Below are 54,683 nucleotides of genomic sequence, written 5' to 3'. Positions count from 1 at the left end.
CGGTGAATTGAATCCCCATCGCCTGTGACGCCTTGGCTAATTGCGCGCCTTGCAGACCGTCGAAATTGACCCCCAATACACTCACCGACTGCGCCTCAAGCTGCACGGCCAGGGCATTCAGTTCGGGAATTTCGCTACGGCAGGGCGCACACCACTCGGCCCAGTAATTAATCACCAACCACTGGCCTTCCAGACGCCCAGCCGGTACCTTTCGTCCATGCTGATCGACGCCGACCTCTTCAGCGCAACCCGCCAGAACCAAGCCGGCGCAGATTGCCATTACGGCATGAATAATCACCTGGAGTCGTGTTCCCATGCATTCGCTCCTTGTTCACACTGGATTGATATGACGCTAGATGCCTTGCGCCTTGAAGTGCCGGACATCCTCGAAGAAGACGCGGCGCCCTTGGCCGACCTCAACGAGCAGTTAGCCCAAGCGCGTTCGCTGCCGCATGAACAAGCCCTGCAACAGGTGCTCAGCCTGTTATTCAGGCTCAACCGCAGCGCCATGACCTTACTCGAAAGACAACGCACGCTGCAAAACTGCAGCGATGAATACCGACACTATGCCGTGGTCTACCTTGACGGCAAGCCTCCATCGGCTTTGTTCCTAGGCCTGTGCAACGAGCTGGCCATCGGTTTCAAACGCCTGCTGCTGCAGATCCTCAAGGGCCGCCAACCCTCGCTCCCGCATTTGGCCTGGTGCCTGTACATGGCTCAGCACTTTCTCGCGCAGAGCTTGTTGCGCCACTACCAGCTGTACCAGGAACCACCGCCCAGCCTATGGCGTGACAGCCATCTGCTGTACTGGATCGGCGAACATCAGCAGTGCCTGGACGAACCGGTCGCGGCAGCTTTCCAGCCAGCGCCAGCATGCACCCTGCGCGGCCTTTACCAGCAGATGCTGCTGCTCGCCCTGAGCAACCCCTTCCATCTTGCCGAGGGCGAATGCCCGCAGTTGTTCGGCGCCCTCGCCCCGCTGGCAGGCTTGGCGCGCTTACTGCCCTGGGATGACGAAGACGACAGCGAAGGCCCTACCCTCGACCTGACCGAGTCGCAACCTTGCCTCGGTTATGCGCAAAAACCCGACGGTGGCCGCGACTACCTGCGCCGTTTCGAGCTTGGCGCCTTACTGGTCGCCCTGCATGATCCAGCCCCACTGCAAAGCGCCAACGAGCGACAGCTGCTCGAGCGCGTCCGGCACCACTGGCTGGGCCAGCAACAACGACGCAACCCACGCGACGAGCAGAACACGCCGTGCAAGCTGCTGGTTGGCTTGCCAGCCATCCATGCCCAACTTCTGGAGCAGCGCCCCTCCTCCGCCGTGGCACGGGTGCTCGATACCAGTGCCGGCGGCGCGCGCTTGCTGTGCCAGCCCGACCAAGCGGCACATTTGTCAGTCGGTCAACTGGTGCTCCTGCTGACCAGCAGCCCGACACCGATTCTGGCTTTGGTGCGCTGGCGCCATCTCAATGTCGAGGGCTTGCACCTGGGCCTGCACTACCTGAAAGGCCTGGCGAAACCGGTCTGGCTGCGCCGCGCACCTAGTGCACAGACTCACCAGGGCGTGCTGCAGAGTACACCAGCCCCTGGTAGTGGCTGGCATCACGGCCTGTGGCTAGCTAATGGCGAATTCGGCGAAGGAGAAAACATCTGGTTGCAGCTGGCCAACATGCACAACCAGGCGGTCATGCCGCTACCGACAGCCAACCTCACTACGGCCTCGGTCACGCGTCACCCACTGCACCTGGCATAAAAGAAGAAACTGCGAGACGGGTCACAGCGAGCGTCGGCCGAACGCACAGTTTGATCGAGACAGCCCCACTTATAATTCTTTGCGCATCGTGTTGATACGATCCGTTATAAGCCTGGGAACAGCATAATGACCAACGCCCACGACAAACTGATCGGCCCTGCGCCGTCGCGCATCGTCGATGCTGCACGGCTACTGGTCACGCCCTACGAAGGGCGTGTAGCCGAATACAACATCGCCACCTGGCTACAACTGCCGGGGCTGGCCAACCTGCCGGTATCTCTGCTGGTCAGCTACCGTGATGGCGACAAACGTCGCGAAGTCAGCGTGGATCACGGCAAAGTCAGCTCGCACAACAAGATCCTGCTGTCCGGCGTCGCCCGACTCCCGGTCAAACAGAAGATCGAAGACATGCAGATACGCCTGCGCTCTGCGGTGCCGGCGACAAGCCTGGTGGTCGAAGAGCTGTTCATCCAGGCGGTCGAACCGACCCGGCAAGACAGCCGCCAAGCCTCCGCCTGAGCCTGCCGAGCGCTGACCAAGCCCGTACCAGGCGCGGGTTTGTGTTGATTTCAAATGCCGACTTGCGCCGCGCACTCTGGCTGCTCTGGCTGCTCTGGCTGCTCTGTTAGCGGTTCTGCTTGCGGCTTGGGCAAATGGGGCACCAGCGATTCGGGCCAGCTTGCAAAATGCAACCCGGTGATTCGGTTCAGCCGCTCCAGCGCCTCTTTTGGATCGCGCTGGTGAAGGTGGATCACCGCGCCATTAGTCGCCACGCTAAAACGTTCAGTGGTCATGGAACGCCTTCAACCTCCATCAATCCCGGCAACCTGATTGCAATCTGCCATAACATTGCCAGAAGCGTGCCAGCCTCCTTTTGCCCCACCGGGAGGGCTGCCATTGCCAATGGCCGTCAGCGGGCATCGGCGCCATGCCGCAAACTGACGTTTTTTGTCACTCGGCCACAGGATTCAGCCAGTTCGCCAAACTGCCATCGAACACTACTGCCTGCTCCTCGTACAGCCGCTCCAACGCATCGCGCAGCGCTGGATACCAGGGCTCATCGAGCTGCTCCGGCAACTGGCTGAGCTGTGGCAATGGCCATGGGCAACGGCTCAATAGCTGTTGCAAGCTGTAATGATCGAGATCACGGCTCAGCAGCCAAGCCCCCGCACTGGTCGGCGCCACCAGTTGTTGCTGCTCAAGAAACTCGAGCACCTCCTCCCACTCATGCTCCGGCAACTGCCAGCCCTGGCGCTGCACGTCGCGATGGCGCACGGCCAGGCCTGACTGTTGATGCGCATGGAACACCCGCAAGATCCCCATCACCACCAACAAGCGCGGTATGGCACGCTTGCGCCACTGATGTGACGAGCCCAGATTGCAGACCAATTCGGCACCAAACAACACGATCAACCAGGACAAGTAAATCCACAGAAGAAACAACGGCACCGTGGCAAAGGCACCGTAAATCAACTGATAGCCCGGGAACTGTTGCACATAAAGCCCGAACAAGGCTTTAGCCACCTCGAACAGCACGGCGGTGAACAACCCACCCAACAGGGCATACGACAATGGCACTCGTGCATTGGGAACCGTGACATAGAGCAGGGTGAAGGCCGCCACACTGAACAGCAACGGGGCGAAACCCAGCAAGGTTTTCGCGCCAATCAGCGCATCGGGCCCAGAGATCAGCGACAGCGAAGCGATATAGGTACTGATCGCGAAGCCGGCGCCGAGCAGAATCGGCCCCAGACTCAAAATGGCCCAATACAGCAGAAAACTCGAGACGCCCCGGCGCGGCTGACGCACCCGCCAGATGGTATTGAAGGCTTTTTCAATGGTTACCAGCATCAGGAAGGCGGTAACCGCTAGCACGACCACGCCGATCCAGGTCAGCTGGCGGGCCTGGGTCGTGAAATTGCGCAGGTATTGCTGCACCAGCTCACCGGCCGAGGGCACGAAATTACGAAAAATAAAGGTCTGGATTTGCTCGCCCGTACCCTGAAATGCCGGCACGGCAGAGAGCATGGCAAAGGTCACGGTCATCATCGGCACCACCGCAAACAGCGTGGTGTAGGTCAACGCGGCGGCATTGTTGGCGCCGCGATCGGCAAGAAAGCGCTGCAGCAGAAAGCGCCAGAATTCCAGCCAATCATTGAAACGCTGACGCATGCCTTCTCCTTAGCGACTAGTCAACCGGCCCCCATTGCAGACCACAAACACACCGCCCTGTTCAGGCTAGGACGCCGACGCGGTTAGAATAGCCGCCACCTGACACCAGATGCGACCCGCACATGACCGATTTGACGTTCTACCACAACCCGCGCTGCTCGAAATCCCGTGGTGCCCTGCAACTGCTCGAAGCGCGCGGCCTGACGCCGACCATCGTGCGCTACCTGGAAGCTCCGCCCAGCGCGGCCCAATTACGCGACCTGCTCGACAAACTCGGGGTCGGCGCCCGCCAGCTGTTACGCAGCGGCGAAGACGAATACCGCACCCTGAATCTGGCCGACCCCGGCCTGAGCGAGGCGCAATTGATCGAAGCCATGGTGGCCCATCCAAAACTGATCGAGCGGCCAATCCTGGTCGCCGGCAATAAAGCGGCGATTGGCCGGCCGCCGGAGAAAATCCTGGAAATCCTGCCGTGAGTGCGCCCTATATTCTGGTGCTGTATTACAGCCGCCACGGCGCCACCGCCGAGATGGCCCGACAGATTGCCCGCGGCGTGGAAATGGCCGGCCTGGAGGCGCGCCTGCGCACAGTACCGGCGGTGTCCAGCGAGTGCGAAGCCGTCGCCCCGGCGATTCCAGCCGAAGGTGCGCTGTACGTCAGCCTCGACGACCTGAAAAACTGCGCGGGCCTGGCACTGGGCAGTCCGACCCGCTTCGGCAACATGGCGGCACCGCTGAAATACTTCCTCGACGGCACCAGCAGCCTGTGGCTGACCGGCGGCCTGGTCGGCAAACCGGCCGGGGTCTTCACCTCCACCGCCAGCCTGCACGGCGGCCAGGAAACCACCCTGCTGTCGATGATGCTGCCGCTGTTGCACCACGGCATGCTGATTACCGGCCTGCCCTACAGCGAGTCCGCGCTGCTGGAGACCCGCGGCGGCGGCACGCCTTACGGCCCCAGTCACCACGCTGGCGCCGACGGCAAGCGAGCGCTCGACGAACATGAAATCGCCCTCTGTCGGGTACTTGGCCAGCGTCTGGCGCAGACTGCATCGAAACTGGAGACAGCCCGTGGCTAAAACCGCAAAACCCCTGCCACCGCTCGCCTGGCTCAAGCCGCGCCTGGCCGTCAGTCGCGCCCTCAGCCTGCTGAGTTTCCTGGCTTTGGCCGTGTTGCTGTTGGTATGGAACCTGCTGTTCGCCGAAATACCGGACAAACTGCTCTGGATAATCCTGGCCTTCCAACTGGCGCCTTTGCTGCTGCTCGCCCCCGGTCTGATTCTCGGCCACGCCCGCGCCCATGCCTGGGCCTGTTTCGTGGTCAACCTGTACTTCATCCAGGGCGTTTTGGCCGCATTCGACCCCTCTAAAGCACTGTTCGGCTGGCTGCTCGCCGTGCTCAGTTTCGGCCTGTTTTGCGGTGCCCTGATGTACACCCGCTGGCGCTTCCAGTACGACCGCAAGCTGGCCGGAGAATAACCGCCCCTGCGCCTAAACCAGCGTCGAAATTTAACCTTGAAGCGGCGCGAGCGAAGAGCAGGCAAGGCGAATGTTCACCAACCCAGGGTTTCTTTGAGGAAGGGAATGGTCAGCTTGCGCTGGGCTTGCAGGGAGGCCTGATCCAGGCGTTCGAGCAACTCGAACAGCGCACTCATGCTGCGCTCGCCGCGGGTCAGGATAAAACGGCCGACTTCATCGCTGAGGTGCAGGCCGCGGCGCGAAGCGCGCAGCTGCAGGGCGCGCAACTTGTCTTCATCGGACAGCGACTGCAGCTGAAACACCAGCGCCAAGGTCAGGCGCGACTGCAGGTCGGCAAGCTTTACTGGTAGCTCGCGTGGAGAGCTACTGGCGGCCAGGAGCAAACGCCGGCCGCTATCGCGCAAGCGGTTGAACAGGTGAAACAGGGCTTCCTCCCAATCGCTCCGCCCGGCCACGGCATCCAGATCATCGAGGCAGACCAGTTCGCACTGCTCCAGGTTATCCAGCATGGTCGGGCCGTACTCGACCAGCTCGGCCAGCGGCAGATACACCGCCGGCTCACCGCGCTGCTCGAAACGCAGGCAAGCCGCCTGGAGCAGATGGCTACGGCCCACTCCCGCGCTGCCCCAGAGGTAAATCAGACTTTCCGTCCAGCCAGCATCCGCCTCGCACAGGCACTCGACATAGCCGAGCGCCGCAGCATTAGCGCCGGGGTAGTAGTTGGCAAAGGTGGCGTCATCACGCAGGCGCACGCCCAAGGGCAGTTGAATGGGTTTCATGCAGGGCTGATCGGCTCGTCGGAAGCGCTGGGGGGCTCCCCATAAAGAGCAGAAAGTTTATAGAAATCATGTGTATGGCGCATTAAAACCATAATCACCGCAGCCACCGGCAGGGCCAGGAGCACGCCGGTGAAACCGAACAGCTGGCCGCCGGCCATGATCGCGAAGATCACCGCCACCGGATGCAGGCCGATGCGGTCGCCGACCAGCCAGGGGGTCAGCAGCATACCTTCGAGCAGTTGGCCCACGGTGAACACGCCAGCAATTGCCAGCAGCGGATAGACATCGCCACCGAACTGGAACAGGCCCGCGGTCAATGCCGCGCCGAGCCCCACCACCACGCCCAGATAGGGCACGATGCTGGCCAGGCCTGCCAACAAACCGATCAACAACCCCAGCTCCAGGCCGATCAGCATCAAGCCGACGGCGTACATCAGCCCCAACGCCAGCATCACCAGCAACTGCCCGCGCAGGAAGGCGCCGAGTACTTCGTGACATTCGCCGACCAGTTTCACCACCAGACCTTCGCGGTGGCGCGGCAACAAGCCACGCAACCTGGCGACCAGCAGATCCCAATCGCGCAGCAGATAGAAGCTGACCACCGGGATCAGCAGCAGATTGACCAGCCAAGCCAGCAGAGCCAGACCCGAGGCTGTGGCTTGCGACAACAGCATGCCGAGGATGTCGCCGGTTTTGCCCAGATGTTCGGAGAACGCCGCCTTGAGCTGGTCGAAACGCCAGAAGCCGTCGCCCAGCCCCAGCGTGGCCTGTACCCAGGGCAGCGCCTGGTGCTGCGCCCAGTCGAGCATTTGCGGCGCCAGTTCGTAGAGGCGCAGCAGTTGCTTGCCCAGCAGCGGCACCAGCACCAGCAGCAAAATCGCCAGGATCAGGCTGAACAGGGCGAATACCACCACCACGCCCCAGGTGCGCGAGAGCTTGCCGCGTTCGAGGCGATCGACCAGCGGATCGCCCAGGTAAGCCAGCAGCACGCCGATCAGGAACGGCGAGAGAATCGGTTGCAACGAATACAGCAGCCAGCCGAGCAGGAGCAGCCCAGCTATCCATAGCCAGCGACGTGAATCGATCATGCCCAGCCCTCGATTGGTTCAACTAAACAGCCTGCAGGCCCGCATCCGAAAGCCTGGCGGCGCAACCCACAAACTAAAGTCCCGCGCACTATTCGGCGGCAGGTTTCAAGCGGGCTTACCCAGCCACCCGCGCAGTCTACCAGCGAAAACGCAGCACATCGTCCCGCTGTAGTAGCCGGGGCGCGGGCTCGCCGCTCGGCGCCTGGCTGGCATCAACCGGCGGGGCTTCGGCCGTCACCTCCTGCAAATGCACCAGCGCCAACTGGGCGCGCAACTGCTCGGCATTGGCATTGACGCGATAGATCAGGCGATCACCCTCGACCTTGTGCAACTGCGCAGCCAGGGGCTCGAGAATGCGCTGCAGCTCGGCATAGCGCGCCAGATCGGCCCCCTGCACTTCCAGGGTCAGGCTGGTCGCCGCGCCAGGGGCCACCACGTAGCGCGGCGCCAGCCGCTCACTGACCATCAACAACACGGCATCCGCCAATGTCGCTTCATCGGCGCCCTGAACCTTGCCTTGCTCGCGTGCATCGCCCAACCACAGACGCCATTGGGCCTGCCACCGACCGTTATCTTCGCGCGCCTGCACCACCAGCAGGGCATCGGCGGCATAACGCTGGGACGCCGCACGCAGCACCTCCGGCTCGGCCGCCCCAAGGTTCTCGGACGTCGCCTGCAATTGTTCGTTCAAATCGGCAATCGGCAAGCGCAGCGGCAGACCACGATGCTGCGCCGCCTGACGCAACGGCTCGGCGCCGCTCTGACCATCGCCGACCAGGTTCGAACCATCGCTGGCATCGTTCAGCCACCAGGTCAGAATCGCCGGACGATTGGCTCCCCACAGCGACAACCCGGCCTGACGCAGGCTGCGGTCGGTGCTGACGGGATCGAAATCAACCAGCAAGTCGTCCTCGGCATAGCCGTACTGGCTGATGATTTGCTGCGGATCCTGGCGCAGCTCGGCCAACGCCGGGTTGTTTAGCGCCTCGCGGTCACCGGTCAGGCGCAGCACCAGGGTCTGCAGGGCGCGACCCAGGGCCGCGTCACGTTCCTCCGGCTGCTGGCTGGCGACCGGTTCGCGCACCTGATACAGATCGCTCACCAGCGCCGCCTCGCTGGACAGGCTGAACAGTGGCAAGCTGAGGATTAATAGACGAGCGATCAGGCGCATGGATGGGTTCTCGACAGACGGAAGGTGGCGTGCGGGCCGCGGCACAAGCCTTATACCTTAAACAGCCGCCCGTGCCCCGGCAACCACCGCACGGCGCGGGTGGCCGCTGCCCGGCAAGCCTGATAAAATCGCGCGCCTTCGCAGACCGACCGCCGCAGCGCCGGTGCACATCCGAACTCCCCTTTAAAGGCCTGGATCTATGAGCAAGCAACCCTCCATCAGCTACAAGGACGCAGGTGTAGACATCGACGCAGGCGAAGCCCTGGTCGAGCGCATCAAAAGCGTGGCCAAACGCACCGCGCGTCCGGAAGTCATGGGTGGCCTGGGCGGCTTCGGCGCCCTCTGCGAGATCCCGGCCGGTTACAAACAACCGGTGCTGGTGTCCGGCACCGACGGCGTCGGCACCAAACTGCGCCTGGCGCTGAACCTCAACCGACACGACAGCATCGGCCAGGACCTGGTCGCCATGTGCGTCAACGACCTGGTGGTGTGTGGCGCCGAGCCGCTGTTCTTCCTCGACTACTACGCCACCGGCAAGCTCGACGTCGACGTGGCCGCCACCGTGGTCACCGGCATCGGTGCCGGTTGCGAGCTGGCCGGCTGCTCGTTGGTCGGCGGCGAAACCGCCGAAATGCCGGGCATGTACGAAGGCGAAGACTACGACCTGGCCGGCTTCTGCGTCGGCGTGGTGGAAAAGGCCGAGATCATCGACGGCTCCAGGGTCGCCAGCGGCGACGCCTTGATCGCCCTGCCGTCCTCCGGCCCGCACTCCAACGGCTACTCGCTGATCCGCAAGATCATCGAAGTCGCCGGCGCCGATATCGAAACCATCCAGCTCGACGGCACGCCGCTGACCGACCTGCTGATGGCGCCGACGCGCATCTACGTCAAACCGCTGCTCAAGCTGATCAAGGACACCGGCGCGGTCAAGGCCATGGCCCACATCACTGGCGGCGGCCTGCTCGACAACATCCCGCGGGTGCTGCCGGACGGCGCCCAGGCCGTGGTCGACGTGGCCAGCTGGACGCGCCCGGCGGTATTCGACTGGTTGCAGGAACAAGGCAATGTCGACGAAACCGAGATGCACCGCGTACTCAACTGCGGCGTCGGCATGGTCATCTGCGTGGCCCAGGATCAGGTCGAGCTCACCCTCAAGACCCTGCGCGATGCCGGCGAGCAGCCATGGTTGATCGGCCAGATCGCCAGCGCCGCCGCAGGCGCCGAGCGGGTCGTCCTGAACAACCTGAAGCGCCATTGATGCCGACCGCCTGCAATGTAGTGGTGCTGATCTCAGGCTCCGGCAGCAACCTGCAGGCGCTGATCGACAGCAGCCAAGCGGGCGCTGGCTCTTCCAAGAGCAGCCCGGTGCGCATTCGCGCGGTGATTTCCAACCGCGCCGATGCCTATGGCCTGGAACGGGCCAAGGCCGCCGGCATCGACACCTGCGTACTCGACCACAAAGCCTTTGCCGGCCGCGAAGCCTTCGATGCGGCGCTGATCGAGGCCATCGACGCCTTCGAACCGCAACTGGTGGTGCTGGCCGGCTTCATGCGCATCCTCAGCAGCGACTTCGTCCGCCACTACGGCGGACGCCTGCTGAATATCCACCCCTCGTTGCTGCCCAAGTACAAAGGCTTGCACACCCACCAACGGGCACTGCAAGCGGGCGACCGCGAGCATGGCTGCAGCGTGCACTTCGTCACCGAGGAACTCGACGGCGGCCCTCTGGTCGTACAAGCCGTGATCCCGGTTAAGCCGCAGGATTCGCTGGACAGCCTGGCGCAACGGGTGCACGAGCAGGAGCATCTGATCTATCCGTTGGCCGTACGCTGGTTCGCCGAAGACCGCTTGCGCCTTGCCGAGCAAGGCGCAATGCTGGATGGCCAGCCACTGCCGAGCACCGGCCACCTGATCCGCCCCTAGGAGATACCATGCGTCGCGCCTTACTGTTCGCCCTTGCCCTATTCAGCCTGCCGGCCCTGGCCAGCGAGTTGAAGCCGTTCTCCGCCAGTTACACCGCCGACTGGAAGCAACTGCCGGTCAGTGGCTCCGCCGAACGCAGCCTGCAAGCCCTGGACGACGGTCGTTGGGAACTCAGTTTCGAAGCCTCCATGCTGGTCGCCGGGCTCAGCGAGAAAAGCACCTTTCGCATCGACAAAGGCGCCTTTTTGCCACTGACCTACCGTTTCCAACGCAACGGCCTGGGCAAGGGCAAGGTGATCGAGCAGGACTTCGACTGGGACGCAAAGCACGTGACCGGCAGCGACCGTGGCAACCCGCTGCGCGTTCCGCTCAATCGCGGCCTACAGGACAAGTCGACGTACCAGATAGTCCTGCAACATGACGCCGCCTCCGGCAAGAAGAGCATGAGCTATCAGGTGATCGACGGCGACGAGATCGAAACCTATGACTTCCGTGTGCTCGGCGAAGAAAGTGTGCGCACCAAGGCGGGCCTGATCGATGCCATCAAGGTCGAGCGCGTACGCGACCCGACCCAGAGCAAGCGCAAGACCATCCTCTGGTTCGCCAAGGACTGGGGCTACCTGCTGGTACGCCTGCATCAGGTGGAGAAGGACGGCAAGGAATACCAGATCATGCTCAAAGAGGGCACGGTCGACGGCAAACCGGTCGAAGGTCGCCGCGAGTGATGTCCAGACACTAGAAACAGAGAAGCCGGGCAATGCCCGGCTTTTTCATGCACCGGAAACTAGATCCTATGCCTAGGCGCCAGCCTCTGCGGACGTAGGAGCGGGCCATGCCCGCGATGCTTTTATTGCGGGCGCGCTATCGCGGGCATGGGCTAGGCGCCCCGCCGCTGCTACGAAATGCCCGGAGACCAAATACGGATGCAATCCGGAAGCGATGCCTGGCGTTAAGCCGTCCCCGGATTTCATCCGGGCTTACACCGCTTGGCTTACCACATCAGATCATCCGGCACCTGGTAGGCGGCGTACGGATCGTCGGCATCCGGGGCTTCGGTCGGGGTATTGAGCAAGATCACCCGCAGCGGATCACGCTCCTGAATCTTCAGTGCGGCCTCACGCGGAATCACTTCATAACCGCCGCCGCTGCGCACGATGGCCAGCGAGCCGCTGCTGAGCTTGTCGCGCATCAGCTTGTTCACCGACAGACGCTTGACCTTCTTGTCGTCGACGAAATTGTAGTAATCCTCGGTGGTCAACTTGGGCAGCCGGGACACTTCGATCAATTGCTTGATCTGCGCGGCTCGGGCCTTCTGCTCGACCTTTGCCTGTTGCTGACGATTGAGTTCCTGATCGCGCGCGGCCTTCTCGGCCATGGCCTGCTGGGCGGCGAGCTTTTGCGACTCGTCTTTCTCGACCTGCCCCTTATGCTGCAGACGCTGCTGCTTCTGCTTCTCTTTGCCGACCTGCTTGGCCTGCTTCTCGTTGACCAGCCCGGCTTTGAGCAGCTGGTCGCGTAGTGAAAGAGCCATAACGTTCCTATTCAAAAAAATCAGTGGCAGCAACTTCTATCCACGTAGGTCTTGTTGCCATTTCTATTGATGTAGTAACAACCGCCCTTTGGCCCCTGAATCAAGGACGCTCCCTGTGGGCCGCAAGAACCGGCGACTGCATAGCCAACCGGGAGCATCGTCGCAGCACCGATAACCAGCAGCGCTCCGAGCACGCCCGGCCAAAGGCCGCGGTTAATCCGCCTAAGCAAGCTCATTGCAATCCTCTGCCTAACCATCCGAGGGCTGTTGCTTTTCCAGCTTCTTGGCTTCGCCCCAGAGCGCGTCCAATTCTTCCAGGGCGCAATCTTCCATGGCTCGGCCCACTTCACGCAATGCTTGCTCGATAAAACGAAAGCGCTGCTCGAACTTGCCGTTGGCGGCACGCAGCGCCGATTCCGGATCGACCTTGAGGTGTCGCGCCAGGTTGGTCACCACGAACAGCAGGTCGCCAACCTCCTCGGCTATCGCCTGCGGGTCATTCTCGCTCATGGCCTCGAGCACTTCATCCAGCTCTTCGCGCACCTTGTCCACCACCGGCAAGGCGGCGGGCCAGTCGAAACCGACCTGGGCGGCGCGCTTCTGCAATTTGACCGCCCGGGTCAGGGCCGGCAAGGCATTGGGCACATCGTCAAGCAACGACAACTGCTCGGGCGTGGCGGCCTTCTCGGCGCGCTCTTCGGCCTTGAGCTCTTCCCAGCGCTGCTTGACCGCCGCCTCTTGCAAGCGGCCCACATCGGGGACGCCATACAGGTCGCCATCGACGAACACATGGGGATGGCGGCGAATCAGCTTGCGGGTGATGCCGTCGACCACCTCGGCGAACTCGAAGCGCCCTTCTTCGCGCGCCAGCTGGCTGTAATACACCACTTGGAACAACAGGTCGCCCAACTCCCCCGGCAAATGCTCGAAGTCGCCGCGCTCGATGGCGTCGGCCACTTCGTAGGCCTCTTCGATGGTGTAAGGCACGATGCTCGCGTAGGACTGTTTCAAGTCCCACGGGCAGCCATGCTGCGGGTCGCGCAGACGGGCCATCAGGTGCAGCAGGTCGTCGAGTTGATACATGGAAAATCCTTGGTAAACGTAGCCCGGATGCAATCCGGGAATGCTCTAACACAATTCCCCGGATTTCATCCGGGCTACGGCTATAACAGTCACCTGAGCGTCGCGAGCGAATAGCTGGCTAGGCGAAGGCCTACCGAAAAAGCGGAGTTGGCTCTAGCCAATGAGCATTTTTCAGTAGGCCTTCAACAACGCCAGATAGAGCGCAGCAGCTCAGGAAGCGCGGTGGCGGCGGGCCTCGATGATATTGGGCAACTGCGAGATGCGCCCGAGCAAGCGGCCCAGGGCATCCAGCCCGGGGATCTCGACGGTGATCGACATCGACGCGGTGTTGTCTTCCTTGTTCGAGTGGGTATTGACCGCCAGCACGTTGAGTTTCTCGTTGAGCAGCACCTGGGTCACGTCGCGCAGCAGGCCGGAACGGTCGTAGGCGCGAATGATGATGTCCACCGGGTAGGTCTGCACCGGCACCGGCCCCCAGTTGACCTGGATGATCCGCTCCGGCTCGCGGCCGGCCAGTTGCAGTACCGCGGCACAATCCTGACGGTGGATACTGACCCCGCGGCCGAGGGTGATGTAGCCGACGATCGGGTCGCCCGGCAACGGCTTGCAACAGCCGGCCATCTGCGTCAGCAGGTTGCCGACCCCCTGGATCTGGATATCGCCGCGCTTGCCTGGTTTGAAGCCCGTGGCCTTACGCGGGATCAGCTCGAGCTGCTCGCTGCCGCGCTCCGGCTCGACCAGTTGCTGCGCCAGGTTGACCAGGTGGGCCAGGCGCAGATCGCCGGCGCCGAGGCTGGCGAACAGGTCTTCGGCATTTTTCAGGTTGGCCTTCTCGGCCAGCTTCTCGAAATCCACATGGGGCAGCGCCAGGCGTCCCAGCTCGCGTTCGAGCATGGCTTTGCCGGCGGCGACGTTCTGGTCGCGATCCTGCAGCTTGAACCAGTGGACGATCTTGGCTCGCGCCCGCGAGGTGGTGACATAACCCAGGTTGGAGTTCAGCCAGTCACGACTTGGCGTGCCGTGCTTGCTGGTAATGATCTCCACCTGCTCACCGGTTTGCAGGCTATAGCTGAGCGGCACGATGCGCCCATTGATCTTCGCGCCCCGGCAGTTGTGCCCGATCTCGGTGTGCACCCGGTAGGCGAAGTCCAGCGGCGTGGCGCCTTTGGGCAGGTCGATGGCGTGACCATCGGGGGTGAACACATAGACCCGATCCGGTTCGATATCGACGCGCAGCTGCTCGGCCAGGCCGCCGATATCGCCCAGTTCCTCGTGCCACTCGAGCACCTGACGCAGCCAGGAAATCTTCTCTTCGTAATGATTAGAACCGGACTTGACGTCGGTGCCCTTGTAACGCCAATGCGCGCAGACGCCCAGCTCGGCTTCCTCGTGCATGGTCTGGGTGCGGATCTGTACCTCCAGCACCTTGCCGCCTGGCCCCAATACCGCGGTGTGCAGCGAGCGGTAGCCGTTTTCCTTGGGGTTGGCGATGTAGTCGTCGAACTCCTTGGGAATGTGCCGCCAGAGGGTGTGCACGATACCCAACGCGGTGTAGCAATCGCGCATCTCCGGCACCAGCACGCGTACCGCGCGCACGTCATAGATCTCACTGAACTGCAGACCCTTTTTCTGCATCTTCCGCCAGATCGAATAAATGTGCTTGGCTCGCCCACTGATGTCGGCCTTGACTCCGGTGGCTTCCAGCTCCAGACGCAGGTGGCCCATCACGTCATTGATGTATTGCTCGCGATCCAGCCGGCGTTCGTGCAGCAGCTTGGCGATCTGCTTGTACTGCTCGGGTTCCAGGTAGCGGAAGGACAGGTCTTCCAGCTCCCACTTGATATGGCCGATACCCAGGCGGTGCGCCAGGGGCGCATAGATGTCGAAGACTTCGCGGGCCACCCGCTGACGCTTTTCGTCGTCGGCATGCTTGACCGCGCGGATCGCACAGGTGCGCTCGGCCAGCTTGATCAGCGCCACGCGCACGTCATCGACCATGGCCACCAGCATCTTGCGCAGGTTTTCCACCTGGGCCTGGGAGCCGAGCACCAAGGAGTCGCGCGGGTTGAGGCTGGCACTGATCGCCGCCATGCGCAGCACGCCGTCGACCAGTTTGCTCACCACCGAACCGAAGCGCTGTTCCACTGCGGCCAGGGTCACCTTGCCCTCGCGCACACCACGGTAGATGACGGCGGCGACCAGCGAGTCCTGGTCGAGTTTGAGGTCGGCGAGAATCTCCGCGATCTCCAGGCCGGCGCGGAAGCTGGAGGCGCCTTCCGACCACAGATTCTGTGCCGCGTTGGCCTGCTGCTCGGCCTCGCGGGCGAACTCGCAGGCGTCGAATAACGCATCGTGATCGAGCGCCGGGTCGACGCTGAGCACATGGGCCAGCCAGGCCTCGAGATTGATGCTGCCGTCATCGTTGATCGGCTGGTGCGCTCTAACCTGAACCATCTTGCTTACCTTCCCTAGGGTGCGCGCCACGCACACCGAACAGTCGCCGGACTTCTTCGACCCGGTCGGTTTAACCACTTAAGGCACAATCCTTATGCACCCCTGCACAGCATAGATAAGGCCTGATGGTTACCAAACCAAGCGGCTCGGCTTGCCGTTCGTCCCTACCTGCGTTCTTTCAGCCTACGGCCTAACAAACAGTGCCATGGCCTCGACATGCGCCGTTTGCGGAAACATATCGAGGATACCGGCCTTTGCCAGCCGATAACCTTGCGCCAGCAACTCGACACTGTCACGCGCCAGCGTGGCCGGATTGCACGACACATAGACCAGACGCTTGGCACCCAGGGTGCCGATCTGCCTGACCACCTGCAACGCACCGTCACGCGGCGGATCGAGTAGCACCGCGGCAAAACCGCCTTGCGCCCAGCCGGTTTCGGTCAGCGGGTTCGACAAGTCTGCCCGGAAAAAGTGCAGGTTGCCGATGCCGTTGCTCGCCGCATTGTGCGCCGCCCGCTCGACCATCGCCTGCACCCCTTCCACCGCCACCACTTCACGAGTACGCCGCGCCAGCGGCAAAGCAAAATTGCCCAGGCCGCAGAACAGATCCAGCACCCGCTCATCGGCCTGCGGCGCCAGCCAGTCCAGCGCCTGGGCGACCATCGCGGCGTTGACCTGGGCATTGACCTGGACAAAATCGCCGGGCCGATAAGCCAACTGCACATCCCATGCATCCAGGCGGTAACTCAGCGCATGGGCCGGATCGTAAGGTTGCGGTTCACCGATGCCATGCAGCCAGAGTTGCGCAGCATGGGCCACGCAGAACGCCTGCAAGCGAGCCAGATCGGTCTCGCCCAAGGCCGAGGTATGACGCACCAATACAGCGCTGGCACTGCCATGAAACAACTCGACATGACCGATGGCCTGGGGGGGTTCCAGCGCCCGCAAGAGCGCCGGCAACGCGCGCAGAATCGGTTGCAAGGGCTGTACCAGAACCGGGCAATCGCTGATGGCCACGATGTCCTGACTGGCCGCGGCGCGAAAGCCGACGTCCAAGCGCTTGTGTTTGACGTCCCAGCGCACGGCGATGCGTGCGCGGCGGCGGTAGCCGAACTCCGGCCCGACCAAAGGCGGCGCCCACTCATCCGGCTGCAAGTCGCCCAGGCGGCTGAACTGTTCGCTGAGCATGCGCTGTTTCAGGGCCAACTGATCGGCATGCGCCAGGTGCTGGACACTGCAACCGCCGCAGGTGCGCGCATGGGCACAAGGCTCCAAGCGGCGTTCGGGACTGGCGCTGAGAATCCGCTCGCTGCGTGCCTCGACCACCTGACTGCGCGCAGCCAGAACCCGGGCTTCGACCTGCTCGCCGGGCAAGGCGCCGCTGACGAACCAGGTGCGCCCCTCGAGAAAGGCAATGCCGCGACCATCGTTGGCCAAACGTTCGATGACCAGCTTCTGCTTCTTGCCGACCGGGATTGGCGCCGCCCGCACGCCACCACTGGGCTGGAAGCGCAAGCCGCTGGTATTCTTGGCCATCAGAGCTCCGGCGTGTCGTACACGCCCGTCGACAGATAGCGGTCGCCGCGATCGCAGATGATCGCCACCATCACCGCGTTTTCCACTTCGGCCGACAGGCGCAGCATCGCCGCCACCGCCCCGCCGGAGGACACCCCGCAGAAGATGCCTTCTTCACGGGCCAGACGCCGCATCACATCCTCGGCTTCGCGCTGGGCCATGTCGATGATCCGGTCGACACGGCTGGCCTGGTAGATCTTCGGCAGATACTCCTCGGGCCAGCGGCGGATGCCGGGAATGCTCGCGCCTTCCATCGGCTGCAAGCCGACGATCTGCACCTGCGAATTCTGCTCCTTGAGGTAGCGCGACACCCCCATGATCGTCCCGGTGGTGCCCATGGAACTGATGAAGTGGGTGATCTGGCCCTGGGTCTGGCGCCAGATTTCCGGGCCGGTGCCCAGATAATGCGCCTCGGGGTTGTCGCCATTGGCGAACTGATCGAGCACCTTGCCGCGCCCCCCGCGCTCCAGACTGTCCGCCAGATCGCGCGCACCCTCCATGCCCTCCTCGCGCGACACCAGCACCAACTCGGCACCGTAGGCGGTCATCGCCGCCTTGCGCTCGGCGGTGGAGTTGTCCGGCATGATCAGGATCATCTTGTACCCCTTGATCGCCGCGGCCATCGCCAGGGCAATACCGGTGTTACCGGAGGTGGCCTCGATCAGGGTATCGCCGGGCTGGATGTCGCCGCGCAACTCGGCCCGGGTAATCATCGACAACGCCGGCCGATCCTTCACCGAACCCGCCGGATTGTTGCCTTCCAGCTTCAACAGCAAGGTATTGGAAGTAGTGCCGGGCAGGCGCTGCAGGCGCACCAGCGGAGTGTTGCCGACGCAATCGGCGATAGTAGGGTAGTGCAAGGTCATGGCGTCGATCAGATCCAGGTAGCTGGAAAGGCCCCCTATGATAGCGGCAAACGGGCTGCGGCCATAACAGCCGATGGCGCACCTTGTTGCAGCATGCTGCCAGGACGACGCCCCCTATTGTTCGGTCAAGGCCAGCCGCTACACTGCCAGCCTGAGTTCAGCCAACAGCCAACGAGGAAGGAAGTCCGTGTTCAAGGATCTAGGCATCAAAGGCCGCGTGCTCATGCTCACCCTACTGCCCACCAGCCTGTTGGCGCTGGTGCTGGGCGGCTACTTCACCTGGGTGCAACTGTCCGACTTGCAGGCGCAACTGCTGCAACGCGGGCAAATGATCGCAGAGCAACTGGCGCCGCTGGCCGCACCGGCCCTGCAGCGCCATGATGCGAACCTGCTGCAACGCATTGCCACGCAGGCGCTGGAGCAGCCGGACGTAAGAGCCGTCAGCTTCCTCGATAGCGAGCGCGCGCACCTGGCCCATGCCGGCCCGAGCATGCTCGAGCAGCCGTCAAGCAGCGACGAGAAACAACCGCTACGGCGCAGCAGCCAGGATGCCACGCGCTTTCTCCTGCCGGTGCTGGCACAACACCTAAGCCTCACCGGCGAGCCGCTGGCGCAGCCCGACAGCGACCTGCTCGGCTGGGTCGAATTGGAGCTGTCCCACCACGGCACCCTGCTCAAGGGCTACCGCAGCCTGCTTGCCAGCCTGTTGTTGATCGGCACCGGACTGATCGTCACCGCCCTGCTCGCCCTGCGCATGAGTCGCAGCATCAACGGGCCCTTGCGGCTGATCAAATACAGCGTCGCGCAGCTCAAGGACGGCAACCTGCAAACCCGCCTGCCCCCCCTCGGCAGCCATGAACTGGACGAACTGGCCTCGGGCATCAACCGCATGGCCGAGTCCCTGCAGAACGCCCAGGAAGAGTTGCAGCACAGCGTTGATCAGGCCACCGAAGACGTACGGCAGAACCTGGAGACCATCGAGATCCAGAACATCGAGCTGGACTTCGCCCGCAGGGAGGCCCTGGAGGCCAGTCGGATCAAATCCGAATTTCTCGCCAATATGAGCCACGAAATCCGCACCCCGCTCAACGGCATTCTCGGCTTCACCAACTTGCTGCAGAAAAGCGAGCTGACCCCACGCCAGCAGGATTACCTCGGCACCATCGAAAAATCCGCCGACAGCCTGCTCGGGATCATCAACGAGGTGCTCGACTTCTCCAAGATCGAGGCCGGCAAACTGATCCTGGAAAGCATCCCGTTCAACCTGCGCGACCTGCTGCAAGACACCCTGACCATTCTCGCCCCGGTCGCCCATGAAAAGCGCCTGGAGCTACTCAGCCTGGTTTACCGCGACACGCCGCTGACCCTGGTGGGCGACCCGCTGCGGCTCAAACAGATACTCACCAACCTGGTGAGCAATGCGATCAAGTTCACCCGTGAAGGCAGCATCGTCATGCGCGCGATGCTCGAAGACGAGAGCGCCGACCGCGCACAACTGCGCATCAGCGTGCGCGACACCGGCATCGGCCTGTCCAACGAAGACCTGCGCGGACTGTTCCAGGTCTTCAGCCAGGCCGACAACTCGCTGTCGCGCCAGGCCGGCGGCACCGGCCTCGGCCTGGTGATTTCCAAACGCCTGATCGAGCAGATGGGCGGCGAGATCGGCGTCGACAGCACGCCTGGCGAAGGCTCCGAGTTCTGGATCAGCCTGAGCCTGCCGAAAACCCGGGATGATGCCGAAGACCTGCCCCGCCCACCGCTGCTCGGCCGCCGTGTAGCCATCCTGGAAAGCCATGAGCTGTCACGCCAGGCCTTGCAACATCAACTGGAGGACTGCGGCTTGCTGGTCAGCGCCTTCGACAACCTCGACAACCTGCTCGAAACGGTCGCCAGCACTCGCCACAGCCCCCAGCCGATCAACATCGCCGTGCTCGGCGTCACCGCCCAGCACCTGCCGCCGGAGCGCCTTGGCCAGTGCATCTGGGAGCTTGAGCGCCTCGCCTGCAAGACGGTGGTGCTCTGCCCGACTACCGAACAGGCGCTCTATCACGACATCTTGCCCGATGCGCACAGCCAACTGCAGGCCAAGCCGGCCTGCACACGCAAACTGCAGCACGCGCTGGCCGAACTGCTCAGCCCACGCCAAGCACGCACGAAAACCAGCCCGCTCACCTCCAGCCGCCCACCGCGGGTGCTCTGCGTCGACGACAACCCGGCCAATCTGCTCCTGGTACAAACCCTGCTGGACGACATGGGCGCCCAGGTCAGCACGGCCAACAGCGGCTACGAAGCCCTGGAAAAAGCCCAGCAGGAAAGCTTCGAGCTGATCCTCATGGACGTGCAGATGCCCGGCATGGACGGCCGCCAAACCACCGAGGCGATTCGCCAGCATGAAAGCGAGCACAACCTCCCGCCCGTGCCGATAGTCGCCCTGACCGCCCATGCCCTGGCCAACGAAAAACGCGCCCTGCTGCAAAGCGGTCTGGATGACTACCTGACCAAACCCATCAGCGAGCGACAACTGGCCCAGGTAGTGCTCAAATGGGCCGGCCTGGCGCTGCGCAACCAAGGCCCAGAGCGAGCCGACGAAAGCGCCAACACCGCTCGCGCCCTGCGCGTCCTGGACGCGGAAGAAGGCCTGCGCCTGGCCGCTGGCAAAGCCGACCTGGCCACCGACATGCTGAGCATGCTGCTGACTGGACTGCCGGCGGATCGCCAGGCTATCCGCCAGGCCCGCGAGGCGGGCGAACGCAATGCCCTGATCGAACGCGTACACCGCCTGCACGGCGCCACCCGTTATTGCGGCGTGCCGCAACTGCGGGCCGCCTGTCAGCGCAGCGAAACCCTGCTGAAACAGAATGACCCTGCCGCGGCCAGCGCCCTGGATCTGCTCGATGCCGCGATCGAACGGCTGGCCAAAGAGGCCCAGATCAGTGCTTAGGAGCCAGAATGCAGATTATCTTTTTCAGCAGCAAACCCTACGACAGTGACAGCTTTAACGCCGCCGGCGCCCCCGCCGACTACCAGCTGCACTTCCAGCAGGCGCGCCTGACCGTCGACAGCGCCACCCTGGCGGCAGGCCATGACGTGGTCTGCGCCTTTATCAATGACCAGCTCTCGGCACCGGTGCTGGAATGCCTGGCCAAGGGCGGCACACGCCTGATCGCCCTGCGTTCGGCCGGTTACAACCATATCGACCTCAAGGCAGCGCAGCGGCTTGGCCTGTGCGTGGTACGGGTGCCCGCCTATTCACCGCACGCGGTGGCCGAACATGCGGTGGCGTTGATCCTGGCGCTCAACCGGCGCATTCACCGCGCCTTCAACCGCACCCGCGAAGGCGACTTTTCCCTGCACGGCTTGACCGGCTTCGACCTGCACGGCAAACCCATTGGCATCATCGGCGGCGGCCAGATCGGCCTGGCCTTCGCACGGATCATGGCTGGCTTTGGCTGCCGCGTGCTGGTGTTCGACCCGCGCGCCCTGACCGGTCTTAATGAGCTGGGGGCCAAGCAGGTGCCACTGGCGCAACTGCTGGCCGACAGCGACATCATCAGCCTGCATTGCCCGCTGACCGAGAGCAGCCGCCATTTGATCAACGCCCAGAGCCTGCAGCAGATGAAGCCCGGGGTCATGCTGATCAACACCGGGCGCGGCGCCCTGATCGATACCCCGGCGCTGATTGGCGCGCTGAAAAGCGGCCAACTCGGCTATCTGGGGCTGGATGTTTACGAGGAAGAAGCCGAGCTGTTCTTCGAGGACTGCTCCGACCTGCCGCTGCAGGACGACGTATTGGCGCGCCTGCTGAGCTTTCCCAACGTCATCGTCACCGCCCACCAGGCCTTCCTCACCCAGGAAGCACTGGCCGCTATCGCCCGCACCACCCTGGACAACATCGCCGCCTGGGCCGCCGGCACACCGAGCAATCGGGTGCAGGCCGGCGCGTGATAGCATTTGCGCTGACTTGGAGGAACCATGGCCGAACACGACTTTCGCTACAACCTGCTCAACCCTGAGCACACCCTGACCGAATGCCGCGCCCTGGCGCCGGGCCGCTACCAGGTCACCGGCAACGGCGGCTCGATGCACAGCGGCGACAGCCTGCTGGTCACCCTCAAAGGCAGCCGCGAGTTGAGCATGCGCCTGGAGGTCGAGAAGGTGCGCCACCTGATCAACCCGCCCGGGCAATGGGTGGCAGTCGCCAAAGGCCCGGTTTTCGGCGAATTGGCGATATTCAAGTGGCAGGTCAAATGCGACGACTGCGGCGCACAACTCGACTTCGAGTTCGCCGTCGATGCCGCGCTGGGCAAGAAAGCCCAGGCACCGGCAGCCGCAGCCCGAATCAACGAGCTAGGCTGGCGCAGCCAGAACGGCCGCCAGCAGTGCCCGCAATGCCGAAAGGACGCCCCATGAAACGCGCCCTCGCCCTCGGCCTGCTAAGCGCCAGTCTGCTCGGCTGCGCCAACGCACCACTGCAACTTGAGCCCGAGCGCACCTATCGAGTGGAATGGATCGGCGAACGCCCGCTGATCGACCGCAGCCACCTGACCATTACCTTCGGCGCGGACGGCCGCGCCTACGGCAACGCCGGCTGCAACCACTGGTTCGCCAGCTACCAGTTGGACGGTGAGCGCCTCAGCTTCGCCGCCGCCGGCAGCACCCGAAAAGTCTGCGCCCCGGCGCTGATGGAACAAGAAGCGCGCTTCCTCGACAGCCTGGGCAAGCTGCAACGCTGGGATGTCTCGCCGATCGAGCAACTGCGTCTGTGGCCAGCACAAGGCAAACCGCTGCGCTTGTGGCCGGAACAAGGCTGAGAGGCTGTAAAAAGCCTCTCGCCGCCAAGCGCCCGCTGCAGCGTTGCGCTACGTATGCCGCATGAAGCATGGGCGGATCTGCATCCGCGGCGCGACCTCAACGGGCAAACAACTCCAACTGCTCATGCCGCCCACGCAGATCGTGCAGGCGCACGCCGACCCCCAACAAGCGCACCGCCTTGTTGCCGCGCGCGAAGGCGGCGCTCAGCAGCAGCTTGTAACTGTCCAGGTCACGCCGCGCACCGGCCTGTTCCAGGGTGGTCTGGGTAAAGTCGTGGAACTTGATCTTGACGAAGGGCTTGTCCGGCCGATAACTGGCATCCAGCCGTGCCATGCGGGTCGCCAACTCGTCCAGCAACTGCGGCAGTTGCGCCAGGCAAGCCGATAGATTCGGCAGATCCTGATCGTAAGTGGTTTCCACGCTGACCGTTTGCCGGCGACTGTCGGTCTGCACTGCACGCTCGTCGATGCCGCGAGCCAACCCCCAGAGGCGCTCACCGAAACTGCCGAACTCTTTCACCAGACCCAGCTTGTTCCACTCGCGCAACTCGGCGCAGGTGTGAATGCCGCGCCGCGCCAGCTTGTCGGCGGTCACCTTGCCGACCCCGTGCAATTTACTCACCGGCAAGACCGCCACGAACGCCTCGACCCGATCCGGGGTGATCACGAACAAGCCGTTGGGTTTTTGCCAGTCGCTGGCAATTTTGGCCAGAAACTTGTTCGGTGCCACACCCGCCGAAACGGTGATGTGCAACTCCTGCGAAACCCGCCGACGAATGTCCTGGGCAATACGCGTGGCGCTGCCGGCAAAGTGCGGGCTGTGCGAAACGTCCAGATAGGCTTCATCCAGCGACAACGGCTCGATCAGCTCGGTGTATTCGCGCAAGATCGCCTGAATCTCGTGCGAAACCGCCTTATAGGCATCCATCCGCGGCTTGACGATCAGCAACTCCGGGCACAGCTTCAGCGCATGCCCGGAGGCCATCGCCGAGCGCACCCCATAGGCGCGGGCCTCGTAATTGCAAGTGGCGATCACCCCGCGCCGATCGGCAGCGCCCCCCACCGCCAACGGCTTGCCGGCCAGGCTCGGGTCGTCACGCATCTCGATGGCGGCATAGAAGCAATCGCAGTCAACGTGGATGATTTTTCTGACACTCATAGTTCGCAGTCGTCAATTCAGCAGCCGCTACTGCGCAGCATTGACCGTTGGCGCCGGCTCGACCGCCTCGGATCCGGACTCTTTGTTCATATAAGCCTGGATCACCAGGATGACGATCAGCATGAAGGCCGCCAGCGGCAGCAATTTCATCTTCTTCGGCACTGCGGCGCCGCAGGCCGGGCAGGTCGTGGCTTGGCTCGGTAGCGGCGTACCGCAGGCTTTACACTCGAGTCTCATCGTCATTCTCCATCTGAATAACCGCCGACTCTAGCCCAACAGCGCGTTGATGGGCTACGCCAGCGATCATCGGCCGGCGCCAGGCACCACAGAACAGACCGATCCGGCCCCCACTCGCCCAATGTCAGGCCCGGCCACGCCACGACTGACCGAACCTGACACCAGGGTCAAGCCCCAGCACAACGCTAAGCACCTGAACAAACAATAGTTTTCCTCAAGACAAGAGTTGACAGCCGTTTTTTTGGCGTTAGAATTGTCGGCGCGGGATGGAGCAGTCTGGTAGCTCGTCGGGCTCATAACCCGAAGGTCGTAGGTTCAAATCCTGCTCCCGCAACCAGTTTTCCGGAAAGGCCACTCAATCGAGTGGCCTTTTTCGTTTGTGCGCTTGCAACACTCATTAAGCCAATTGATTGAAAAGAATAAATCGATTGACAAGAACATGCATTCGGATAGAATTGCCGGCGCGGGATGGAGCAGTCTGGTAGCTCGTCGGGCTCATAACCCGAAGGTCGTAGGTTCAAATCCTGCTCCCGCAACCAGATACTCAAAAAGGCCACTCAATCGAGTGGCCTTTTTGTTTGTGGCTAAAAAAAGGGGCTCTGTTCAGCAACGCTTAAGGTTCGCCCCTTAAGCTGGGCGCGTGTTGAATCAAGCGCACCGGAGCCGCCCCACCATGACCTGGAAAAACACCACCTGCCGTTACGGCAAGCTGCCGATCGGCCTGCACTGGCTGATGCTACTGCTGATTGCTACGGTCTACTTCACCATGGAGTACCGCGGCCTATTCCCCAAAGGCAGTGATGGCCGCGCGCTGATGAAGCAACTGCATTTCATGCTCGGGCTGTCGATCCTGGCGCTGGTCTGGCTGCGCATCCTGACACGGGCAATCGCCCCTACACCCTTGATTCAGCCGGCCCCGCATACAGCGCAGACGAAGCTGGCCAAGCTGATGCACCTGGCGCTCTACCTGCTGATGATCGGCGCCCCACTGCTGGGCTGGCTGCTCCTCAGCGCCGAAGCCAAGCCGATCCCGTTCTTCGGCCTGGAACTGCCAGCACTGCTCGGCAAGGATCATGCCCTCGCCAAGCAATTGGAACACTGGCACGTACGAATCGCCGAAGCCGGCTACTGGCTGATTGGCCTGCATGCGGCAGCCGGGCTGTTTCATCATTACGTACGCCGCGACAACGCCCTGCGGATGATGCTGCCCAGCCGCAAGTAATACCGCCCCCCGGATCGCGCCAGCGGGAGTTCGACGCAGCAGCATCTCGCCGTCCACGCCCCATGCAACAGCGCAGAATTTTTCTGGCGAATCCACTGCCCGTGCCCGCCGAATTGCCGCGCCGGTTCAAGAGTACTGGCCAAGTTTGCGAGCCGCCGCTAGAATTGCGCACTTTTTGATCAGAGGCGCCTCCAGCGCCCATCCTTCAAAGCCTGAGGTTCGCCGCATGTCCACCACCGCCACGCCGAAAGTCGGATTTGTTTCACTCGGGTGCCCGAAGGCCCTGGTCGATTCCGAACGCATCCTGACCCAGTTGCGCATGGAAGGTTATGAGGTCGTGCCGACCTATCAGGACGCCGATGTGGTGGTGGTCAACACCTGCGGCTTCATCGACAGCGCCAAGGCCGAATCGCTGGAAGTGATCGGCGAAGCCATCGCCGAAAACGGCAAGGTCATCGTCACCGGCTGCATGGGCGTGGAAGAAGGCGCGATCCGCAACGTCCACCCCAGCGTGCTGTCGGTGAGCGGCCCGCAACAGTACGAGCAGGTGCTCAACGCCGTGCATGACGTGGTGCCGCCCTCGACCGCGCACAATCCGCTGATCGACCTGGTGCCGCCGCAGGGCATCAAGCTGACTCCGCGCCACTATGCCTACCTGAAGATTTCCGAGGGCTGCAACCATAGCTGCAGCTTCTGCATCATCCCTTCGATGCGCGGCAAGCTGGTCAGCCGCCCGGTCGGCGAGGTGCTCAGCGAGGCCGAGCGCCTGGTCAAGGCCGGGGTCAAGGAGCTGCTGGTAATCAGCCAGGACACCAGCGCCTACGGCGTCGACCTGAAGTACAAGACCGACTTCTGGAACGGCCAGCCGGTGAAAACCCGCATGACCGAGCTCTGCGAGGCGCTGTCGAGCATGGGCGTGTGGGTGCGCCTGCACTACGTCTACCCCTACCCGCACGTCGACGAGCTGATCCCGCTGATGGCCGCCGGCAAGCTGCTGCCCTACCTGGACATCCCCTTCCAGCACGCCAGCCCGAAAGTACTCAAGGCCATGAAGCGCCCGGCTTTCGAAGACAAGACCCTGGCACGGATCAAGGCCTGGCGCGAGATCTGCCCGGAACTGACCATCCGCTCGACCTTTATCGTCGGCTTCCCCGGCGAAACCGAGGAAGACTTCCAGTACCTGCTCGACTGGCTGAGCGAAGCCCAGCTCGACCGCGTCGGCTGCTTCCAGTACTCGCCGGTGGACGGCGCATCGGCCAATTTGCTGGATAACCCGGTGCCGGACGCTATCAAGCAGGAACGCTGGGATCGCTTCATGGCGCATCAACAGGCCATTAGCACCGCACGCCTGCAGTTGAAAGTCGGCAAGGAGCTCGAGGTACTGATCGACGAAGTCGACGACCAGGGCGCCGTCGCCCGCTGCTACGCCGACGCCCCGGAAATCGACGGCAGCGTGTTTATCGCCAGCACCGCGGTCAAACCCGGCGACAAGGTACGTGTACGCATAGTCGACGCCGACGAATATGACATGTGGGCCGAGCTGATCTAAACCAGCGCGCCCTTCGCCGTACTGGCGAGGGGCGCGCGCTTCTCGTCTAAACTGCGGGTACCCTCACGCAAGCAGGCCCAGCCCATGGCCAAGCTCAAGGTTTATTACGACGGCGCCTGCCCGCGCTGCGTGGCCGACCGGCGCCGCTATGAAAAGCTCCGCACGCGCAGCGACGACGACAGCGTGGAGTGGGTGGATATCACCGGCAAGCAAGATCAGCTGCATGCCGCCGGCATCGACCCGTACCTGGCACTGACCGAACTCCACGTCGAAGACGCGCAAGGCCGCATCCACCGCGAGCTGGATGCCTACATCCTGCTGATGTCACGCACCTCCGCCCTGCGCCCACTCGCCTGGCTGCTCGGCCTGCCCGGCCTCAAACCGCTATTGTCCTGGTGCTACCGCCACTGGGTGCTGCGCCGTCTGCGCCGTGAAGGCCGGCTGTAGCAGGCCGTTGCAACATGTGGCGAGCGACGGTTAGGCAGAAATCGGCCGCAAGCTCAGCGTTCACGTAGCGGCGTGTGAGCTGCTCACTACAGGGGCATGACCAGCGCAGCGAGCCTTCAGCCGCCGGGGTCGACAAGACTGGTCTATAATGCGCAGCGTCAATCGAACCCAGGGCATCGATCACACCCAGGATTGGTCGAAGCGAGTAGAATACCCGGCCGTCGCGCTAGGAACGCGTTATGGGCACACAAGGACGCTGTCACCGAGGAGTTGTTATTTTGCGCCTACTAATCACCCTGGCCTGCTGCCTGTTGCTCGGCGCCTGCGCCCGCTACCCGCAGTCGACCTATGAAGACTCTGTGCGCTCGGCACATGGCCCGATCGCCAAGAGCAATCTCGAAGCCATCCATAATGTCCAAGCGATCCCCCTCCCGCTGAATCCCGGACTGCTGCCGCCAACCTGGCAGATCGGAGCGGATCAGCCGCGCCTTGACTTTGGCAGCTCGATCTCCAATTACCGGGTGTTCTCCCTGCAGCTGAGAAAGGGCGAGCGCTATGCGCTCAACGTCAATTCGCTATGCCATAACGCCTGCCTGGATCTCAACAAATTCGCCCTCAAACCGCGCGCACTGTTGCTCGACGCCTACGGCACGGTGATCGCCAGCCAACCCTCGCGCGCCACCGCCGTAGTCGGCCAAATCAGCCTGGGCTGGGATGGCGAGGCGCCGGAAGATGGTACTTATTACCTGCTGGTGGCGGCGGACAATGAAGACATCGGCAAAACCATCGTGATCGACAACATCTGGGTCAACAACTCGCCATTGATGGCAGTAAAGGTCGACATGCACAGCGCACCTTTTGGTCAGATCAACGCCTTTTCCACGGGCACGAACGGGCAAAAGTAGTACCCGCAAACCGCCGCCCCTGCCCGCTCGACGCCGCTAGCATTTCTTGACCCTGGCTCGAGGCGGCGGCATGACCAGCTCCCGCGCGGGCATCTCCCGTATGGCCCCAATCAAGAATGCCAATCGATCCTCGCGGGTCATCGACGCTATGCTGCCGACACCGGCATTGCGATGCTGACCGACTGCTTTCGAGGAGGGTTCCATGAGCCTACAGTTGCCACAAGACAGCACCCGCGAAACCCCGCTGGACGATGACACCCTGGCCTTTGCCCAGAAGGTTTTCGATCTGGCCCGCAACGGTGACGCCGAAACCCTGGGAGCCATGCTTGAACAGGGCCTGCCGGCCAACCTGCGTAACCACAAAGGGGACAGTTTGCTGATGCTCGCCAGCTATCACGGTCACCTCGAGGCCGTGCAGGTATTGCTGGCCCACAAAGCCGACCCGAACATGCGTAACGACAATGGCCAGACCCCTCTGGCCGGTGCAGCCTTCAAAGGCAACCTGGCGATGCTGCAGGTGCTGCTGGAACAGGGGGCGGATGTGGAAGGCGCCATGCCCGATGGCAAGACCGCCCTGATGATGGCCGCGATGTTCGATCACGCCGCAGTGGTCGACCTATTGCTGAAGCACGGCGCCAACCCCAGCAGCCAGGACAGCAACGGCCTGACGCCGCTCGCCGCCGCGCAGCGCATGGGCGCCAAGCGGGCGGCCGAACGCTTGCAACCCAGCCGTTGCCGTGGATAGGCGTGGCCACAAGCGGCGCGCCACTCGGTGGACAACGACAACCGGCAAACGCCATGTCACACCGACTGCCTGCAAACAGCAGCCACCTTGCACCTCGCCGAGCCGGAATTATCCTAACAACCGGCCCATCGATCAGAAGCGAAGCACTTTGCGTGCAACACCTTCGAGGGCGTTTACAAAATACGGCAATATGCATGTAGCCTTGCAACGCTGAGCGCGATTAAGGCCAAGCCGGGATCGAACGCAACCATGACGGAACCGGCATTAACGGGCCGTTGAAAAACACCCTCCTGCGTTGCCAATACGGCGTTGAAAATGGCCTCAAAATGCACATTGACACCGCGTAAACTCCGCCACGCTGCGTTTCGGCCACTTTTGCCTGGCCTTGGCTGCCTCGCCTACATCTTTCAACGGCCTGCTAACCCGCCATGCACGATCTGCACTACCGCGCCCTTCCTGCCCCACTGCAACCGCTGGTGGATGCGTTCTATCGCGCGCATCGCTCACCTATCCGTGCTGACCGCCAGGCCCAGGTATGGGTCGCACAACACTCGGCGATCGTCGCCGCCCTGTGCCTGCGCCCCATGGCACAGGGGTATTGGCTTAGCGGCCTGTTCGTGGCGCCGAGCCAACGTCGCCAGGGACTGGCACGCCAATTGATTGAGCGGGCCCTGGCACATACCAGCGAACCGGTCTGGTTGTTCTGTCATCCCGAATTGACGAGGTTCTATGAAAACCTGGGCTTTATCCCCTGCACCGACCTACCCACGGCACTCGCCGAACGACTGTCGCGTTATCAGCGCAAGAGAAACCTGATTTCCCTGTGCCGTTAGCAGCCACACGATCCACTGTAGCGCCAGGCAGATCCACACTATTCACCAGTTTGGCGCAAATGCTGGCAGTTTGTTCAGCTTCCACTCTTGCCAGGTTCAGGCAAAGCTCTGCATCCTTACCCCATAACAAAGACAAGAGCCGCTCATGGCCAGACTAACCTCACGACTGCTCAAGCGGCTGCGCAACGACTTCCAGCTTTCCATCATTACCCTGATGAGCCTGTTCGGCATCATGGGCATCTCGCCCTATGCCGTGTATCGGCTGGCGGAAGGCAATTACCTGGTCAGCGCCGCCGACACCACCATCGTGCTCTCCACTGTGTGTGCCGTGCTCTACGCCTGGCGCACTGGCGATACGATCAAACCCGGCATCTATCTGGCGATCATTTTCTCGCTAGGCGCGACGCTGATCGCCATCAACCTGGGGGTCAACGGGCTGTTCTGGATTTACCCACTGATCCTCTTCAACTTCTTCATGGTCTCCCCGGGGAAAGCCGCAGCGGCCACGATACTGGTGCTGTCGACCCTGGTCGGCTATGCACTGCTGGTACCGGGCACGGTATTCGAAAGCAGCTACCAGATGGTGTCGTTCCTGGTCACCGGCATGTTGGCCAGTGCCATGGCGTTCATCTTCGCCTACCGCACCCACAGCCAGCGTAACCAGTTGCAGATCCTGGCGACCCAGGATCCGCTGACTGGCGCGCGCAATCGCCGGGCGATGAATGAAGAGCTGAAAATCGCCATATCCATCCATCGCCGGCACGGCAACAGCTATGGCGTACTGGTGATGGATCTGGATCACTTCAAACAGATCAACGACAACTTCGGTCACCAGGCCGGCGATCAGGTGCTGGTAGCCTTCGTCGAGCTGATCAAACGTTGCTCACGTCAGGAGAATCGCCTGTTTCGCTTCGGCGGCGAAGAATTCCTTCTGCTCTTACCCAACACCGACGAGCGCGGCCTGATCGCGGCGGCCACTCACCTGCAACAGCAGATTGCGCAAGGTCTACCAGGCCCCGGCGGGCCTGTGACCGTATCGATCGGCGGCGCCATCCTGCGTAGCGGCGAGGATTGGCAATCCTGGCTGGAACGCGCCGACCAGTGCCTGTATCAGGCCAAGAGCGCCGGGCGCAATCGCACCCTCATCGATGGTGCAGAGCAACTGCCCACACAATAGAACACCGGCCTCGCCGCAGACAGGATCCAGCAGCTGTAACAAGTCGGCTCTCCGCCAGTCTATTGAATACATCCGTGTGCAGAGAGCAGCCATGAAACGTCGTTCATTCCTCCAGGGCGTGGCCTTATTGCCCACCCTGCCCCTACTCGCCAGCCATGCACCGTTCAGCCAGGCCGCGACTGTCGTGCCGCTGGAAAAAGCACACAGTGAATGGCGCGAACTGCTGTCGCCAGAGGCCTATGCGGTGCTATTCGAAGAGGCTACCGAACGGGCAGGCAGCAGCCCCTTCAACCAGGAAAAACGCGCCGGCACCTATATCTGCGCCGCCTGCTATTGGCCTCTGTTCGACAGCCAGCACAAATACGAAAGTGGCACCGGCTGGCCCAGTTTCACCCAGGCGATTGCCGGCCACACCGGATTCAAGCGTGATTTCAAGCTGATCTTCCCGCGCACCGAATACCACTGCGCCCGCTGTGGGGGACACCAGGGCCATCTGTTCGACGACGGCCCGCCGCCTCGCGGCGAACGCTGGTGCAACAACGGCGTAGCGTTGCACTTCATTCCCCAGGGTGAAACCTTGCCCGCACTCAGGAGCTGAGTATGCCCATCCACCAATTTGCGCACTTCAAGCGCGCGCCGTTCGTCGCCGCCGGCCTGTTATTCGGCGCGTTGCTGGCGGTCTGCGGAGCAACCACGGCCCAAGCAGCAAAAGCGCTAACCCATGCCAACGAGGGCCAAGCCGAACAAGCCGTGGCCGTCTTCGCCGGTGGCTGCTTCTGGTGTACCGAGGCGGATTTCGACAAGTTGCCAGGCGTACTCTCGACCACCTCAGGCTATATCGGCGGCAGCTTGGAGAACCCCAGCTATGAACAGGTTTCGGCAGGCGGCAGCGGTCATATCGAAGCGGTGCAGGTGCATTTTGACCCGCGTAAAACCAGCTACGCCAAGCTGCTGGAGGCTTACTGGCCGACCATCGACCCACTGACCCCGAACGCCCAATTCTGCGATCATGGTTCGCAATACCGCAGCGCAATCTTCTACAGCACGCCTGAAGAAAAGGCCCAGGCCGACGCCTCGAAAGCCGCCCTGCAAGCCTCCGGGCGCTTCCAGCAACCCATAGTCACCGAGCTATTGCCAGCGACCACCTTCTATCCGGCCGAAGGCTATCACCAGGATTATCATCAGAAGAACCCGCTGCGTTATGCCTATTACCGTAACGGCTGCGGCCGAGACAAGCGTCTGGAGCAGCTATGGGGCAAACAACGCTAGAACGGCTCAGCTCCCCAACCACACTGACCATAAGACAAGGTGCTGTCGAACGAGCCTTTGACTTCGTTACCCAGCACGCTGAACTCCATGGCCTGCGCACAGCAGCCCCAGTAAACCCAAGCCCGTACCGCCCTGTCGCCGCAAACGGATCGTCATTATTGTTATCTCCCGGTTAATCGAGTTGAGCGTCCTGGGCCGCAGCGGTGCCGGCCTTGACGAAGTTTCGGCTGTGGGCGCCCATGTGCCGCAGCAGCCCAACCAATTGGCTGTTCAACGGTTCGTGCTGATAGTTTTCGCGCTTCAAGTCATTGCCCTGGCTGAAGTCCCCGACCCCGCCGGAAACGGCCAGCCATTGGCCGATGGCCTGGTCAAAAGCGGCGGCCTGGGCGTTGGATTCGGCGGACACCACATCGCGCAGATAACGCTCGGTGTAAGGCGGATAGGTGGCATCCTGCGCGGCGTCGGCATAGGCCGCGAGCATCGGGAGCGCAACCTTGGCGCGCAGCACTTGCTCAAGCCACGCGGCCTGGTATTTCTCGACTTCGATATGGCGGGTGGCAACGCGCTCGATGGCCGCGTTTTTGTCGGCGTCGAATCCGGCCAGGGCCTTGCCTTCCATCAGCAACATGCTCGCCAGATCCGCACCCGGCAGCGGCGTGGCGTGGTAGGGCTGGGTCAGATCTTGGACGTAGTGCAGGCCCCAGCCGAGAAAGCGGTAACCCCAGTAGGGATGGCCGGTGGCGAAGGCGAACCGCGCCAGGTCTAAATACTGATACGCGCGCCAGTCCGGCCAACTGCGCTGCAGGAACGGCGCCCCGGCATACACCACCGCGCTTTCGTGGAAAAAACCGATATGGAAGGGCGCCTGGGAGCTGTACTCGAAACGCTCGTCGCCGAACGATTGCACGCCAAAGCCATAGAGCGCGCCGGCCTCGCCAGGGTTGTCACTGAACAGGTTGATGTCATGGCCGTAGTCCGGCTCATCTGCGGCGGTCGCCAGCACCGCCAGGGGGGCGACTTTGTCGCCCGCTGCCAGGCTGATGAAACGCTGGGTCGACCAGGGCGAAATCGTCTGTTCGACCATCACCTCTTGAGGTTTGAGATGGGCACGCTGCGGTTGATCCTGCCCCGGCATGGGCTGGAACATCAGCGCCAGATGGATCTGCGGGTTGACGCGCAAGGCCATGAGAAAGGCCCGGCGCAGGTCGGCGGCGGGCGCATCGGTCAGGGCCAGATTGTCGGGGCGCGGCGGGTAATCGGGGAAGTGCCGGCGGGCGAAGGTTTCCTGTTCCCGCAGCAACGTCACCAGGCCTGCGTGCTCCTGGCCGAGAAACTGCTCCAGCGGTTCGACCGTCAGTTCGGGGGCGTCGCGCAAAGCAGCAACGTCCTGCAACGCCAGGTAGCTGCCCACGGTGTGGTTCGACCAGGCCCACGCCCCGGACGCGAACCCCCACAACCCCAGCAGCACAACCACAAACGGCAACTTCATCGGTTCTCGCTCTTATTGGATGAATCAGCAGTGGTGCCGAGCCTAACAACCGGCTCCGGCCCGGACACTGTCCGATCCCGCCAAAAAAACTCACCGAAAGCGCCATAGGGGATCAACACAAACCCTGTAGCCGCTGGCGCAGGGCTTGATCGTTCCCATGTACCGCATGAAAACAATCAGGGCCGGGGGTCACGCCGGGTAGCCGGTAATCTCGCGAATGCTCTGGTACAGCGGCTTGAGCTGGGTACATGCGCAGGTAGATCTCGTTGTGTTGGCGCCTTTAAAGAACCTATAAATGGTGCTTTCCAAGGTGATTTTTAGGGTGCTACTCTGTACTCGCTTAACCCCGTGTTCGCACAGATGACCTTACGAAGAGAAGTTCTTAATCAAGATAGCTAGGCCACATCAGACAGCCCAGATCAGCTCAATACAGATAGCTCAGACGGCTCGGCCATACGGATAGCTCAGGCAACCAGATAGATAGCGCGAATAGCGAGAACAGGTGGATATGGCGATGACTTATGCGGTGCTGGCTGACGTTGCGGCGTCGGTGACAGACCTTAAAAAAGATCCTATGGGTACCATCCGCGAAGGTGCCGGCGAAACAGTTGTGATCCTCAATCGAAACGAGCCAGCCTTCTATGCGGTGCCTCCAGCACGCTACGAAGCAATGTTGGAGCTCATTGACGATCTGCGACTGGCTGAAATCGTGCGTGCGCGGCGTGGTGAACCTACCGTCCGAGTAGAGATTGATGACCTCATCGCAGAAGCCGGCGGAGCCGGAAACAACTAAGTACGCCCTGGAATTCAACGAGCAGGCGCTAAAAGAGTGGGGAAAGCTGGACAGCACCATCCGCCTGCAATTTGCCAAGAAGCTCAAGGAGCGTATTGCAAGCCCCAGGGTGGAAGCCGACAAGCTGCGTGATCTACCCAACTGCTACAAGATAAAACTCCGCTCCATAGGCTACCGCTTGGTCTATGAAGTGATCGATAACCGTCTAGTGGTAGCGGTTATCGCTGTCGGTAAGCGGGAAAGGGGCAAGGTGTATAGCCGTGCTTCCAGCCGACTTAGCTGAACGCCTGTCACACAAATAAATCTTTGCACGACTCACATGCCCAACCACGCCCGCGATGCTAGCCCGTCCCCTATACGAAAAAGGCCCGCATCGCTGCAGGCCTTGAATTCGGTGGTGCCGTTGAGAGGAATCGAACCCCCGACCCCATCATTACGAATGACGTGCTCTACCAACTGAGCTACAACGGCAAAATTCCTGGGCATTATTCAATGGAGTTGCTGGGCGCTCAAGCAGGTTTTGAAAAAGCCAGCACCCGCCGCCCACCTCGACCAACCGCTGCCAGAACAGCACCCGGCAGCCCGTTGCTGCCGGGTGGACGCCATTACTTGGCGGCCAGCTCGATGCGGTCGTCGTGAATCACGATCCGCCCCTGCTTGTACAATCCGCCGATGGCCTTCTTGAAGTTGCCTTTGCTGACGCGAAACAATGCGCTGATGGCCTCGGGCGAACTCTTGTCATTGAGGGGCAGCACGCCATCGTGCTCGCGCAGCTTGGCCAGGATCTGCTCGCCCAGACTGCTCGCCGCCTCCTGGCCAACGGCCTGCAAGCTCAGGCTGAGCTTACCGTCGGCGCGCACTTCCTTGATGAAGCCCTTCTCCTGCATGCCGCTGCGCACGAACTTGAACAGTTCGTTCTTGTGGATCAGCCCCCAATGCTTGCCGTTGATGATCGCCTTGAAGCCCATATCGGTGGACTCGACCACCAACAAGTCGACCTCTTGACCGGCCGCGTAGGTGGCCGGCACGGTGTCCAGGTAACGATCGAGGCGCGCAGTGGCGGTAATACGCTTGCTGCGCTTGTCGACAAACACGTAGACCACGCAGTAGTCGCCGACTTGCAGCGGCCGCTTTTCTTCCGAATGGGGCAATAACAGATCTTTCGGCAAGCCCCAATCAAGGAATAAGCCGACACGGTTGATATCCACCACTTTCAGGCTGGCGAATTGGCCGACCTGCACTTTCGGTTTTTCTGTGGTGGCAATTAACTTGTCGTCACTGTCCAGGTAAATGAATACATTCAGCCAGTCCTCCACCTCGCTGGGCGAGTCTTTGGGAATATAGCGCTTGGGCAGCAATATTTCGCCATCCGCGCCGCCATCCAAATACAGGCCAAAGTCGGTGTGCTTCACCACCTGCAAACTATTCATTCGTCCAATTACAGCCATGGTGCCCTACCCTCGTTGCGAGCCGCTGATTCTACCTGAGTTACAGCCTGGTTTCTCGACGGCGACGCATGAGCGCCAGGCACTCGCCAGTGTACTGCGCGCGGTTCCGACCAGTGGCAGTCGTCTTCACTGGGTGCTTGCCGACGGCTCATTTCCCCCGTGCGCGCCTGACAAAACAACGGCTTATTGAGGGTTTACGAATATTATCCGATCACCTGCCAGCACCGCTTACAGGAGGCCACTCGAATGCCTAACGTTATTTATCAAGCAATTGTCAAGCCGTTCATGTACAATCGGCGGCCAAATTAATTTTTAAACAGGTTAATGGCCGCCATGCGCGTTAAAGCATCAAACAGCAAGCCCAAGCCAGCTCCTGCCGTCGAAACCAGCGCCTCGATCGATGCGCAAATTGCGGCCTTCTTGAACTCTGGCGGTGAAATCCAGCAGATCGCCAAAGGTGTCAGCGGTCAGGTATATGGTGCTTCCAAGCAGATCACCATCGGCAAGAAGTAGCCGACCGCCACCTTAGCCCTGCAGCGCTTTGCTCGATCGAGCAAAGCGCTGGGCACCCCGCTCCATTCCCCCGCTATTTCAGTGCCTTGAACTGCCACCACTGGCGGTGAGCACACGCATGTTTCAGAATCAGGTCGGGCCGCTCTTCGCGGTGGTTTCGGCGTTGCCGTTAAGCATCGCTGGCAACACCGGCGCAATATCTGTGCGCCTATCCAGCCATTGGCTGCCGTGACCAGTAAGCCGCTGGAGCCCAAGCCGTTGCCGATCCGGAGCAACCAAGACAGCGAAAACCCCAGGGAGCAGGCCAAGCCGGCGCTCACTGCGGCAGCAGGGCCAGGCGCAGCAACTGGCCGTTACCGGCGTCGGTCAGCACATAGAGGTAGCCATCCGGCCCCTGGCGCACATCGCGGATGCGCGCGCCAAGCTGCTCCAGCAGACGCTCCTCGTGCACCACCCGATCGCCGCGCAACTCCAGGCGAATCAGCGCCTGCCCGGCCAGTGCACCGATGAACAGGTTGCCCCGCCAGGCGGGGAAACGCTCGCCGTCATAGAACGCCATGCCGCTGATCGCCGGCGATTTCCCCCATACATAGTGCGGCGGTTCGGTTCCGGCGACCGTCTTGCCCCGGGCTTCCGGAATCGGCAGGAACGAATAGTTGAGCCCATGGGTGGCGAGCGGCCAGCCGTAGTTCTTGCCGGCTTGCGGGATGTTGATCTCATCGCCGCCGCGCGGGCCATGCTCGTGGGTCCACAGCTGCCCGGTCCAGGGATTGAGTGCAGCGCCTTGCTGGTTGCGATGGCCGTAAGACCAGATTTCCGCTCGGGCGCCAGGCTGGCCGACAAAGGGGTTGTCGTGCGGTACTTTGCCGTCCGGGTGCAGGCGCACCACCTTGCCTTGCAGCTTGTCGAGATCCTGCGCGGTCGAACGCTGGTTGTTTTCGCCCAGGGCGATGAACAGATAGCCGTCGCGGTCGAACACCAACCGCGAACCGAAGTGCAGGCCGCTGGAGAGTTTCGGCAGCTGCCGGAAAATCACCTCGAAACCTTGCAGCTTGCGTTGATCCGGCGACAACCTGCCGCGCCCGACGGCAGTGCCGGCGTACTCACCATCGCCAGCCTCGGCATAGGACAGATAAACCAGACGATCCCTGGCAAAGTCAGGCGACAACGCCACATCGAGCAACCCGCCCTGGCCTCTGGCATAGACCGCCGGCACCCCCGCGAGCGGTTCGGACAGTTCGCCTTGCAAGCTGATCAGGCGCAAACGCCCGGGCCGCTCGCTGACCAGCAGGCCGTGTCGATCCGGCAGAAAGGCCATGCTCCAGGGATGTTCCAGACCCGCGACCAGTTGTTTGACCTGCAGGGTGCCCTGCTCGCTGGGAAATTCGCGGGTCTGCGCGGCAGCCAGTGTTGATATCAGCACGGCAGCCAAACCCAGAATCGCCGGCATGCGTGTGCGCAGCATGGTTCTCTCCTCCGCGGGTTCAGGGCCGGGCAGCGGCGCGGCGCAAGGCTCGAATCATGCAACCGCGCAGCCCGGCGTTCAGTCCAGAGAGCTTAGCTGTCCAACTCAATACATCGCATAACGACGCTCGATTGCGCGGTACTCACCATTCGCGCGAATGGCCGCCAGCCCCTGATTGAAACGGTCGCGCTGAGCCTCACGACAAAACCCGACCTGATAGGGCGTAGCCGCGAAGATCCGATATTCGCTGAGGGGTTGGCTGACATCGACCTGATCGAGCACCTCACGATTGAGATAGCGCAGGATCCGCATATCGGCCACCACCACCTCGATCCGCCCGCTATAGAGCAAGCGGTTACGCGCGATCTGCCGCGCCTCTTCGCGATAGCGCGGATTGTTCAGCGCCATCCGCTGAAACTCACTGCCGAGCAAAAAGCGTGCACGTTGAAAGGCGCTGACCGAGTACCGCCCCAGATCGGCAATCCGCGTGATCTGGTAGTTACGCGCACGCAATGCCACCGCGACGTTCTGGTAGTAGATATGCGGCTCGGAATAGAAGGCCGCGATACCGCTCTGCTCGTTGGTGGTGGCAATGGCGTCGATCTCGCCACGGCGCAGCAACAGATGCAGGCGCTCCATCGGCGCATAAGAGACTTGCACGGTAAAGCCGGCGTGCTCTGCGGCAGCCGCCACTATCTCGTACTCCAGACCTCGGGCTTCACCCTGGAACACATAAGGCGGCTTGTGCGTTCCGATACCCAGGCGCAAGGGTTCAGCCACAGTCATGAGGCTGAACCAGAGCAGCGCCATCCCCCACATCCATTGCATGCCAGCCCTCCTTAGTTCAGCAGAAGTGCAGCATAGCCGGCTACTGTTAGTGAGCGGTATAACCAAGTGGTCGCGTGGATCACCAGCGATTGGCTATGCCCAAGTCATGTGTCGGATGAGGCAACGCTGGCTTATTCCGCCGCAGGCGCAGGCTTGCGGCGTTTGAGCGGCGCCAGGCCATCCTGGCTGACCAGCTCAGGCGCCGCGGCCTTGGGTTTGTTGATGGTATTGCGCTTGCTCGGCGCCTTGGCGGCCGGCTTCTTCGCCGCCAGCTTCTTGCCGGTCTTGGGATCGACCTTTTTCTTCTTCGGCCCGACCGCCTTGCCGGACGCCTTGAGGTTCTTCGGCCCCTGGTAGATGCCTTTCAGATCCTTGATGTTGCGCCGCTCGAAACGCTGCTTGAGGTAGCGTTCGATGCTCGACATCAGGGCCCAGTCGTTGTGGCAGATCAGCGAAATCGCCAGACCTTCGGCACCGGCGCGGCCGGTACGGCCGATGCGGTGCACGTACTCGTCACCCGAACGCGGCATGTCGAAGTTGATCACCAGATCCAGGCCGTCGACATCCAAGCCGCGCGCCGCCACATCGGTGGCCACCAGGATTTTCACCGCGCCCTGCTTGAGGCGGTCGATGGCCAGCTTGCGATCCTTCTGGTCCTTCTCGCCGTGCAGCACGAACACCTTGAAATCGTGGGCCACCAACTTGCCATACAGACGGTCGGCCTGCACCCGGGTATTGGTGAAGATGATCGCCTTCCCGTAGGTTTCGTTGGCCAGCAGCCACTCGACCAGGCGTTCCTTGTGATGGTTGTGGTCGGCGGTGATGATCTGCTGGCGCGTGCCTTCGTTGAGCTGGCTGACGCGGTTGAGCTGCAGGTGCTGCGGTTCCTTGAGTACCTTGGCGACGATCTCGCGCAGGCCCGCACCGCCGCTGGTCGCGGAGAACAGCAGGGTCTGGCGCGCGGCATTGCACAGCTCGCTCAGACGCTGCACGTCCTCGGCAAAGCCCATGTCGAGCATGCGATCGGCTTCGTCGAGCACCAGCACTTCCACTTCATCGAGCAGCAGGTTGCCGGCGTTGGCGTGCTCGATCAGACGACCCGGCGTGCCGATCAGGATGTCGACCCGGCGCAGCATCGCGGCCTGCATCTTGAAATCCTCGCCACCGGTGATCAAACCGGCCTTGAGGAAGGTGAACTGGGCGAAACGCTCGACTTCTTTGAGGGTTTGCTGGGCCAGCTCACGGGTGGGCAGCATGATCATCGCGCGCACGCTCATGCGCGGCGAGGAGGCACCATCGCCCAACAGGCGGTTGAGCATCGGCAGGACGAAGGCCGCCGTCTTGCCGCTGCCGGTCTGCGCCGTCACCCGCAAATCCTGCCCTTGCAACGCCAGCGGAATAGCCGCCAGCTGCACCGGGGTGGGCTCGGTAAAGTTCAGCGCAGCCACGGCTTTGAGCAGACGTTCATGCAGGGCGAATTGGGAAAACACGGGGGTAACCTCGACGAAAAACGGAAATCAGCTGCATAGCGTAACGGTTTCCCGCGCTGCGGCCGAATTTCTTTGTGCAGGCCTGCACGGAGCAGCCACCTCGGCACTTGAACAAACCGCCATGAAAGCGCTCAAATCAGGCACCCCCCCCCAAGACGCCGGAGAACTGCATGTCCCACTCGTCTCGCAGCCTGCTGATCTGTAGCGGCCTGGCCATCGCCTTGGCCACGCATTGCGCTTTCGCCGCGCCGAAAGCCGATAACAAGCATGGTGCCGGCCATGACGGCGACATCGGTGTCCACCTCAGTGGCCCCAGCATCGATATCGGCCGCGTACGCATCGTCCTGGGCGACAACCGGCAACTGCTTGGCCCTGCCCGCTCACTGCCGCCAGGCATCGCCAAGAACCTGGCCCGCGGCAAACCACTGCCACCCGGTATCGCCAAGAACTTCGACGGCCGCGTGCTCAGCCAACTGCCGCGCTATGACGGCTACGAATGGAAGCAGGCCGGCAGCGACGTGGTGCTGGTGGCGATTGCCAGCGGCATCGTCTACGAAGTGCTGAGAAACGTACTGGACTGATCGGTTACACCCGCATCGGCAAGATGGCCGACTTTTACGTAAATCAGGCAACCCTCGCGGGAAAACGGCGTGTGCCTTGAGCCATGTGGGTTGCGCAGCCAGGTGCCGGCGGGGTAAGTGCCGAACTCATCCTCGAACACTCCCTCCAGCACCAGGATTTCCTCCCCGCCAAGATGCCGGTGCGCCTGGAACTCGGTGCCCGGCGCCCAGCGTACCAAGGCCGTGTGCACCGTGGCGAAGCTGGCCAGTGGCAACACACTCAAGCCTGCGACCAGGCCGGGGCGCCACTCGGCGGTACGGGTATCGATGCGCAGCGTGCTTCGATCCTCCTGCGCCTGGTAGCACAGCTTGACGAACAACAGGCAGCCGTCGGAGCTGGACGGCGCATGACTGCTGCCGGGCGGATTCTTCAGCCAGTAGCCGGCTGGGTAGGTGCCATGTTCATCGGCAAAGACGCCGTCGAGTACCAGGATCTCCTCGCCGCCCGGGTGCCGATGACGACTGAACTGCGAACCCGGCGCGTAACGCACGATCGAGGTGGCGCGTCCGCTTTCCGCGGCAAAGCGCTCCAGCGGACGCCGCTCGACGCCCGGCAACGGCGAGGCCTGCCAGTCGATGGTTGAGGTATCGAGCGCCACTCGCTCGCCCAGGTCAGCATTGATCCGCATATCGCCTCCCGTCAGATACGCCGCTGCTTAATCAGCAGCCGCGCACTGTCCCAGCCGACCAGCAGCACCGCCAGCCAGATCGGCAGATAGGTCAGCCACTGCTCGGCATTGAAGCTTTCGCCGAGAAACAGCAGCGCCACCAGAAACAACAGCACCGGCTCGACATAGCTGAGAATGCCAAACAGCCCCAACGGCAACAGCCGGCTGGACGCCATCATCGCCGCAAACGCCAGGGCGCCGAGCAGGCCCAGGCCGGGCAGCAGCCACCACAGCTGCGGCGCCTGGGCGAACAGCGCCACCGGCCCCCAGGCGACGATCAGCCAGACCGCGAGGGGCGCCAGCACCAGCATTTCCAGAATAAACCCGGACAAGGCATCCAGGCGCATCCAGCGGCGTAACATGAAGTACGGCGGATAGCCCAGCGCGGTCACCAGGGTGACCCAGGAAAACGCCTGCAGGCGCCACAGCTCATGCAGCACGCCGAGCAAGGCACAGCACACCGCCAACTGCTGCAACGGACGCAAACGCTCGCCGTAGAACACCCGCCCGGCCAATACCATCGCCAACGGCAGGAGAAAATAGCCCAGCGACACATCCAGCATGTGCCCGGCCAGCGGCGCCCAGACGAACAAGGCCCACTGCACGCCAAGTAATGCCGCCGCCAGCGGCAAGGCCGCCAGCAATAACGGCTCACGGCACAGGCGGCCGACGGCCACGGCCAGCACCGTCCATTGCCGGGCCACGGCGACCAGCAGCAACACCGCCGGAATCGACCAGAGTACTCGCTGGGCGAACACCTGCACGCCGTCCAGCGGCGCCAGTTGCTGCACATAGCCGGGAATCAGGGCAAACAGCATCGAGGCACCAATCGATAGCGCCACGCCACGCCCGGACAGCTTCATCGCATCTCCTTGGCCAGCAGTGGCGGCCGGCTGCCGAGCCGAATCAGCAGCAGGGAGCCGGCAATCACCGCTCCACCCAGGCTCAGTCGCCACAGGTCGGCGTCGCGGTTCCACAGCAGCAGATTGACCAGCAGGCCCGCCGGCACCAGGGCGTTGTTCATCACCGCCAGGGTGCCGCCATCGACTAGGCTCGCGCCCTTGTTCCACCAGTAAAGCCCCAGCCCGGAGGCCACCATACCGAGCCAGACCAGAACCCACCACTGGATGGCGCTGCTGGGTAACCGTGCGGCGTTACCGAACAGCAAAAAGGCCGGCAAGGCGACAACCAGCGCGCCCAGGTAGAAGTAGCCGAAGCGCCGGTACTGGGCGATGTCCGAAGGGTGTCGAGCGAGCAGATGCTTGTACAGCACCTGTCCGGCGGCAAAGGTGGCGTTGGCGATTTGCAACAGGAAGAAGCCGGCATAGAAGTCCGTGCCGACCTGGTCGTAGCGAATGATCGCCGCGCCCGCCACCGCAACCAGGGCGGCGAGCAAGGCCCAGGGGTTGAAGCGTCGGTTGAAGGCATCCTCGATCAGGGTCACGTGCAACGGCGTGAGCACGGTGAACAGCAGCACTTCCGGCACCGTCAGCACGCTGAAACTCAGGTACAGGCAGACGTAGGTGACGCCGAACTGCAACGCGCCGATCAGCAACATGCCGCGCATGAACGCCGGCGCCACGCCGTGCCAGCGGGTCAGGGGCAGAAACACCAGACCGGCAATCAGCACCCGCGTCAGCACGGCAAAATAACTGTCCACCTGACCGGCCAGGTACTCGCCGATCAGGCTGAAGGAAAAGGCCCATAACAGGGTCACGAACACTAGATAACGCATGACCACCTCGCAGCAAGCCGGCGACCTTAGCCTGTCGCGAGGTTACGGACAATCGCCGCACAAGCCACCCGAAAAAAAAGCTCTGTACCCGTTAGGTGTTGTATCACCAGGCGCGAACGGCCTGCGATCCGTAGGAGGCCCGACCTCGGGGCGAGCTTTGGCTATACCGCGAAACGATGGGCAAGCAGCCCTGCGGGCTGCATTCGCCGCGGGGCGCGTGACCCACATGGATGTGGGAAATGCCGCTAGCCTGTCAGGAACAGACGCGGCCCTCCGACAAGAGATCGCGCATGCAACACATAATTGGGACATAGCCAAAAAAACCGGCCAACCGCCAAAGCGATCGACCGGACATATGCGTCCCAGGAGCGGAGGGACGCCAAGGGAAAGGGACGCCAAGGGAGCTGCCTGTTACTTGAACTTTAGGCCACTTGCGCCAACTGCGCCCTGGCCGCTGCCAGACCTTTGTCCATGAACTCGCCGCCCAGATTGAGGCCTTCGGCATGAATGAAACTGACATCGTGAATGCCGATGAAGCCCAGTGCCTGGCGCAGATAGGGTTCCTGATGATCCATGCTGCCACCGGCGTAGATACCGCCGCGGGCGGTCAGGACGAACGCACGCTTGCCCGTGAGCAGACCCTGCGGACCGGTTTCGGTGTATTTGAAGGTAACCCCGGCACGCAGCACATGATCCAGCCAGGCTTTCAGGGTGCTGGGAATGGCGAAGTTGTACATGGGCGCGGCCAGCACCAGCACATCGGCAGCCAGCACCTCAGCGGTGAGCTTGTCGGACAAGAGCAATGCGCTTTGCTCCGCGCTGCTCTGTTGCTCGGCCGGGGTCATCCAGCCACCCAGCAGGTTGGCGTCCAGGTGCGGTACTTGCTCGACCGCCAGATCGCGCACCTGGATTTGATCGGCCGGGTGAGCAGTTTGCCACTGGGCGATGAATTGCTCGGTGAGCAGGCGAGAAACCGAGCCTTGCTGGCGAGCGCTGCTTTCTATTACCAGAATATTGGACATGGTTCTTACTCCATCGAGGGGGTTGGTTAACGTCGATGGAGCAAAGCCTAGAGGCAGGACAGCCGATTAAAAAGCGTAAATAACCGCTTTTACCTATCGATAAAATTGATTTATAAAACTCATCGCACTAGCATCGCCAGCAGCCATGATCAGGCGATTATTTCAAGCCGCAGGTCAACTGCACGCGCAGCCTGATGATGCTGCGGGAGAATTTGACGGTCAGGTTGCTGCTCTGCCCCGGCGCCAACAGCACTTTACGGGTGCGCGGCGCCTCGGGTCCGTTGCGGAACACCGCCTTGCACTCCGCCTCGGTCTGGCCGTAGTTGTAGAGCAGCAGCGCGCCCATGTTGTGATCGACTTCCTGGGTTGTGACCGACACTTCGGCACCGTTGAACTGTTTTTCCAGCTCGATCGGATAAGCGACAGCAGTGAGCGGCAACAGGGCGATCAGGGCACAACACGTTTTTTTCATGCGGCAATCTCCAACAAAGGACTGCCAGTTTAGGGCGAGTTCGTCTCGCTGTGCACCCAGCGACTCGCGTGAATAGGAGAGGATAATGAAAGCGCCCCGCGTGACCCTCGATCAATGGCGCACCTTGCAGGCAGTGGTCGACCAGGGCGGCTTCGCCCAGGCCGCCGAAGCGCTGCACCGTTCGCAGTCATCGGTCAGTTACACCATTGCGCGCATGCAGGAGCAACTCGGCGTGCCGTTGCTGCGCATCGACGGGCGCAAGGCCGTGCTCACCGAGGCCGGCGACGTGCTGCTGCGCCGCTCGCGGCAACTGGTCAAGCAGGCCAGCCAGCTGGAAGACCTGGCCTACAACATGGATCAGGGCTGGGAAGCCGAGGTGCGTCTGGTGGTTGACGCCGCCTACCCGACCGCACGCCTGATCCGGGCGCTGTCCGCCTTCATCCCGCAGAGCCGCGGTTGCCGCGTGCGCCTGCGCGAGGAAGTGCTTTCGGGCGTCGAAGAAGTGCTGCTGGAAGGCACCGCAGACCTGGCCATCAGCAGCCTGGCCATGGTCGGCTATCTGGGCCATGAACTCAGCGAAGTGGAGTTCGTGGCGGTTGCCCACCCCGACCATCAGTTGCACCAACTGCAACGCCAGCTGACCTTCGAGGACTTGCAGAACCAATTGCAGGTGGTCATCCGCGACTCTGGGCGCAGCAAACCGCGCGACGTCGGCTGGCTGGGTGCCGAGCAACGCTGGACGGTCAGCAGCCTTTCAACCGCGGCCAGTTTTGTCAGCAGTGGCCTGGGTTTCGCCTGGCTACCGCGTCACCAGATCGTTCGGGAGCTGAGCGAAGGCGTACTCAAACCCCTGGCGCTGGAGCAAGGCGGCAGCAGCCATCCACGTTTTACCCTCTACAGTCACAAGGACAAAACCCTGGGGCCGGCCAGCCAGATTCTGGTTGAGCTGATCAAGAGCTTCGACGCGGCCCCACTCAATGCGCCCTTCGCCGCCCCTCAATCGGCCAACTGAGAGGAATTAGCCATGTCCTACTTCGATAACGACGGTTGCCAGTTGCACTACGAGGATTATGGTCAGGGCGCGCCGCTGCTGCTGGTGCACGGCCTGGGTTCGAGCACCCGCGACTGGGAATACCAGATCCCCGCGCTGGCGGCGCAGTATCGGGTCATCGCCATCGACATCCGCGGTCACGGCCGCTCGGACAAACCGCGCGAACGCTACAGCATCGCCGGATTCGCCGAAGATGTAGCCGCGCTGATCGAGCACCTCGGCTTCGACAGGGTGCATCTGGTGGGCATCTCCATGGGCGGCATGATCGGTTTTCAGTTGGGCGTCGAACGTCCCGAGCTGCTGAAGAGCCTGTGCATCGTCAACAGCGGCCCCGAAGTGAAGGCGAAAAGCCCGCGCGACTACCTGGAAATCGCCAAACGCTGGAGCCTGTCGCGCCTGCTCAGCCTCGACAGCATTGCCAAGGCCCTGGGCAAACTGCTGTTCCCCAAGCCCGAGCAAGCCGAACTAAGACGCAAGATCGAAGAGCGCTGGCCGCTCAACGACAAACGCGCCTACCTCGCCAGCCTCGACGCGATTATCGGTTGGGGCGTGCGCGAACGCCTGGCGCGCATCAGCTGTCCTACCCTGGTGATCAGCGCCGACCGCGACTACACCCCCATCGCGCAAAAAGCGGCTTACGTCAAGGAAATGCCCAACGCCCGCCTGCTGGTGATCGAAAATTCGCGTCACGCCACACCGCTGGATCAACCGCAACGCTTCAACAGCAGCCTGCTGGCCTTCCTCGAGGAAGTCGAACAGACTGCCCCCACGCCCCCCAACAAGGATCGATAAGCATGCTGAAAAAACTCGCCCTCACCGCCTGCTCCGTATTGTTTGCCGGCAGCCTGCTGGCTGCGGAGAACCCGAAAGTGCTGCTGAGCACCAACCTCGGGGAAATCGAAATCGAACTGGACGCGGAAAAAGCCCCGCTCAGCGTGGAAAACTTCCTCGGCTACCTGGACAGCGGCTACTACGCCGGCACCCAGTTCCACCGGGTGATCCCGGGGTTCATGGTGCAAGGCGGCGGCTTCGATGCCGACCTGCAGCAAAAGCAGACGCGGGCGCCGATCAAGAACGAAGCCGACAACGGCCTGCACAACGTGCGCGGCACCCTGGCCATGGCGCGCACCCAGGTGCGCGACTCGGCCACCAGCCAGTTCTTCATCAACCACAAGGACAACGCCTTTCTCGACCATAGCTCGCGTGACTTCGGTTACGCGGTATTCGGCAAGGTGCTGCGCGGCATGGAAGTCGTCGACAAGATCGCCCAGGTGCCCACCGGCAACCGCGGCGGCCACCAGAACGTCCCGCGCGAGCCGGTGCTGATTCTAGAAGCCAAGCGCCTCTGAGCCTGCCCCTTGCTGCGCCGGTTCACCGGCGCAGCAAGGGTTGGTGTCTCTGGCATCGCTGCGCGGGCATGGCCCGCTCCTACGGGCTGGTATATCCGGCATCGCTGCGCGGGCATGGCCCGCTCCTACGGGCTGGTATATCCGGCATCGCTGCGCGGGCATGGCCCGCTCCTACGGGCTGGTATATCCGGCATCGCTGCGCGGGCATGGCACGCCCTACGGGCTGGTATATCCGACATCGCTGCGCGGGCATGGCCCGCTCCTACGGGCTGGTATATCCGGCATCGCTACAGGGCTGGGGCTGTGCTGCTTTTGTAGGAGCGGGCCATGCCCGCGAAACTCTCACGGAGAACGCTTATGGACGAGCATCACAGCCACAAAAAATCGGGCCACGCGGCCTTGCGCAAAGGCCGGGCTTCCCTGAGCAATACGGCTTATCTGATCACCGCGACCAGCGAAAACCGCGAACCGCTGTTCACCCACTATCCTGCGGCCTGCTCGGCCGCGCGTTGCTTCGAGGACACCGCCTTGCTCAGGGAGAGTCGGATGCTGGCCTGGGTGCTGATGCCCGATCACGCCCACTGGCTGTTGCAGCTTGGCGACCAGGACACCCTCGGCGAGGTGATTGGCCGACTCAAGTCCGCCAGCTCCCGCCACGCCAACCGGGCCCTGAATCGAACAGGCCCGCTCTGGTCGAAAGCCTTTCACGATCATGCCCTGCGCGAAGAAGAAGACCTGCAAGCCGTCGCCCGTTACATCGTGGCCAATCCGCTACGTGCGGGGCTGGTCAAGCGGATTGGGGATTATTCGTTCTGGAATGCCGTCTGGCTTTGACAAGGCTCAGCGAGGGTTGGTGTCTCCCACATCGCTTCGCGGGCATGGCCCGCTCCTACATGGGCCACCGCATTACCCTGTAGGAGCGGGCCATTCCCGCGAAAAAACCTCAGCCCTGCCGATACGGCAACAGGCTGCGCGCGCCCTCGGCGTAGCCCTGCACCCCCTGGCGCTCGTCCTGGAGAAAGTCGGCCACCGCCGCGCGCAAGCCCGGATGGCAGAGGTAGTGCCAGGAACGGGTGAGCACCGGCTCGAAGCCGCGGATCAGCTTGTGCTCGCCCTGGGCACCGGCGTCGAAACGCTGCAGTCCCTGGGCAATCGCATACTCCATGCCCTGATAGAAACAGGTCTCGAAGTGCAGGCGGTCGAACTCCGCCAGACAGCCCCAGTAGCGGCCATACAAGCTATCGCCGCCGAGCAAACTGAAGGCCATGGCCACCGGCCTGCCGCCCTGATGGGCCAGCACCAGGCGGATCATCTGCGGCATGCGCTCGGCCAGCAGGCTGAAGAACAGCCGGGACAGATAGGGCGACTGGCCACGTAGCCGATAAGTATTGGCGTAACAGCGGTAAACGAAATCCCACTCGGCCTCGCTGAGCTGATGGCCTTCGCGCCAGTCGAACTCGATGCCCTGCCCCGCCACCTGCTCGCGTTCCTTGCGCAGCTGCTTGCGCTTGCGCGAGCTGAGGGCATCGAGAAAATCCTGGAAATCCCGGTAGCCGCGGTTGTGCCAATGGTATTGGCAGCCGAGGCGCGGCAACCAGCCGTCACGCCCCTGCAGCAGCGCATCGTCGGCCGGGCTGGTGAAGTTGATATGCAGGCTCGACAGCCCCTGCGGCGTCAGGCTGGCGCAGAGTTCGTCGAGCAATTGCCCGGCGGCGAGCGGATCGCCGAGCAAACGCTGCCCGCTCACCGGCGAGAAGGGAATGGCGCCGAGCAGTTTCGGGTAATAGTCGATGCCCGCCCGGTGACAGGCATCGGCCCAGCCATGGTCGAACACGTACTCGCCATAGGAATGGCTTTTTATATAGGCCGGCATGGCCGCCAGCAGCCGCCCCTGGCCGTCCTGCAGCACGCGATGCGCCGCCTGCCAGCCGCTACGGCCGCCAACGCTGCCGCTGTCTTCCAGCGCAGAGAGAAAGGCGTGGCACAAAAAAGGCTGCCGATCGATGCGCAAGGCATCCCAGCTCGGGGCAGCCAACTCGTTCATCGCAGACAGGGTCGCTATAGGCATGGCCGCAGTCTGGCCTGTTGTTCGGACGAAAAAAAGCCCCGCACGCGGCGGGGCTCGAAGGAAGCAACGTGGTATTGGCGGGGGGGGTTTACTCAGAACACGTACTGCAGGCGCATCACCACGGCGTCGCCGTCGTCGTCGCCCACGCTGTTGGTGATCTTGTCGGTCGAGCTCATCACGTAGTTGGCCGCGACCTTGACCGACTCGTTGGCGTACCAGTTGACGCCCACGGTGTGCAACTTGGCTTCGGCGTCGCCCACTTCGCGGGTGGCGGTCGCGGCGACGATATTGTCGTCTTCGACGCTGATGTGATCGTAGCGGTAGAACACTTCCCAGGCGCCGATCTGCTTGTTGGCCGGTTTGATGCTGTCGAACTTGGCGCCTTCCAGCTTGTAACCGCGCGACTCGCCGGTCAGGGTGTAGGCCAGTTGGCCGTAGTAGCCGCTGGCTTCGACGTCTTCGATGGTGGCGCGATCGGCCTTCAGCGTGCGGCTCAGGTATTCAGCCTGGGCCGAGAAAGGGCCGGCGGCCCAGGCCAACTCGGCGCCCCAGGCGGCATCGTTGTCGAAGTCGCCGGCGATGCCCTGGAAGCCACCGAAGAGGGCACGGTTGCCGTTGGCGCCGGCATCGTTGCCACCCGCGGTGGAAACGCCGCGCACGGTCAGGCGCGGACGGATGCGGCCGTCGGCGGCAGCGTCATCCAGATCGCGATTGGCATAGTTCAGGCCCAGGTGCAGCACATTGCCGGCTTCGCTCATCGGCGCGAATACGCCTCGCGCGTTGAATTGCTTGACGCTGTCGCCGTCGACATCGTTGTAGTCCTTGGCCGACAAGCCGGCGGAGACCCAGGCCATGCCACCGACCACGGCGCTGGCTTGGGCGCCGAGGCCGTTCTCGTGACCGTTGGCCCAGTCGGCGATTTCGTAGGCGGCGTTACGCTCGATGGCGGTGATCCATTTGGAGCTGGTGGCTTTCTCCAGGCCGAAATCCGGGTCGAAGCGGCCGAACTTGAGGGTCACCGGGGCGAACCCGGTGTAGGCGATCGAGGCTTCATCGAAATAGCCGTCGTCGGAGTTGCCGGCGTTGTGCGCGAAGTCGTAGCTGATCACGTATTTCCAGTCTTTGTAGGCGACACCGCTCAGCTCGAGGAAGGCGCGGCGGAAATAGGCGCCGTCGCCGGTGTTACCGTTCTTGGTGTGGAACCCGTCGAAACGACCGTAATCGGCCTGCAGACGACCGCCCAACTTGAAGCTGAACTCCTTGTCGGCGGTGGCCACTTCGAGGCCGCCCTTGGTTTTGACCACGATATCGGCGCCGTCAGTGGTCACGGTGCCGGCGAAAGCCTGGGCGGAAACGGTCAGAGCCAGGGCGCTGGCTGCAAAACCGGCCCCCATCCCAAGGAATGAGTGCTTACGGATCATCGAAGATTCCCCTAAATGGACTTTAAGTGTTGAAAACACCCGAGCGATTGCGCTCGTTCGTGCTGCAGGGGATCTTGGCGACGGGTTATTTCAGCGCGGTTGCTGATATATAAAGATTTGATTACAGCGGAACTTTTTTACTTCGAATGTTTATAAGCAGTGAAGCGCTCTAACCGACCGTTGCTCCATAGAGGGCGAGGCGCGGCTCAGGCTTCGGGACGGCGGCCCTGGGCGGCGATCTGGCCGTACCAGGCTTCCAGCACCTCGCTGCGCTCGCCGGACGCCACCCGCAGCAGCTCGCCACGCGCCTGTGCCCGTTCGACGCCGTGCTGCGTCAGGTAGTCGAGCAGTGTGTCGAACAGTTGCCGCCGGTTGTTGCCGGCCGCCGAGTCGTCACGCCGCGACACGCAGTTGACCAATAGGGTGGAACCGCACACGCAGTTGCGAAAGACCTCGACCAGTGGCCTGTCGTCATCGTCGTAGGCCGCCTTCAGGCCGGTGATCTCGGGGCGAATCGCCTGGGTCTGCTGGAAGTAATCCGCCTCGCTGGCGAATACCCGGCCGCAGTTGCGGCAACGCTTGGGAAAGCTGTCATGGCCGAGCGCCTTCAGACCGGCGAACCAGGCATCGTGACTGCTGATCGATGGCATCCTTTCCTCCCGCACCGAGATGGTGGCTGATTCGTTAAGCATAGGTTCAAGAACCGCCGCGGGCTGGCTGCCGACAAAAGGCTGAGCGGCCCGCTCAGCGCTGCAGGCGCCGTAGTTCGGCCAGCTTGGCGGCCAGGCTGTCGAGCTCGACAATCTGCCTCTGCGGCAACCTGCGCAATACGCCCTGGGTCAGGCGCATCTGCTTGATGAAACGCCGACAGCGGTAACACATGGCCAAGTGCATGCGTACAGACAGACGCTGACGCAGACTCAACAGGCTATCCAAAAAATCGCTGGAGTTCGCCACCAGTTCCTTACAACTCAGCATTGGCCGGTCTCCTCGAAATGCTCCAGGGTGGCGAACACTTTTAACCGCGCCCGATGCAACAACACCCGGACATTGGAGAGCGAGACCTGCAAAAGATTACAGATCTCCTCCAACTCCAGCCCCTCGCGTTCGCGCAACAGCAACACGCTGCCTTGCAGCTCGGACAGGCTGGCCAGGGTTTTCTCCAGGCACTCGCGCAGCTCCTGCTCGGTGAGCAGCGCTTCCGGGGTGTCCTGATGCCAGGCGTGCGGCGCCAGCAACCAGTGGCCGTCGTCGGCGAAGCGCTCAGCGCCAACCGAGCCGTGCGGCCCCGGCAGGTCGTCCAGCAGCACTTCGCGCAGGTTGTGCTTGAGGCGGGTCTTGGCGGTGTTGGCGGTGATGGTCAACAGCCAGGTCTTCAGGCTGGAGCGGCCCTGAAAACCGTCCAGGTTACGCACCACCGCCAGCCAGGCGTCCTGCACCACCTCGTCGGCGTTGCGACTGCCGACGATGGCGAAGGCCACGGCGCGCATCGCCCCCTGATAGCTGGCGACCAGTTCGCGAAAGGCCTTCTGCTCACCGGCCAGCAGCCGGCTGAGCAGGGCGCTATCGGCCGGATAGTCCATTAACGCTTACGCAAAATGACGCTGCCGATGGAGTAACCGGCGCCGAACGAGCTGAGCACCCCCAGCGCGCCGCTCGGCAGGTCATCCTGGTGCTTGTGCAGGGCGATCACCGAGCCGGCCGAGCTGGTGTTGGCATAGCTGTCGAGGATCACCGGCGCCTCGTGCGGCTCGGCATCGCGGCCGAGCAGCTTGCGCGCGATCAGCAGATTCATATTGAGGTTGGCCTGGTGCAGCCAGAAACGCTTGACGTCGGCCACGTTCAGCTGGTTTTCCGCCAGGTGGGTCGCGATCAGCTCGGCGACCATCGGGCAGACTTCCTTGAACACCTTGCGACCTTCCTGGACGAACAGCTTGTCGCGCGCACCGATGCCCTCCTGCGCCGCGCGGTTGAGGAAGCCGAAGTTGTTGCGGATGTTGTTGCTGAACTGGGTGATCAGCTTGCTGCTGACGATGTCGAACTGGTGCGCGGAGGTGGCCAGGTCGGCCCGCTCGACGATCACCGCGGTGCAGGCATCGCCGAAGATGAAATGACTGTCGCGGTCACGGAAGTTCAGGTGGCCGGTGCAGATTTCCGGGTTGACCATCAGGATCGCCCGCGCCTGGCCGAGTTGTACGGCGTTGGTCGCGGCCTGCAGACCGAAGGTGGCCGAGGAACAGGCCACGTTCATGTCGTAACCGAAACCCTGGATACCCAGTGCCGCCTGCACTTCGATGGCCACTGCCGGGTAGGCGCGCTGCAGATTCGAGCAGGCGACTATCACCCCGTCGATATCCGCTGCGGTCTTGCCGGCACGGGCCAGCGCCTCCTCGGCGGCGCCGACGGCCATCTCGCAGAGGATGCCCCACTGCTCGTTGGAGCGCTCGGGAATCCGCGGCACCATGCGCTGCGGATCGAGAATGCCGTCCTTATCGACCACGAAGCGGCTCTTGATCCCCGAGGCGCGCTCGATAAAGGCGCTGCTCGACTCGGTCAGGGCCTCGACTTCGCCACTGGCGATCGCCGCGGCATTGTCCGCATTGAATTGCTCGACGTAGGCGTTGAAGGACGCCACCAGCTCGTCGTTGGAAATACTGTTGGCCGGGGTGTACAGGCCGGTACCGCTGATGACGACGTTATGCACGGTCATTCCTCTATCCACGTTGCCGCAAGGAGCGGACGATTATGCTGACGCCTGTGGCGGCTGGCCATAGGCAGAAAATTCGGGGAAGCTGCCGGGCGCTGCCGCAGGCCGCTCCCTTGTAAAACGCAGAGTGTGCCACAGCCGAACCGACTTCGTCCGTAGGCTAAACAAGCGTTTGACCGCCGGCACCGGCAGTGGCCAAGAGCGCCGCTTGCTCGCAGCAGGCCCAGGGCCAATCCCGTGCCAGTGTAGCCGGTCGCCAGCGCCCGGAAAAACCGCGGCCTGGCCGGGGGCCACAGGTGATTGCCCTTCCGCCGGCGGAATAATGAAACTATCCTGCAGCAGACTCAGGGCAAAGCCGGCACATTGCCGTTGCGCCCGAAGCAAATTGGACGCTAGAGCACCTAACAGCCTCCCCATACGCCTCCACTGACCCTGCTTGCATGGGCGGCGCACCGGACTCGGCAGCGCGTCAGGTTCTAGGCGTTGCTCACCCCTAGCCGCGGAGCCCCATTATTCCATGTCATCCCCGCCTGTCTCCGCCATGCCGCTGCTAGGCAAAATTCTGCTGCTCGCCCTGTTCTATGCCGTTACCGGCCACCTGGCGCTGCTGCTGGCCATCCCGCCGGGCTTTGCCAGTGCCATCTTTCCGCCGGTGGGCATCGCCTTGGCCGCCGTGCTGCTCTGGGGTTACCCGATGCTCGCCGGGGTATTTCTCGGCTCGACCCTGCTCAACCTCAGCATCGGCTTCAGCAGCTTCGAGCAACTGGGTATCGAGGGGCTGCTGATCGCCACGGGCATCGCCCTCGGCACTTCCCTGCAAAGCCTGATCGGCAGTTGGCTGATTCGCCGCTTCGTCGGTTTTCCCACGCCGCTCACCGATGAGCGCAGCATCTTCCGGCTGCTCCTGCTCGGCGGCCCGTTCGCCTGCCTGATCAGCGCCAGTGCCGGCACCGGTGTGCTCTACCTCAACCAGGCCATCGCCGCCGCCGATTTCTCGTTCAGTTGGTGGACTTGGTGGGTGGGCGACAGCATTGGCGTGCTGATCGCCACTCCGCTGATGTTCATCCTGTTCGCCCAACCCCGTGCCCTCTGGCGTAGCCGTGCCGGCAGCGTCGGCCTACCGCTGCTGGTCAGCTGCGCGATCATGGTGCTGGTCTTCGTCCGTGCCAGCGAAGCCGAGCAGAACAACCTGCGCCTGCGCTTCCACGAGCAGGCGAAGATGATGACCGCCACCCTCAAGTTCCGCTTCGAGCTCTACAGCAAGGCGACACAATCCATCGAGCGCCTGTTCGCCGCCTCGCAACGGGTCACCCG

General features: G+C 62.6%; 59 protein-coding genes, 3 tRNA genes and 1 pseudogene (2 of these 63 only partly in view). 32 read left to right on the top strand and 31 right to left on the bottom strand.

The annotated features are described in order from the left end of the window. Nucleotides 1-316, bottom strand: the 5' portion of a protein-coding gene (locus tag P8H27_RS11070; protein ID WP_289637491.1) for a TlpA disulfide reductase family protein. 164 nt of this gene lie to the left of the window's left edge; the window shows 316 of its 480 coding nt (coding positions 1-316); the start codon lies at nucleotides 314-316; its stop codon lies off the left edge, out of view. Between the two features lie 30 nt (nucleotides 317-346). On the opposite strand from P8H27_RS11070, the gene P8H27_RS11065 reads away from it, so the two are divergent. Then, nucleotides 347-1,756 carry a PilZ domain-containing protein gene (locus P8H27_RS11065; protein ID WP_289637490.1) on the top strand — a complete coding sequence of 470 codons (1,410 nt, stop codon included), beginning with the start codon at nucleotides 347-349 and terminating at the stop codon, nucleotides 1,754-1,756. 126 nt (nucleotides 1,757-1,882) lie between these two features. Further along, nucleotides 1,883-2,275, top strand: a complete 393-nt coding sequence (locus P8H27_RS11060; protein WP_289637489.1) for a hypothetical protein — start codon at nucleotides 1,883-1,885, stop codon at nucleotides 2,273-2,275. A 50-nt stretch (nucleotides 2,276-2,325) separates the two neighbouring features. Here P8H27_RS11060 and P8H27_RS20565 read toward each other — a convergent pair whose 3' ends face one another. Both P8H27_RS20565 and P8H27_RS11050 read right to left on the bottom strand, forming a co-directional pair. After that, nucleotides 2,326-2,550 (bottom strand): hypothetical protein, encoded by a 225-nt coding sequence (locus tag P8H27_RS20565; RefSeq protein ID WP_308446822.1) that lies wholly within the window; start codon nucleotides 2,548-2,550, stop codon nucleotides 2,326-2,328. 157 nt (nucleotides 2,551-2,707) lie between these two features. Beyond that, nucleotides 2,708-3,928, bottom strand: coding sequence for a virulence factor BrkB family protein (locus P8H27_RS11050; RefSeq protein WP_289637487.1), 1,221 nt, complete (start codon nucleotides 3,926-3,928; stop codon nucleotides 2,708-2,710). Nucleotides 3,929-4,050: 122 nt separating this feature from the next. Here P8H27_RS11050 and arsC point away from each other — a divergent pair, with 122 nt between their 5' ends. From arsC to P8H27_RS11035, 3 genes are read left to right on the top strand one after another with little or no spacing between them, the layout of a single operon-like run. After that, a complete protein-coding gene (gene arsC, locus P8H27_RS11045) occupies nucleotides 4,051-4,404 on the top strand; it encodes an arsenate reductase (glutaredoxin) (RefSeq protein ID WP_289637485.1) in 354 nt (117 codons plus the stop codon). Beyond that, nucleotides 4,401-5,006: an NAD(P)H:quinone oxidoreductase gene (gene wrbA / locus P8H27_RS11040; protein ID WP_289637483.1), complete on the top strand. Its 606-nt coding sequence runs from the start codon at nucleotides 4,401-4,403 to the stop codon at nucleotides 5,004-5,006. The genes arsC and wrbA overlap by 4 nt, the downstream gene beginning before the upstream one ends. Further along, nucleotides 4,999-5,406: a DUF2069 domain-containing protein gene (locus P8H27_RS11035; RefSeq protein WP_289637482.1), complete on the top strand. Its 408-nt coding sequence runs from the start codon at nucleotides 4,999-5,001 to the stop codon at nucleotides 5,404-5,406. Before wrbA ends, P8H27_RS11035 begins: the two co-directional genes overlap by 8 nt. A 74-nt stretch (nucleotides 5,407-5,480) precedes the next feature. Here the strand turns inward: P8H27_RS11035 and hda are convergent, their stop codons facing one another. The 3 genes from hda to P8H27_RS11020 form a co-directional block, all read right to left on the bottom strand. Then, nucleotides 5,481-6,185 carry a DnaA regulatory inactivator Hda gene (gene hda / locus P8H27_RS11030; RefSeq protein ID WP_289637479.1) on the bottom strand — a complete coding sequence of 235 codons (705 nt, stop codon included), beginning with the start codon at nucleotides 6,183-6,185 and terminating at the stop codon, nucleotides 5,481-5,483. Continuing rightward, entirely contained in the window at nucleotides 6,182-7,273 is a 1,092-nt protein-coding gene (locus P8H27_RS11025) for an AI-2E family transporter (protein ID WP_289637478.1), read from the bottom strand. The genes hda and P8H27_RS11025 overlap by 4 nt, the downstream gene beginning before the upstream one ends. A 136-nt stretch (nucleotides 7,274-7,409) precedes the next feature. Beyond that, nucleotides 7,410-8,444 carry a DUF2066 domain-containing protein gene (locus P8H27_RS11020; RefSeq protein ID WP_289637477.1) on the bottom strand — a complete coding sequence of 345 codons (1,035 nt, stop codon included), beginning with the start codon at nucleotides 8,442-8,444 and terminating at the stop codon, nucleotides 7,410-7,412. Between the two features lie 199 nt (nucleotides 8,445-8,643). Between P8H27_RS11020 and purM the strand changes: the two genes are divergently transcribed. Genes purM through P8H27_RS11005 form a run of 3 tightly spaced genes read left to right on the top strand, consistent with a single transcriptional unit; the run spans nucleotide 8,644 to nucleotide 11,092 of the window. Then, the gene (gene purM / locus P8H27_RS11015) at nucleotides 8,644-9,702 is read left to right on the top strand and encodes a phosphoribosylformylglycinamidine cyclo-ligase (RefSeq protein ID WP_289637476.1); all 1,059 of its coding nucleotides are present in this window, start codon (nucleotides 8,644-8,646) and stop codon (nucleotides 9,700-9,702) included. Further along, the gene (gene purN / locus P8H27_RS11010) at nucleotides 9,702-10,367 is read left to right on the top strand and encodes a phosphoribosylglycinamide formyltransferase (RefSeq protein ID WP_289637474.1); all 666 of its coding nucleotides are present in this window, start codon (nucleotides 9,702-9,704) and stop codon (nucleotides 10,365-10,367) included. Before purM ends, purN begins: the two co-directional genes overlap by 1 nt. An 8-nt stretch (nucleotides 10,368-10,375) precedes the next feature. Then, on the top strand, nucleotides 10,376-11,092 hold the full coding sequence (locus P8H27_RS11005; RefSeq protein ID WP_289637473.1) for a DUF3108 domain-containing protein: 717 nt from the start codon (nucleotides 10,376-10,378) through the stop codon (nucleotides 11,090-11,092). A gap of 266 nt (nucleotides 11,093-11,358) precedes the next feature. On the opposite strand, the gene P8H27_RS11000 is transcribed toward P8H27_RS11005, so the two are convergent. From P8H27_RS11000 to cysM, 5 genes are all read right to left on the bottom strand, one after another. Then, nucleotides 11,359-11,898: a DUF2058 domain-containing protein gene (locus P8H27_RS11000; protein ID WP_289637471.1), complete on the bottom strand. Its 540-nt coding sequence runs from the start codon at nucleotides 11,896-11,898 to the stop codon at nucleotides 11,359-11,361. 249 nt (nucleotides 11,899-12,147) lie between these two features. Next, entirely contained in the window at nucleotides 12,148-12,981 is an 834-nt protein-coding gene (mazG, locus tag P8H27_RS10995; RefSeq protein ID WP_289637469.1) for a nucleoside triphosphate pyrophosphohydrolase, read from the bottom strand. A 210-nt stretch (nucleotides 12,982-13,191) separates the two neighbouring features. After that, the gene (gene relA / locus P8H27_RS10990; RefSeq protein WP_289637468.1) at nucleotides 13,192-15,435 is read right to left on the bottom strand and encodes a GTP diphosphokinase; all 2,244 of its coding nucleotides are present in this window, start codon (nucleotides 15,433-15,435) and stop codon (nucleotides 13,192-13,194) included. Between the two features lie 183 nt (nucleotides 15,436-15,618). After that, on the bottom strand, nucleotides 15,619-16,971 hold the full coding sequence (gene rlmD / locus P8H27_RS10985; protein ID WP_289637467.1) for a 23S rRNA (uracil(1939)-C(5))-methyltransferase RlmD: 1,353 nt from the start codon (nucleotides 16,969-16,971) through the stop codon (nucleotides 15,619-15,621). Further along, entirely contained in the window at nucleotides 16,971-17,876 is a 906-nt protein-coding gene (gene cysM / locus P8H27_RS10980; RefSeq protein WP_289637465.1) for a cysteine synthase CysM, read from the bottom strand. The genes rlmD and cysM overlap by 1 nt, the downstream gene beginning before the upstream one ends. Nucleotides 17,877-18,063: 187 nt before the next feature. On the opposite strand from cysM, the gene P8H27_RS10975 reads away from it, so the two are divergent. The 4 genes from P8H27_RS10975 to P8H27_RS10960 are packed head-to-tail and all read left to right on the top strand — an operon-like array spanning nucleotide 18,064 to nucleotide 22,687. Then, nucleotides 18,064-20,817 (top strand): response regulator, encoded by a 2,754-nt coding sequence (locus tag P8H27_RS10975; protein WP_289637464.1) that lies wholly within the window; start codon nucleotides 18,064-18,066, stop codon nucleotides 20,815-20,817. Nucleotides 20,818-20,825: 8 nt separating this feature from the next. Then, nucleotides 20,826-21,821 (top strand): 2-hydroxyacid dehydrogenase, encoded by a 996-nt coding sequence (locus tag P8H27_RS10970; RefSeq protein WP_289637463.1) that lies wholly within the window; start codon nucleotides 20,826-20,828, stop codon nucleotides 21,819-21,821. A gap of 27 nt (nucleotides 21,822-21,848) precedes the next feature. Then, nucleotides 21,849-22,286, top strand: coding sequence for a hypothetical protein (locus P8H27_RS10965; protein ID WP_289637461.1), 438 nt, complete (start codon nucleotides 21,849-21,851; stop codon nucleotides 22,284-22,286). Next, nucleotides 22,283-22,687, top strand: a complete 405-nt coding sequence (locus tag P8H27_RS10960; RefSeq protein ID WP_289637460.1) for an META domain-containing protein — start codon at nucleotides 22,283-22,285, stop codon at nucleotides 22,685-22,687. Before P8H27_RS10965 ends, P8H27_RS10960 begins: the two co-directional genes overlap by 4 nt. A 97-nt stretch (nucleotides 22,688-22,784) precedes the next feature. Here P8H27_RS10960 and dinB read toward each other — a convergent pair whose 3' ends face one another. Together dinB and P8H27_RS10950 are read right to left on the bottom strand one after the other, a co-directional pair. Beyond that, nucleotides 22,785-23,846: a DNA polymerase IV gene (dinB, locus tag P8H27_RS10955; protein ID WP_289637458.1), complete on the bottom strand. Its 1,062-nt coding sequence runs from the start codon at nucleotides 23,844-23,846 to the stop codon at nucleotides 22,785-22,787. 27 nt (nucleotides 23,847-23,873) lie between these two features. Beyond that, nucleotides 23,874-24,083 (bottom strand): hypothetical protein, encoded by a 210-nt coding sequence (locus P8H27_RS10950; protein WP_289637457.1) that lies wholly within the window; start codon nucleotides 24,081-24,083, stop codon nucleotides 23,874-23,876. 260 nt (nucleotides 24,084-24,343) lie between these two features. On the opposite strand from P8H27_RS10950, the gene P8H27_RS10945 reads away from it, so the two are divergent. From P8H27_RS10945 to msrA, 11 genes are all read left to right on the top strand, one after another. Further along, nucleotides 24,344-24,420, top strand: a tRNA-Met gene (locus P8H27_RS10945). 125 nt (nucleotides 24,421-24,545) lie between these two features. Then, nucleotides 24,546-24,622 (top strand) — tRNA-Met (locus tag P8H27_RS10940). Between the two features lie 134 nt (nucleotides 24,623-24,756). Then, nucleotides 24,757-25,305, top strand: a complete 549-nt coding sequence (locus P8H27_RS10935) for a cytochrome b (RefSeq protein WP_289637456.1) — start codon at nucleotides 24,757-24,759, stop codon at nucleotides 25,303-25,305. 226 nt (nucleotides 25,306-25,531) lie between these two features. Continuing rightward, nucleotides 25,532-26,854, top strand: a complete 1,323-nt coding sequence (gene rimO, locus P8H27_RS10930; RefSeq protein WP_289637454.1) for a 30S ribosomal protein S12 methylthiotransferase RimO — start codon at nucleotides 25,532-25,534, stop codon at nucleotides 26,852-26,854. Between the two features lie 84 nt (nucleotides 26,855-26,938). Further along, a complete protein-coding gene (locus P8H27_RS10925; RefSeq protein WP_289637452.1) occupies nucleotides 26,939-27,301 on the top strand; it encodes a DCC1-like thiol-disulfide oxidoreductase family protein in 363 nt (120 codons plus the stop codon). 278 nt (nucleotides 27,302-27,579) lie between these two features. Next, the gene (locus P8H27_RS10920) at nucleotides 27,580-28,206 is read left to right on the top strand and encodes a hypothetical protein (protein ID WP_289637450.1); all 627 of its coding nucleotides are present in this window, start codon (nucleotides 27,580-27,582) and stop codon (nucleotides 28,204-28,206) included. A 202-nt stretch (nucleotides 28,207-28,408) separates the two neighbouring features. After that, entirely contained in the window at nucleotides 28,409-28,951 is a 543-nt protein-coding gene (locus tag P8H27_RS10915; protein ID WP_289637448.1) for an ankyrin repeat domain-containing protein, read from the top strand. Between the two features lie 428 nt (nucleotides 28,952-29,379). Then, entirely contained in the window at nucleotides 29,380-29,784 is a 405-nt protein-coding gene (locus P8H27_RS10910; protein ID WP_289637446.1) for a GNAT family N-acetyltransferase, read from the top strand. A 145-nt stretch (nucleotides 29,785-29,929) separates the two neighbouring features. Then, on the top strand, nucleotides 29,930-30,961 hold the full coding sequence (locus tag P8H27_RS10905; RefSeq protein ID WP_289637443.1) for a diguanylate cyclase: 1,032 nt from the start codon (nucleotides 29,930-29,932) through the stop codon (nucleotides 30,959-30,961). Between the two features lie 91 nt (nucleotides 30,962-31,052). Continuing rightward, nucleotides 31,053-31,559: a peptide-methionine (R)-S-oxide reductase MsrB gene (gene msrB, locus P8H27_RS10900; protein ID WP_289637441.1), complete on the top strand. Its 507-nt coding sequence runs from the start codon at nucleotides 31,053-31,055 to the stop codon at nucleotides 31,557-31,559. A 2-nt stretch (nucleotides 31,560-31,561) separates the two neighbouring features. Next, a complete protein-coding gene (gene msrA, locus P8H27_RS10895) occupies nucleotides 31,562-32,230 on the top strand; it encodes a peptide-methionine (S)-S-oxide reductase MsrA (RefSeq protein ID WP_289637439.1) in 669 nt (222 codons plus the stop codon). Between the two features lie 172 nt (nucleotides 32,231-32,402). On the opposite strand, the gene P8H27_RS10890 is transcribed toward msrA, so the two are convergent. Then, a complete protein-coding gene (locus P8H27_RS10890; RefSeq protein ID WP_289637437.1) occupies nucleotides 32,403-33,719 on the bottom strand; it encodes a phospholipase in 1,317 nt (438 codons plus the stop codon). 189 nt (nucleotides 33,720-33,908) lie between these two features. Then, a pseudogene (locus P8H27_RS20655) lies at nucleotides 33,909-33,987 on the bottom strand (hypothetical protein); the annotation flags it as partial. Nucleotides 33,988-34,233: 246 nt separating this feature from the next. On the opposite strand from P8H27_RS20655, the gene P8H27_RS10885 reads away from it, so the two are divergent. Next, nucleotides 34,234-34,512 carry a type II toxin-antitoxin system Phd/YefM family antitoxin gene (locus P8H27_RS10885; protein WP_289637435.1) on the top strand — a complete coding sequence of 93 codons (279 nt, stop codon included), beginning with the start codon at nucleotides 34,234-34,236 and terminating at the stop codon, nucleotides 34,510-34,512. Continuing rightward, nucleotides 34,472-34,795, top strand: a complete 324-nt coding sequence (locus P8H27_RS10880; RefSeq protein WP_289637434.1) for a type II toxin-antitoxin system RelE/ParE family toxin — start codon at nucleotides 34,472-34,474, stop codon at nucleotides 34,793-34,795. The genes P8H27_RS10885 and P8H27_RS10880 overlap by 41 nt, the downstream gene beginning before the upstream one ends. Before the next feature lie 112 nt (nucleotides 34,796-34,907). Here the strand turns inward: P8H27_RS10880 and P8H27_RS10875 are convergent. Beyond that, nucleotides 34,908-34,983: transfer RNA gene (locus tag P8H27_RS10875), tRNA-Thr, on the bottom strand. Between the two features lie 134 nt (nucleotides 34,984-35,117). Then, nucleotides 35,118-35,960, bottom strand: coding sequence for a S1 RNA-binding domain-containing protein (locus P8H27_RS10870; protein WP_289637432.1), 843 nt, complete (start codon nucleotides 35,958-35,960; stop codon nucleotides 35,118-35,120). Between the two features lie 324 nt (nucleotides 35,961-36,284). Between P8H27_RS10870 and P8H27_RS10865 the strand changes: the two genes are divergently transcribed. Continuing rightward, nucleotides 36,285-36,473, top strand: coding sequence for a hypothetical protein (locus P8H27_RS10865; RefSeq protein ID WP_170862154.1), 189 nt, complete (start codon nucleotides 36,285-36,287; stop codon nucleotides 36,471-36,473). 316 nt (nucleotides 36,474-36,789) lie between these two features. Here P8H27_RS10865 and P8H27_RS10860 read toward each other — a convergent pair whose 3' ends face one another. The 3 genes from P8H27_RS10860 to P8H27_RS10850 form a co-directional block, all read right to left on the bottom strand. After that, nucleotides 36,790-37,923, bottom strand: a complete 1,134-nt coding sequence (locus P8H27_RS10860; protein WP_289637614.1) for a PQQ-dependent sugar dehydrogenase — start codon at nucleotides 37,921-37,923, stop codon at nucleotides 36,790-36,792. 120 nt (nucleotides 37,924-38,043) lie between these two features. After that, a complete protein-coding gene (locus tag P8H27_RS10855) occupies nucleotides 38,044-38,766 on the bottom strand; it encodes an ABC transporter substrate-binding protein (RefSeq protein ID WP_289637429.1) in 723 nt (240 codons plus the stop codon). Between the two features lie 131 nt (nucleotides 38,767-38,897). Continuing rightward, nucleotides 38,898-40,256: a DEAD/DEAH box helicase gene (locus P8H27_RS10850; RefSeq protein WP_289637427.1), complete on the bottom strand. Its 1,359-nt coding sequence runs from the start codon at nucleotides 40,254-40,256 to the stop codon at nucleotides 38,898-38,900. Between the two features lie 170 nt (nucleotides 40,257-40,426). On the opposite strand from P8H27_RS10850, the gene P8H27_RS10845 reads away from it, so the two are divergent. After that, nucleotides 40,427-40,837: an anti-virulence regulator CigR family protein gene (locus tag P8H27_RS10845; protein WP_289637425.1), complete on the top strand. Its 411-nt coding sequence runs from the start codon at nucleotides 40,427-40,429 to the stop codon at nucleotides 40,835-40,837. Here P8H27_RS10845 and P8H27_RS10840 read toward each other — a convergent pair. The 5 genes from P8H27_RS10840 to P8H27_RS10820 all read right to left on the bottom strand — a co-directional run bounded on the left by P8H27_RS10840 (nucleotide 40,807) and on the right by P8H27_RS10820 (nucleotide 44,773). Further along, a complete protein-coding gene (locus P8H27_RS10840) occupies nucleotides 40,807-41,505 on the bottom strand; it encodes a cupin domain-containing protein (protein ID WP_289637423.1) in 699 nt (232 codons plus the stop codon). The two genes, P8H27_RS10845 and P8H27_RS10840, sit on opposite strands and share 31 nt — an antisense overlap. 11 nt (nucleotides 41,506-41,516) lie before the next feature. Further along, nucleotides 41,517-42,407, bottom strand: coding sequence for an EamA family transporter RarD (gene rarD, locus P8H27_RS10835; protein ID WP_289637422.1), 891 nt, complete (start codon nucleotides 42,405-42,407; stop codon nucleotides 41,517-41,519). Then, the gene (locus P8H27_RS10830; protein ID WP_289637421.1) at nucleotides 42,404-43,279 is read right to left on the bottom strand and encodes a carboxylate/amino acid/amine transporter; all 876 of its coding nucleotides are present in this window, start codon (nucleotides 43,277-43,279) and stop codon (nucleotides 42,404-42,406) included. Before P8H27_RS10830 ends, rarD begins: the two co-directional genes overlap by 4 nt. A gap of 422 nt (nucleotides 43,280-43,701) precedes the next feature. Further along, nucleotides 43,702-44,301, bottom strand: a complete 600-nt coding sequence (locus P8H27_RS10825) for an FMN-dependent NADH-azoreductase (RefSeq protein WP_289637419.1) — start codon at nucleotides 44,299-44,301, stop codon at nucleotides 43,702-43,704. A 157-nt stretch (nucleotides 44,302-44,458) separates the two neighbouring features. Next, entirely contained in the window at nucleotides 44,459-44,773 is a 315-nt protein-coding gene (locus P8H27_RS10820; protein WP_289637417.1) for a 3-phosphoglycerate kinase, read from the bottom strand. Between the two features lie 85 nt (nucleotides 44,774-44,858). Between P8H27_RS10820 and P8H27_RS10815 the strand changes: the two genes are divergently transcribed. The 4 genes from P8H27_RS10815 to P8H27_RS10800 all read left to right on the top strand — a co-directional run bounded on the left by P8H27_RS10815 (nucleotide 44,859) and on the right by P8H27_RS10800 (nucleotide 48,007). Then, complete coding sequence (locus P8H27_RS10815) at nucleotides 44,859-45,785, top strand: LysR family transcriptional regulator (RefSeq protein ID WP_289637415.1); 927 nt, start codon at nucleotides 44,859-44,861, stop codon at nucleotides 45,783-45,785. Between the two features lie 12 nt (nucleotides 45,786-45,797). Beyond that, complete coding sequence (locus P8H27_RS10810) at nucleotides 45,798-46,616, top strand: alpha/beta fold hydrolase (protein ID WP_289637413.1); 819 nt, start codon at nucleotides 45,798-45,800, stop codon at nucleotides 46,614-46,616. Between the two features lie 2 nt (nucleotides 46,617-46,618). Next, entirely contained in the window at nucleotides 46,619-47,173 is a 555-nt protein-coding gene (locus P8H27_RS10805; RefSeq protein WP_289637411.1) for a peptidylprolyl isomerase, read from the top strand. A 357-nt stretch (nucleotides 47,174-47,530) separates the two neighbouring features. Next, a complete protein-coding gene (locus P8H27_RS10800; RefSeq protein WP_289637409.1) occupies nucleotides 47,531-48,007 on the top strand; it encodes a transposase in 477 nt (158 codons plus the stop codon). Between the two features lie 109 nt (nucleotides 48,008-48,116). Here the strand turns inward: P8H27_RS10800 and P8H27_RS10795 are convergent, their stop codons facing one another. From P8H27_RS10795 to P8H27_RS10770, 6 genes are all read right to left on the bottom strand, one after another. Then, nucleotides 48,117-49,241 (bottom strand): GNAT family N-acetyltransferase, encoded by a 1,125-nt coding sequence (locus P8H27_RS10795; protein WP_289637406.1) that lies wholly within the window; start codon nucleotides 49,239-49,241, stop codon nucleotides 48,117-48,119. 92 nt (nucleotides 49,242-49,333) lie between these two features. After that, entirely contained in the window at nucleotides 49,334-50,662 is a 1,329-nt protein-coding gene (locus tag P8H27_RS10790; RefSeq protein WP_289637405.1) for an OprO/OprP family phosphate-selective porin, read from the bottom strand. A 206-nt stretch (nucleotides 50,663-50,868) separates the two neighbouring features. Continuing rightward, the gene (locus P8H27_RS10785; RefSeq protein ID WP_289637403.1) at nucleotides 50,869-51,312 is read right to left on the bottom strand and encodes a hypothetical protein; all 444 of its coding nucleotides are present in this window, start codon (nucleotides 51,310-51,312) and stop codon (nucleotides 50,869-50,871) included. Nucleotides 51,313-51,406: 94 nt separating this feature from the next. Next, nucleotides 51,407-51,640, bottom strand: a complete 234-nt coding sequence (locus P8H27_RS10780; protein ID WP_289637401.1) for a zf-HC2 domain-containing protein — start codon at nucleotides 51,638-51,640, stop codon at nucleotides 51,407-51,409. Next, nucleotides 51,634-52,245 carry an RNA polymerase sigma factor gene (locus P8H27_RS10775; protein ID WP_289637400.1) on the bottom strand — a complete coding sequence of 204 codons (612 nt, stop codon included), beginning with the start codon at nucleotides 52,243-52,245 and terminating at the stop codon, nucleotides 51,634-51,636. Before P8H27_RS10775 ends, P8H27_RS10780 begins: the two co-directional genes overlap by 7 nt. Next, nucleotides 52,245-53,366: a beta-ketoacyl-ACP synthase III gene (locus P8H27_RS10770; protein ID WP_289637612.1), complete on the bottom strand. Its 1,122-nt coding sequence runs from the start codon at nucleotides 53,364-53,366 to the stop codon at nucleotides 52,245-52,247. The genes P8H27_RS10775 and P8H27_RS10770 overlap by 1 nt, the downstream gene beginning before the upstream one ends. A 520-nt stretch (nucleotides 53,367-53,886) precedes the next feature. On the opposite strand from P8H27_RS10770, the gene P8H27_RS10765 reads away from it, so the two are divergent. Then, nucleotides 53,887-54,683 carry the 5' portion of a CHASE domain-containing protein gene (locus P8H27_RS10765; protein ID WP_289637399.1) on the top strand. Its footprint extends 1,843 nt past the window's final position, so only the first 797 of its 2,640 coding nucleotides appear in the window; the start codon lies at nucleotides 53,887-53,889; the stop codon falls past the right edge of the window.

Origin of the sequence: Pseudomonas sp. sp1636, assembly GCF_030376615.1 — a bacterium.
Taxonomy (GTDB): domain Bacteria; phylum Pseudomonadota; class Gammaproteobacteria; order Pseudomonadales; family Pseudomonadaceae; genus Aquipseudomonas.
This window is presented reverse-complemented; position numbering and strand designations above follow the sequence as displayed.

Coding starts and splice junctions, on each gene's coding strand:
- P8H27_RS10970 (WP_289637463.1), top strand. CDS start 20,826: ATGCAGATTATCTTTTTCAGCAGCAAACCCTACGACAGTGACAGCTTT.
- mazG (WP_289637469.1), bottom strand. CDS start 12,981: ATGTATCAACTCGACGACCTGCTGCACCTGATGGCCCGTCTGCGCGAC.
- P8H27_RS10915 (WP_289637448.1), top strand. CDS start 28,409: ATGAGCCTACAGTTGCCACAAGACAGCACCCGCGAAACCCCGCTGGAC.
- P8H27_RS10820 (WP_289637417.1), bottom strand. CDS start 44,773: ATGAAAAAAACGTGTTGTGCCCTGATCGCCCTGTTGCCGCTCACTGCT.
- P8H27_RS10830 (WP_289637421.1), bottom strand. CDS start 43,279: ATGCGTTATCTAGTGTTCGTGACCCTGTTATGGGCCTTTTCCTTCAGC.
- P8H27_RS10855 (WP_289637429.1), bottom strand. CDS start 38,766: ATGCAATGGATGTGGGGGATGGCGCTGCTCTGGTTCAGCCTCATGACT.
- P8H27_RS10780 (WP_289637401.1), bottom strand. CDS start 51,640: ATGCTGAGTTGTAAGGAACTGGTGGCGAACTCCAGCGATTTTTTGGAT.
- purM (WP_289637476.1), top strand. CDS start 8,644: ATGAGCAAGCAACCCTCCATCAGCTACAAGGACGCAGGTGTAGACATC.
- P8H27_RS10840 (WP_289637423.1), bottom strand. CDS start 41,505: ATGCGGATCAATGCTGACCTGGGCGAGCGAGTGGCGCTCGATACCTCA.
- P8H27_RS11065 (WP_289637490.1), top strand. CDS start 347: ATGACGCTAGATGCCTTGCGCCTTGAAGTGCCGGACATCCTCGAAGAA.
- dinB (WP_289637458.1), bottom strand. CDS start 23,846: ATGAGTGTCAGAAAAATCATCCACGTTGACTGCGATTGCTTCTATGCC.
- P8H27_RS10950 (WP_289637457.1), bottom strand. CDS start 24,083: ATGAGACTCGAGTGTAAAGCCTGCGGTACGCCGCTACCGAGCCAAGCC.
- rimO (WP_289637454.1), top strand. CDS start 25,532: ATGTCCACCACCGCCACGCCGAAAGTCGGATTTGTTTCACTCGGGTGC.
- P8H27_RS10880 (WP_289637434.1), top strand. CDS start 34,472: ATGACCTCATCGCAGAAGCCGGCGGAGCCGGAAACAACTAAGTACGCC.
- P8H27_RS11005 (WP_289637473.1), top strand. CDS start 10,376: ATGCGTCGCGCCTTACTGTTCGCCCTTGCCCTATTCAGCCTGCCGGCC.
- P8H27_RS11020 (WP_289637477.1), bottom strand. CDS start 8,444: ATGCGCCTGATCGCTCGTCTATTAATCCTCAGCTTGCCACTGTTCAGC.
- P8H27_RS10805 (WP_289637411.1), top strand. CDS start 46,619: ATGCTGAAAAAACTCGCCCTCACCGCCTGCTCCGTATTGTTTGCCGGC.
- P8H27_RS10825 (WP_289637419.1), bottom strand. CDS start 44,301: ATGTCCAATATTCTGGTAATAGAAAGCAGCGCTCGCCAGCAAGGCTCG.
- P8H27_RS10815 (WP_289637415.1), top strand. CDS start 44,859: ATGAAAGCGCCCCGCGTGACCCTCGATCAATGGCGCACCTTGCAGGCA.
- P8H27_RS10965 (WP_289637461.1), top strand. CDS start 21,849: ATGGCCGAACACGACTTTCGCTACAACCTGCTCAACCCTGAGCACACC.
- P8H27_RS11050 (WP_289637487.1), bottom strand. CDS start 3,928: ATGCGTCAGCGTTTCAATGATTGGCTGGAATTCTGGCGCTTTCTGCTG.
- P8H27_RS10845 (WP_289637425.1), top strand. CDS start 40,427: ATGTCCCACTCGTCTCGCAGCCTGCTGATCTGTAGCGGCCTGGCCATC.
- relA (WP_289637468.1), bottom strand. CDS start 15,435: ATGGTTCAGGTTAGAGCGCACCAGCCGATCAACGATGACGGCAGCATC.
- P8H27_RS10910 (WP_289637446.1), top strand. CDS start 29,380: ATGCACGATCTGCACTACCGCGCCCTTCCTGCCCCACTGCAACCGCTG.
- P8H27_RS10810 (WP_289637413.1), top strand. CDS start 45,798: ATGTCCTACTTCGATAACGACGGTTGCCAGTTGCACTACGAGGATTAT.
- P8H27_RS10865 (WP_170862154.1), top strand. CDS start 36,285: ATGGCCGCCATGCGCGTTAAAGCATCAAACAGCAAGCCCAAGCCAGCT.
- P8H27_RS11025 (WP_289637478.1), bottom strand. CDS start 7,273: ATGATCGATTCACGTCGCTGGCTATGGATAGCTGGGCTGCTCCTGCTC.
- cysM (WP_289637465.1), bottom strand. CDS start 17,876: ATGACCTTGCACTACCCTACTATCGCCGATTGCGTCGGCAACACTCCG.
- purN (WP_289637474.1), top strand. CDS start 9,702: ATGCCGACCGCCTGCAATGTAGTGGTGCTGATCTCAGGCTCCGGCAGC.
- P8H27_RS10870 (WP_289637432.1), bottom strand. CDS start 35,960: ATGGCTGTAATTGGACGAATGAATAGTTTGCAGGTGGTGAAGCACACC.
- P8H27_RS10775 (WP_289637400.1), bottom strand. CDS start 52,245: ATGGACTATCCGGCCGATAGCGCCCTGCTCAGCCGGCTGCTGGCCGGT.
- P8H27_RS10960 (WP_289637460.1), top strand. CDS start 22,283: ATGAAACGCGCCCTCGCCCTCGGCCTGCTAAGCGCCAGTCTGCTCGGC.
- P8H27_RS10790 (WP_289637405.1), bottom strand. CDS start 50,662: ATGATCCGTAAGCACTCATTCCTTGGGATGGGGGCCGGTTTTGCAGCC.
- P8H27_RS10800 (WP_289637409.1), top strand. CDS start 47,531: ATGGACGAGCATCACAGCCACAAAAAATCGGGCCACGCGGCCTTGCGC.
- P8H27_RS10795 (WP_289637406.1), bottom strand. CDS start 49,241: ATGCCTATAGCGACCCTGTCTGCGATGAACGAGTTGGCTGCCCCGAGC.
- P8H27_RS10925 (WP_289637452.1), top strand. CDS start 26,939: ATGGCCAAGCTCAAGGTTTATTACGACGGCGCCTGCCCGCGCTGCGTG.
- P8H27_RS10785 (WP_289637403.1), bottom strand. CDS start 51,312: ATGCCATCGATCAGCAGTCACGATGCCTGGTTCGCCGGTCTGAAGGCG.
- P8H27_RS10860 (WP_289637614.1), bottom strand. CDS start 37,923: ATGCCGGCGATTCTGGGTTTGGCTGCCGTGCTGATATCAACACTGGCT.
- msrB (WP_289637441.1), top strand. CDS start 31,053: ATGAAACGTCGTTCATTCCTCCAGGGCGTGGCCTTATTGCCCACCCTG.
- P8H27_RS10890 (WP_289637437.1), bottom strand. CDS start 33,719: ATGAAGTTGCCGTTTGTGGTTGTGCTGCTGGGGTTGTGGGGGTTCGCG.
- P8H27_RS11000 (WP_289637471.1), bottom strand. CDS start 11,898: ATGGCTCTTTCACTACGCGACCAGCTGCTCAAAGCCGGGCTGGTCAAC.
- rarD (WP_289637422.1), bottom strand. CDS start 42,407: ATGAAGCTGTCCGGGCGTGGCGTGGCGCTATCGATTGGTGCCTCGATG.
- P8H27_RS11060 (WP_289637489.1), top strand. CDS start 1,883: ATGACCAACGCCCACGACAAACTGATCGGCCCTGCGCCGTCGCGCATC.
- P8H27_RS10885 (WP_289637435.1), top strand. CDS start 34,234: ATGACTTATGCGGTGCTGGCTGACGTTGCGGCGTCGGTGACAGACCTT.
- rlmD (WP_289637467.1), bottom strand. CDS start 16,971: ATGGCCAAGAATACCAGCGGCTTGCGCTTCCAGCCCAGTGGTGGCGTG.
- msrA (WP_289637439.1), top strand. CDS start 31,562: ATGCCCATCCACCAATTTGCGCACTTCAAGCGCGCGCCGTTCGTCGCC.
- P8H27_RS10935 (WP_289637456.1), top strand. CDS start 24,757: ATGACCTGGAAAAACACCACCTGCCGTTACGGCAAGCTGCCGATCGGC.
- P8H27_RS10905 (WP_289637443.1), top strand. CDS start 29,930: ATGGCCAGACTAACCTCACGACTGCTCAAGCGGCTGCGCAACGACTTC.
- arsC (WP_289637485.1), top strand. CDS start 4,051: ATGACCGATTTGACGTTCTACCACAACCCGCGCTGCTCGAAATCCCGT.
- hda (WP_289637479.1), bottom strand. CDS start 6,185: ATGAAACCCATTCAACTGCCCTTGGGCGTGCGCCTGCGTGATGACGCC.
- P8H27_RS20565 (WP_308446822.1), bottom strand. CDS start 2,550: ATGACCACTGAACGTTTTAGCGTGGCGACTAATGGCGCGGTGATCCAC.